Annotated in this window: 55 protein-coding genes and 1 riboswitch (2 of these 56 cut by a window edge); of the genes, 48 read left to right on the top strand and 7 right to left on the bottom strand. The window is 72.2% G+C overall.

Going from position 1 to position 57,671, the window contains the following annotated elements:
* The 8 genes from AC1DX8_RS12705 to aspS form a co-directional block, all read left to right on the top strand.
* Positions 1-746 carry the 3' portion of a hypothetical protein gene (locus AC1DX8_RS12705; RefSeq protein ID WP_477630289.1) on the top strand. The gene continues 91 nt to the left of window position 1, outside the view, so the window shows 746 of its 837 coding nt (coding positions 92-837); the start codon falls outside the window, past its left edge; its stop codon occupies positions 744-746.
* Positions 747-776: 30 nt separating this feature from the next.
* The gene (gene murJ, locus AC1DX8_RS12700; RefSeq protein WP_477630288.1) at positions 777-2,429 is read left to right on the top strand and encodes a murein biosynthesis integral membrane protein MurJ; all 1,653 of its coding nucleotides are present in this window, start codon (positions 777-779) and stop codon (positions 2,427-2,429) included.
* A complete protein-coding gene (locus AC1DX8_RS12695; protein WP_477630287.1) occupies positions 2,426-3,541 on the top strand; it encodes a glycosyltransferase family 4 protein in 1,116 nt (371 codons plus the stop codon). Before murJ ends, AC1DX8_RS12695 begins: the two co-directional genes overlap by 4 nt.
* Before the next feature lie 11 nt (positions 3,542-3,552).
* Positions 3,553-5,259, top strand: coding sequence for a CTP synthase (locus AC1DX8_RS12690; RefSeq protein ID WP_477630286.1), 1,707 nt, complete (start codon positions 3,553-3,555; stop codon positions 5,257-5,259).
* Positions 5,256-5,903, top strand: a complete 648-nt coding sequence (locus tag AC1DX8_RS12685; RefSeq protein ID WP_477630285.1) for an NUDIX domain-containing protein — start codon at positions 5,256-5,258, stop codon at positions 5,901-5,903. The genes AC1DX8_RS12690 and AC1DX8_RS12685 overlap by 4 nt, the downstream gene beginning before the upstream one ends.
* Positions 5,904-5,913: 10 nt before the next feature.
* Positions 5,914-6,633, top strand: a complete 720-nt coding sequence (locus AC1DX8_RS12680) for a VOC family protein (protein WP_477630284.1) — start codon at positions 5,914-5,916, stop codon at positions 6,631-6,633.
* On the top strand, positions 6,630-7,034 hold the full coding sequence (locus AC1DX8_RS12675; RefSeq protein WP_477630283.1) for a YchJ family protein: 405 nt from the start codon (positions 6,630-6,632) through the stop codon (positions 7,032-7,034). The genes AC1DX8_RS12680 and AC1DX8_RS12675 overlap by 4 nt, the downstream gene beginning before the upstream one ends.
* A 109-nt stretch (positions 7,035-7,143) precedes the next feature.
* Positions 7,144-8,949, top strand: a complete 1,806-nt coding sequence (gene aspS / locus AC1DX8_RS12670; protein ID WP_477630282.1) for an aspartate--tRNA ligase — start codon at positions 7,144-7,146, stop codon at positions 8,947-8,949.
* Between the two features lie 245 nt (positions 8,950-9,194).
* On the opposite strand, the gene AC1DX8_RS12665 is transcribed toward aspS, so the two are convergent.
* The 5 genes from AC1DX8_RS12665 to AC1DX8_RS12645 all read right to left on the bottom strand — a co-directional run bounded on the left by AC1DX8_RS12665 (position 9,195) and on the right by AC1DX8_RS12645 (position 16,174).
* Positions 9,195-11,174 carry a heparinase II/III domain-containing protein gene (locus AC1DX8_RS12665; protein WP_477630281.1) on the bottom strand — a complete coding sequence of 660 codons (1,980 nt, stop codon included), beginning with the start codon at positions 11,172-11,174 and terminating at the stop codon, positions 9,195-9,197.
* Positions 11,175-11,316: 142 nt separating this feature from the next.
* On the bottom strand, positions 11,317-12,141 hold the full coding sequence (locus AC1DX8_RS12660; RefSeq protein WP_477630280.1) for an alpha/beta fold hydrolase: 825 nt from the start codon (positions 12,139-12,141) through the stop codon (positions 11,317-11,319).
* A gap of 91 nt (positions 12,142-12,232) precedes the next feature.
* Complete coding sequence (locus AC1DX8_RS12655) at positions 12,233-13,051, bottom strand: DUF427 domain-containing protein (RefSeq protein ID WP_477630279.1); 819 nt, start codon at positions 13,049-13,051, stop codon at positions 12,233-12,235.
* A 76-nt stretch (positions 13,052-13,127) separates the two neighbouring features.
* Positions 13,128-13,883, bottom strand: a complete 756-nt coding sequence (locus AC1DX8_RS12650; protein WP_477630278.1) for a GNAT family N-acetyltransferase — start codon at positions 13,881-13,883, stop codon at positions 13,128-13,130.
* Positions 13,880-16,174, bottom strand: a complete 2,295-nt coding sequence (locus tag AC1DX8_RS12645; protein WP_477630277.1) for an MMPL family transporter — start codon at positions 16,172-16,174, stop codon at positions 13,880-13,882. The genes AC1DX8_RS12650 and AC1DX8_RS12645 overlap by 4 nt, the downstream gene beginning before the upstream one ends.
* Positions 16,175-16,199: 25 nt before the next feature.
* Between AC1DX8_RS12645 and AC1DX8_RS12640 the strand changes: the two genes are divergently transcribed.
* From AC1DX8_RS12640 to aroB, 11 genes are all read left to right on the top strand, one after another.
* Positions 16,200-17,591, top strand: a complete 1,392-nt coding sequence (locus tag AC1DX8_RS12640) for a replication-associated recombination protein A (RefSeq protein WP_477630300.1) — start codon at positions 16,200-16,202, stop codon at positions 17,589-17,591.
* Between the two features lie 37 nt (positions 17,592-17,628).
* Positions 17,629-18,012, top strand: coding sequence for a DUF948 domain-containing protein (locus AC1DX8_RS12635; protein WP_477630299.1), 384 nt, complete (start codon positions 17,629-17,631; stop codon positions 18,010-18,012).
* A gap of 5 nt (positions 18,013-18,017) precedes the next feature.
* Complete coding sequence (locus AC1DX8_RS12630; protein WP_477630276.1) at positions 18,018-18,335, top strand: DUF6167 family protein; 318 nt, start codon at positions 18,018-18,020, stop codon at positions 18,333-18,335.
* A gap of 111 nt (positions 18,336-18,446) precedes the next feature.
* A complete protein-coding gene (gene alaS / locus AC1DX8_RS12625) occupies positions 18,447-21,149 on the top strand; it encodes an alanine--tRNA ligase (RefSeq protein ID WP_477630275.1) in 2,703 nt (900 codons plus the stop codon).
* Between the two features lie 20 nt (positions 21,150-21,169).
* Complete coding sequence (gene ruvX / locus AC1DX8_RS12620) at positions 21,170-21,685, top strand: Holliday junction resolvase RuvX (protein WP_477630298.1); 516 nt, start codon at positions 21,170-21,172, stop codon at positions 21,683-21,685.
* Positions 21,682-22,866: an endolytic transglycosylase MltG gene (gene mltG / locus AC1DX8_RS12615; protein WP_477630274.1), complete on the top strand. Its 1,185-nt coding sequence runs from the start codon at positions 21,682-21,684 to the stop codon at positions 22,864-22,866. Before ruvX ends, mltG begins: the two co-directional genes overlap by 4 nt.
* The gene (locus AC1DX8_RS12610) at positions 22,859-23,677 is read left to right on the top strand and encodes a shikimate dehydrogenase (protein WP_477630273.1); all 819 of its coding nucleotides are present in this window, start codon (positions 22,859-22,861) and stop codon (positions 23,675-23,677) included. Before mltG ends, AC1DX8_RS12610 begins: the two co-directional genes overlap by 8 nt.
* A gap of 13 nt (positions 23,678-23,690) precedes the next feature.
* Complete coding sequence (locus tag AC1DX8_RS12605; protein WP_477630272.1) at positions 23,691-24,386, top strand: prepilin peptidase; 696 nt, start codon at positions 23,691-23,693, stop codon at positions 24,384-24,386.
* A gap of 37 nt (positions 24,387-24,423) precedes the next feature.
* Positions 24,424-25,647 carry a chorismate synthase gene (aroC, locus tag AC1DX8_RS12600; RefSeq protein ID WP_477630271.1) on the top strand — a complete coding sequence of 408 codons (1,224 nt, stop codon included), beginning with the start codon at positions 24,424-24,426 and terminating at the stop codon, positions 25,645-25,647.
* Positions 25,644-26,177: a shikimate kinase gene (locus tag AC1DX8_RS12595; protein ID WP_477630270.1), complete on the top strand. Its 534-nt coding sequence runs from the start codon at positions 25,644-25,646 to the stop codon at positions 26,175-26,177. The genes aroC and AC1DX8_RS12595 overlap by 4 nt, the downstream gene beginning before the upstream one ends.
* Positions 26,174-27,256, top strand: coding sequence for a 3-dehydroquinate synthase (aroB, locus tag AC1DX8_RS12590; protein WP_477630269.1), 1,083 nt, complete (start codon positions 26,174-26,176; stop codon positions 27,254-27,256). Before AC1DX8_RS12595 ends, aroB begins: the two co-directional genes overlap by 4 nt.
* 56 nt (positions 27,257-27,312) lie before the next feature.
* On the opposite strand, the gene AC1DX8_RS12585 is transcribed toward aroB, so the two are convergent.
* Complete coding sequence (locus AC1DX8_RS12585; protein WP_477630268.1) at positions 27,313-28,281, bottom strand: aldo/keto reductase; 969 nt, start codon at positions 28,279-28,281, stop codon at positions 27,313-27,315.
* A 191-nt stretch (positions 28,282-28,472) separates the two neighbouring features.
* Here AC1DX8_RS12585 and efp point away from each other — a divergent pair, with 191 nt between their 5' ends.
* The 21 genes from efp (at position 28,473) to AC1DX8_RS12480 (ending at position 50,888) form a co-directional block, all read left to right on the top strand.
* Positions 28,473-29,033 (top strand): elongation factor P, encoded by a 561-nt coding sequence (gene efp, locus AC1DX8_RS12580; RefSeq protein WP_477630267.1) that lies wholly within the window; start codon positions 28,473-28,475, stop codon positions 29,031-29,033.
* Positions 29,034-29,447, top strand: coding sequence for a transcription antitermination factor NusB (nusB, locus tag AC1DX8_RS12575; RefSeq protein WP_477630266.1), 414 nt, complete (start codon positions 29,034-29,036; stop codon positions 29,445-29,447).
* Between the two features lie 179 nt (positions 29,448-29,626).
* On the top strand, positions 29,627-30,241 hold the full coding sequence (gene pyrR / locus AC1DX8_RS12570) for a bifunctional pyr operon transcriptional regulator/uracil phosphoribosyltransferase PyrR (RefSeq protein ID WP_477630265.1): 615 nt from the start codon (positions 29,627-29,629) through the stop codon (positions 30,239-30,241).
* Positions 30,238-31,284, top strand: a complete 1,047-nt coding sequence (locus AC1DX8_RS12565) for an aspartate carbamoyltransferase catalytic subunit (protein ID WP_477630264.1) — start codon at positions 30,238-30,240, stop codon at positions 31,282-31,284. Before pyrR ends, AC1DX8_RS12565 begins: the two co-directional genes overlap by 4 nt.
* Entirely contained in the window at positions 31,281-32,570 is a 1,290-nt protein-coding gene (locus AC1DX8_RS12560; RefSeq protein WP_477630263.1) for a dihydroorotase, read from the top strand. Before AC1DX8_RS12565 ends, AC1DX8_RS12560 begins: the two co-directional genes overlap by 4 nt.
* Positions 32,567-33,193 (top strand): PH-like domain-containing protein, encoded by a 627-nt coding sequence (locus tag AC1DX8_RS12555; protein ID WP_477630262.1) that lies wholly within the window; start codon positions 32,567-32,569, stop codon positions 33,191-33,193. The genes AC1DX8_RS12560 and AC1DX8_RS12555 overlap by 4 nt, the downstream gene beginning before the upstream one ends.
* Positions 33,190-34,449 carry a glutamine-hydrolyzing carbamoyl-phosphate synthase small subunit gene (carA, locus tag AC1DX8_RS12550; protein WP_477630261.1) on the top strand — a complete coding sequence of 420 codons (1,260 nt, stop codon included), beginning with the start codon at positions 33,190-33,192 and terminating at the stop codon, positions 34,447-34,449. The genes AC1DX8_RS12555 and carA overlap by 4 nt, the downstream gene beginning before the upstream one ends.
* On the top strand, positions 34,449-37,778 hold the full coding sequence (gene carB / locus AC1DX8_RS12545; protein ID WP_477630260.1) for a carbamoyl-phosphate synthase large subunit: 3,330 nt from the start codon (positions 34,449-34,451) through the stop codon (positions 37,776-37,778). Before carA ends, carB begins: the two co-directional genes overlap by 1 nt.
* Positions 37,775-38,683, top strand: coding sequence for a dihydroorotate dehydrogenase electron transfer subunit (locus tag AC1DX8_RS12540; RefSeq protein ID WP_477630259.1), 909 nt, complete (start codon positions 37,775-37,777; stop codon positions 38,681-38,683). Before carB ends, AC1DX8_RS12540 begins: the two co-directional genes overlap by 4 nt.
* Positions 38,683-39,639 carry a dihydroorotate dehydrogenase gene (locus AC1DX8_RS12535; protein WP_477630258.1) on the top strand — a complete coding sequence of 319 codons (957 nt, stop codon included), beginning with the start codon at positions 38,683-38,685 and terminating at the stop codon, positions 39,637-39,639. The genes AC1DX8_RS12540 and AC1DX8_RS12535 overlap by 1 nt, the downstream gene beginning before the upstream one ends.
* Positions 39,636-40,514, top strand: a complete 879-nt coding sequence (pyrF, locus tag AC1DX8_RS12530) for an orotidine-5'-phosphate decarboxylase (protein ID WP_477630257.1) — start codon at positions 39,636-39,638, stop codon at positions 40,512-40,514. Before AC1DX8_RS12535 ends, pyrF begins: the two co-directional genes overlap by 4 nt.
* A 138-nt stretch (positions 40,515-40,652) precedes the next feature.
* A complete protein-coding gene (gene mihF / locus AC1DX8_RS12525) occupies positions 40,653-40,970 on the top strand; it encodes an integration host factor, actinobacterial type (protein WP_056923337.1) in 318 nt (105 codons plus the stop codon).
* Entirely contained in the window at positions 40,967-41,551 is a 585-nt protein-coding gene (gene gmk, locus AC1DX8_RS12520; protein ID WP_477630256.1) for a guanylate kinase, read from the top strand. The genes mihF and gmk overlap by 4 nt, the downstream gene beginning before the upstream one ends.
* Before the next feature lie 65 nt (positions 41,552-41,616).
* Positions 41,617-41,880: a DNA-directed RNA polymerase subunit omega gene (rpoZ, locus tag AC1DX8_RS12515; protein WP_056923335.1), complete on the top strand. Its 264-nt coding sequence runs from the start codon at positions 41,617-41,619 to the stop codon at positions 41,878-41,880.
* Positions 41,881-41,930: 50 nt separating this feature from the next.
* Entirely contained in the window at positions 41,931-43,223 is a 1,293-nt protein-coding gene (locus AC1DX8_RS12510; RefSeq protein WP_477630255.1) for a bifunctional phosphopantothenoylcysteine decarboxylase/phosphopantothenate synthase, read from the top strand.
* An 87-nt stretch (positions 43,224-43,310) separates the two neighbouring features.
* A complete protein-coding gene (metK, locus tag AC1DX8_RS12505) occupies positions 43,311-44,531 on the top strand; it encodes a methionine adenosyltransferase (RefSeq protein WP_477630254.1) in 1,221 nt (406 codons plus the stop codon).
* Positions 44,532-44,558: 27 nt separating this feature from the next.
* Entirely contained in the window at positions 44,559-46,640 is a 2,082-nt protein-coding gene (locus tag AC1DX8_RS12500; RefSeq protein WP_477630253.1) for a primosomal protein N' family DNA-binding protein, read from the top strand.
* A gap of 70 nt (positions 46,641-46,710) precedes the next feature.
* Complete coding sequence (def, locus tag AC1DX8_RS12495) at positions 46,711-47,256, top strand: peptide deformylase (RefSeq protein ID WP_477630252.1); 546 nt, start codon at positions 46,711-46,713, stop codon at positions 47,254-47,256.
* On the top strand, positions 47,256-48,194 hold the full coding sequence (gene fmt, locus AC1DX8_RS12490; RefSeq protein ID WP_477630251.1) for a methionyl-tRNA formyltransferase: 939 nt from the start codon (positions 47,256-47,258) through the stop codon (positions 48,192-48,194). The genes def and fmt overlap by 1 nt, the downstream gene beginning before the upstream one ends.
* Positions 48,187-49,758 (top strand): RsmB/NOP family class I SAM-dependent RNA methyltransferase, encoded by a 1,572-nt coding sequence (locus AC1DX8_RS12485; RefSeq protein ID WP_477630250.1) that lies wholly within the window; start codon positions 48,187-48,189, stop codon positions 49,756-49,758. Before fmt ends, AC1DX8_RS12485 begins: the two co-directional genes overlap by 8 nt.
* 68 nt (positions 49,759-49,826) lie before the next feature.
* The gene (locus AC1DX8_RS12480; protein WP_477630249.1) at positions 49,827-50,888 is read left to right on the top strand and encodes an LLM class flavin-dependent oxidoreductase; all 1,062 of its coding nucleotides are present in this window, start codon (positions 49,827-49,829) and stop codon (positions 50,886-50,888) included.
* A gap of 34 nt (positions 50,889-50,922) precedes the next feature.
* Here AC1DX8_RS12480 and AC1DX8_RS12475 read toward each other — a convergent pair whose 3' ends face one another.
* Positions 50,923-51,945 carry a tetratricopeptide repeat protein gene (locus AC1DX8_RS12475; RefSeq protein ID WP_477630248.1) on the bottom strand — a complete coding sequence of 341 codons (1,023 nt, stop codon included), beginning with the start codon at positions 51,943-51,945 and terminating at the stop codon, positions 50,923-50,925.
* A 106-nt stretch (positions 51,946-52,051) separates the two neighbouring features.
* On the opposite strand from AC1DX8_RS12475, the gene rpe reads away from it, so the two are divergent.
* From rpe to hisG, 8 genes are all read left to right on the top strand, one after another.
* Positions 52,052-52,708: a ribulose-phosphate 3-epimerase gene (gene rpe / locus AC1DX8_RS12470; RefSeq protein ID WP_477630247.1), complete on the top strand. Its 657-nt coding sequence runs from the start codon at positions 52,052-52,054 to the stop codon at positions 52,706-52,708.
* A 161-nt stretch (positions 52,709-52,869) separates the two neighbouring features.
* Positions 52,870-52,998, top strand: a riboswitch (FMN riboswitch).
* 121 nt (positions 52,999-53,119) lie between these two features.
* Positions 53,120-54,145, top strand: a complete 1,026-nt coding sequence (ribD, locus tag AC1DX8_RS12465) for a bifunctional diaminohydroxyphosphoribosylaminopyrimidine deaminase/5-amino-6-(5-phosphoribosylamino)uracil reductase RibD (protein WP_477630246.1) — start codon at positions 53,120-53,122, stop codon at positions 54,143-54,145.
* The gene (locus AC1DX8_RS12460; RefSeq protein ID WP_477630245.1) at positions 54,145-54,762 is read left to right on the top strand and encodes a riboflavin synthase; all 618 of its coding nucleotides are present in this window, start codon (positions 54,145-54,147) and stop codon (positions 54,760-54,762) included. The genes ribD and AC1DX8_RS12460 overlap by 1 nt, the downstream gene beginning before the upstream one ends.
* Complete coding sequence (locus tag AC1DX8_RS12455) at positions 54,759-55,478, top strand: nicotinamide mononucleotide transporter family protein (RefSeq protein ID WP_477630244.1); 720 nt, start codon at positions 54,759-54,761, stop codon at positions 55,476-55,478. Before AC1DX8_RS12460 ends, AC1DX8_RS12455 begins: the two co-directional genes overlap by 4 nt.
* Positions 55,475-56,701 carry a bifunctional 3,4-dihydroxy-2-butanone-4-phosphate synthase/GTP cyclohydrolase II gene (locus AC1DX8_RS12450; RefSeq protein WP_477630243.1) on the top strand — a complete coding sequence of 409 codons (1,227 nt, stop codon included), beginning with the start codon at positions 55,475-55,477 and terminating at the stop codon, positions 56,699-56,701. Before AC1DX8_RS12455 ends, AC1DX8_RS12450 begins: the two co-directional genes overlap by 4 nt.
* Entirely contained in the window at positions 56,698-57,183 is a 486-nt protein-coding gene (gene ribH / locus AC1DX8_RS12445; protein WP_477630242.1) for a 6,7-dimethyl-8-ribityllumazine synthase, read from the top strand. Before AC1DX8_RS12450 ends, ribH begins: the two co-directional genes overlap by 4 nt.
* On the top strand, positions 57,180-57,443 hold the full coding sequence (locus tag AC1DX8_RS12440; RefSeq protein ID WP_477630241.1) for a phosphoribosyl-ATP diphosphatase: 264 nt from the start codon (positions 57,180-57,182) through the stop codon (positions 57,441-57,443). The genes ribH and AC1DX8_RS12440 overlap by 4 nt, the downstream gene beginning before the upstream one ends.
* Before the next feature lie 26 nt (positions 57,444-57,469).
* Positions 57,470-57,671, top strand: partial view of an ATP phosphoribosyltransferase gene (gene hisG / locus AC1DX8_RS12435; protein ID WP_477630240.1) — the beginning only. The gene runs 644 nt beyond the window's last position; 202 of the gene's 846 nt are visible here — the first part of the coding sequence; the start codon lies at positions 57,470-57,472; the stop codon falls past the right edge of the window.

Here is a 57,671-nt window from a genome sequence, read left to right as displayed (position 1 = left end):
CCTGGGACCGCACCAACCACGCGGGTCGCACGGTCACCCTCCTCGAGGGACCCGCGTATGCCGTCGGGGCGGCCGGTGCGGCAGCCCTGTTGGGCGCCGGGCCCGGCCCCGCCCTCGCGGCTGGCTCGTCGGCGGCACTCGGTGCCCTGGACGACCTCAGGGGGGACTCGAGCAGCAAGGGGCTCAAGGGCCACCTCGGGGCGCTCGCGCGCGGCGAGGTCACCACGGGGGCGGTCAAGATCCTCGGCCTCGGGGTGACCGGGCTGGTCTCCGCGGCCCTCGTCGACCGCGGGGCACGCGGTCGCGAGACCCGGCCCGGCGGCATACCGGGCGCCCTGGACACGTTGGTCGGTGGTGCGGTCATCGCCGGCTCGGCCAACCTGCTCAACCTGCTCGACCTGCGCCCCGGTCGGGCGCTCAAGGCGACCATCGCGCTCGGGGTGCTGACGGCCACCACCCCACGAGCTGCGGCTGCCGCCGGCGCTGCCGCCGGTGCTGCCGCCGGTGCCGCCGCCGGGCTCCTCGGTCCCGACCTGGCGGGGGAGGCCATGCTCGGCGACACCGGTGCCAACAGCGCGGGTGCCCTGCTCGGTGCGGCGCTGGTGCAACGCACCGGTCGCCGTGGCCGGTGGGTCGCGCTCGCGGCGCTGACGGCCCTGACCCTGGCCTCGGAGAAGGTCTCGTTCACCCAGGTCATCGAGTCCACGCCCGGGCTGCGCGAGATCGACGCGCTGGGTCGTCGATGATGCAGGGTCGTCGATGATGCAGGGTCGTCGATGACGGCGAGGACGGTCGGCACCTCGGTCGCCAAGGCCGCGGCCGTCATCGCGGTCGTGACCCTCCTGGCCCGGCTGGCGGGCTTCGGACGCACCATCGTCTTCTCGCGCACCGTCGGCGCGGGCGGGGTGGGTGACACCTACCAAACCGTCAACATGCTCCCCAACGTCGTCTACGAGGTCGCCGCCGGTGGCGCCCTCGCCGCCGTGGCCGTGCCGCTGATCGCCGGCCAGCTCGGCGCCGGGCGTCGGGAGGACGCCGACCGGACCGCCTCGGCCCTCCTCACGTGGGCCGTCGCGGTGCTGGTGCCCCTCTCGGTGCTGCTGGCGCTGTCGGCGCCGTGGCTGAGTGACGCGCTGCTCGGGCACACGATGGTGCCCGGCGCCGCCGACCTCGGCACCACGATGCTGCTGGTCTTCGCACCCCAGGTGGCGCTCTACGGTGTCGGGGTCGTGCTCGCCGGCGTGCTCCAGGCGCACCGCAGGTTCCTCGCGGCAGCCCTCGCACCCCTGCTGTCCAGCCTTGTCGTCATCGGCGCCTACCTCGGCTACCGGCTCGCCGCCGACCCCCGGACCACCCCGGCCGACATCTCCGCCGGGGCGACCTGGGTGCTGGCAGGCGGCACGACCCTCGGCGTGGTCGTGCTGAGCCTGCCGCTGCTCGTGCCTGCCGTGCGGGCCGGGGTCCGGCTCAGGCCGACCTTCAGCTTCCCCGACGGGGTGGCCAGGAGGGCCGGTTCCCTCGCCGGCGCGGGGGTCATCGCCCTGGTGGCCCAGCAGGCCGCCGTGGCGGCGACCCTGTGGCTCACGCACGCACCGCGCACCGTCGACACCGGTGCCGTCAACGTCTACGCCTACGTCCAGGCCGTCTACCTGCTCCCGTATGCCGTGCTGGCCGTCCCGATCGCGACGTCCGCGTTCCCGGCGCTGGCCCACTCGACCGCGGCCGAGGAGCTCCAGCAACAGGTCGGGACGACAGCACGCGACACCCTTGCTGCCGCACTGAGGGGCATCCTGCTGCTCACCGCCGGGGCGGTCACGGTGTTGATGGCGGTCGCCAAGCCGGTGGGGGTGTTCTTCGGCTCGTTCGACAGTGGCGCAGACGCTGGTGGGGCCGCCGCCCTGGCGGCGTTGCCCGGCGCGTTGTCGGCGTACGCCCCCGGCCTGGTGGGCTTCTCGGTCTCGGCCCTGCTGACCAGGGCCTTGTACGTGCGGGGACGCCCGATCCACGCCGCCCTCGCGGTGGCGGCGGGCTGGGCCCTGGCCGCCCTGATCCCCATCGCGCTGATCCCGGAGGGCTCGCCCGCAGGGACGACCCTCGGTGTGCTCGGCATCGGCTCGACGGTGGGGATGACCGTGTCCGCGGCCGTCCTGGCCCTCCTCGTGCGCGGCGCGTGGGGACCCGAAGCCGTCCGCGGTGCGGGTCGGACCCTCGGTGCCGCCGTCGTCTCGGTCGCGGTCGGCCTGGCAGTCGGTGACACGGTCGCGCGCGGCCTGTCTCCCGACTCCCTGTGGTCGGCGCTCGGCAGTGGCGTCGTCGTCGGGCTCGTGACCCTGGTGGCCTACCTCGGCGTGATGATGGTCGCCGACCGCAGGGCCATGACGGCGCTGCGCGAACGCGGGCGAAACCGAAGGAGGGGGACGTCGGCGTGAGGGTCGTGATGCTCCTCGGCCTCAGCGCGGGTGGGATCGGGACCCACGTGGTGGAGCTCAGTGCCGGCCTGCGGGCGCTCGGCGACGAGGTCACCCTGGTGACCGACCGGTCGACGGCAGTGCGGTTCGACCTGACCGACGCGCGGCTGTGGTGGCCGGGGCGGGCGTCGGGGCTCGTCGGCGCACTGCGCACCCTCGGGCGTCTGCGTCGCCTCGTGCGTGCCGCAGACGTCCTGCACGCCCACGGCCACCAGGCGGGACTCCTTGCAGTCGTCGTGGCGACGGGCACGCGGACCCCCGTGGTCGTGAGCCAGCACAACGCCGTGCTGGTCGGGGGACGCCGACGGCGCGTCCTCGACCTCGTGCAGCGGGTGGTGGCCAGACGGGCCACCCTCGTCACCGGCGCCAGCAGCGACCTGGTGGCCGAGGCCCGGCGGCTGGGAGGTCACGACGTGCGCCTCGCAGCCGTGCCCTCCCCGCGGGTGCCCGCGCTCCTCGCCGAGGAACCACTCGACGAGGATGCACGACGTGCGCTGGCCGCAGAGCTGTTGCGGGAGAACGGGATCGAGCCCCTGACCACCCACGCGCCCCTCGTGCTGTCGATTGCGAGGGTGGCGCCGCAGAAGGACCTGGCCACCTTCATCGACACGATCGCCGGCCTCACGGTGCCCGCGACAGCGGTGGTCGTCGGTGGTGGTGACGAGGACCTGCGAGAGGCGCTGGCACGGCGGATCCGCGACGACGGGGTCCCCGTGCACCTCGTGGGTCCGCAGCCCGACCCGGCGCGGTGGCTGCGCGCCGCCGACGTGTTCGTCCTGACCTCGACCTGGGAGGCCCGGGCCCTGGTCGTCCAGGAGGCGATGGCCGCGGGGCTGCCGGTGGTCGCGACCGACAGCGGGGGACTGCCCGACCTGGTCGAGGGCATCGGCACGCTCGTGCCGGTCGGTCACGCGGGTCAGGCCGCGGGTGCGGTCGAGCGCTACCTCACCGACCCGGCCGCGCGGCATACCGCCTCCGTGAAGGGACGAGAACGGGCCGCATCGTGGGACGACGGGGCGGCGACGGCGCGCCGCTGGCACGAGTGGTACTCAGGCATGCTCGGAATGACGTAGGCTTGAATCCCGTGGTGGAGCAGACGAAACACATCTTCGTAACCGGGGGCGTTGCCTCCTCACTCGGCAAGGGGCTGACGGCCTCAAGCCTCGGACATCTGCTCCGGGCCCGCGGTCTGCGGGTCACCATGCAGAAGCTCGATCCCTATCTGAACGTGGATCCGGGCACGATGAACCCCTTCCAGCACGGCGAGGTCTTCGTGACCGACGACGGCGCGGAGACCGACCTCGACATCGGTCACTACGAGCGGTTCCTCGACAGCAACCTCGTGGGCAAGGCGAACGTCACGACCGGGCAGATCTACAACCAGGTCATCGCCAAGGAGCGCCGGGGGGAGTACCTCGGCGACACCGTCCAGGTCATCCCGCACATCACCAACGAGATCAAGGAACGGATGCGGGCGCAGGCCGCCGGCAGCCCCGGGGTGAAGCCCAGCGAGGCGCCGGACATCATCATCACCGAGATCGGCGGCACCGTCGGCGACATCGAGTCGCTGCCGTTCCTCGAGGCCGCCCGCCAGGTGCGCCACGACGTCGGCCGCGACAACGTCTTCTTCCTGCACGTGTCGCTCGTGCCCTACCTCGCCCCGAGCGGCGAGCTGAAGACCAAGCCCACCCAGCACTCGGTGGCCGCGCTGCGCCAGGTCGGCATCCAGCCTGACGGCCTCGTGCTGCGGGCCGACCGGGAGATCCCCGACAGCATCAAGCGCAAGATCTCGCTGATGTGTGACGTCGACACCGAGGCCTGCGCCGCGGCCGTCGACGCCCCGAGCATCTACGACATCCCGAAGGTCCTGCACAAGGAGGGCCTCGACGCCTACGTCATCCGGCGGCTGGGCCTCAACTTCCGCGACGTCGACTGGCACGACTGGGACGAGCTCCTGCGTCGCGTGCACAGCCCCGAGCACACCGTCGAGATCGCGCTGGTCGGCAAGTACATCGACCTGCCCGACGCCTACCTCTCCGTCACCGAGGCGATGCGCGCCGGCGGGTTCCACCACGACGCCAAGGTGTCCATCCGCTGGGTCGCCAGCGACGAGTGCCAGACCGAGGCCGGCGCCCAGAAGGCGTTGGGCGGGGTCGACGCGGTCCTCGTGCCCGGCGGTTTCGGCGTGCGGGGCATCGAGGGCAAGCTCGGCGCCCTGAAGTGGGCCCGGGAGCGCCAGGTGCCGACGCTCGGCATCTGCCTGGGCCTGCAGTGCATGGTGATCGAGTACGCCCGTAACGTGGCGGGCATCGAGGGCGCGAGCTCGACCGAGTTCGACCCGAACACGCCTGCACCGGTCATCGCGACCATGGAGGAGCAGAAGGCGTTCGTCGAGGGCGCGGGTGACCTCGGTGGCACGATGCGGCTCGGGTCCTACCCCGCCAAGCTGACCGAGGGCTCGGTCGTCGCCGAGGCCTATGGCGCGGTCGCCGTCGACGAGCGCCACCGGCACCGCTACGAGGTCAACAACGCCTACCGCGAGGAGCTCGAGGCCGCCGGCCTGGTCTTCTCCGGCCTGTCCCCGGACAAGAACCTCGTCGAGTTCGTCGAGCTGCCCCGCGAGGTGCACCCCTACTACGTCTCGACCCAGGCCCACCCGGAGTTCAAGTCGCGCCCGCACCGCGCCCACCCGTTGTTCGCCGGGCTCGTCGAGGCCGCGATCAACGCCCAGCGGGCCGCCCGCCTCGTGGAGGTCGAGCGTCCGCGCAGCACGGCGGACGCCACGGCGTGACGCAGGGGTCCGAGGGCTTCGGCGAGGAGCTGGCCGACCGCTACGCCGATCTGCCCGTCCTGCACTCCGAGGTGGCCCTGCACGGCCTGGTCTGGGACGTCGTCCGCGACCGGGTCGACCTGGGTGAGGCCGGCGAGGTCACTCGCGAGTACGTGCGGCACCCGGGTGCGGTCGCCGTGGCGGCGCTCGACGAGCAGGGCCGCATCTGCCTGATCCAGCAGTACCGCCACCCCGTCCGGGCGTACGAGTGGGAGGTCCCGGCGGGGCTGCTCGACGTCGACGGTGAGCCGGCGCACGTGGGGGCCGCGCGCGAGCTGCACGAGGAGGCTGACCTCGTGGCCGGGACGTGGCACGTCCTCGCCGACTACGTGAGCTCGCCCGGCGGCCTCGACGAGGCGTTGCGCATCTACCTGGCCCGGGACCTCGCGGGGGTCCCGGACGGGGAGCAGCACGAACGCGAGAGCGAGGAGCTGGGTATGCCGGTGCGCTGGGTCGCGCTGGAGGAGGCCCGCGACGCGTTCCTCGCCGGGCGGTTGCACAACTCCACCCTCGGCATCGCCGTGCTGGCGACGCTCGCCGCGCGGGAGCAGGCCTGGGCCACCCTCCGGCCGGTGGACGCGCCGTGGCCCGCCCGCCGCGCGTAGGGTCGGTCGCATGTACCTGGAGAACCTCGTCCTCGACGCTGCCCAGCCCCAGGTGCGCGGACGCTTCTGGGAGCAGGCGCTGGGCACCCAGACCCTGACCGACGAGCCCGACATCGTCGAGACCCGGCTGTCGCTGGAGGGCGGCCCGACCCTCGACCTCTGCTTCCAGCAGGTCTCCGACCCGCTGCTGTCCTCACCGCGGCTCCACCTCGACCTGCACGGCGGGGACGACCAGGCCGCCACGGTGCAGCGCCTCCTCGGCCTCGGTGCCACCCACCTCGACCTCGGCCAGGGCGACGTGCCGTGGGTGGTGCTGGCCGACCCGGAGGGCCACCCCTTCTGTGTCATGGAGGAACGCGAGTCCTACCGCGACACCGGCCCGATCGCGGCGGTCCCGATCCTGGGCGACGACCCCGACCGCGACGCGGCGTTCTGGGCCGAGCTGACCGGGTGGCTGGCATCCGCCGGCACGGCCCCGCAGTCGCTGCGGGACCCGTCCGGCCGTGGGCTGGTGCTGGAGTTCTTCGCGACCCGGGAGCCCAAGGCGGGCAAGAACCAGCTGCACCTCGACCTGCGACTCGAGGCCGGGGACGACCTGGCCGCGCTGGTCGACCACGTGGAGAGGCTCGGTGCCGTGCGCCTGGACCACGACTGGGGCGACCTGCCGTGGACTTCCCTGCAGGACCCCTCCGGCAACGAGTTCTGCTTCCTCCCGGCGAGGGCCGCGTGAGCGCTTTCGGAGCCGTGGCACCGGGCGCGGCCGTGGCGGATGCCTGCCCGTGTGGCACCGGGCTGGCCTACGCGCAGTGCTGCCGACCACTGCACGAGGGGGTGGCGCACGCCGAGTCCGCGGTCCGGCTGATGCGCAGCCGGTACACCGCCTACGTCGTCCACGACACGGCATACCTGCTGCGCACGTGGCACCCGCGCACCCGGCCGCGCGACCTCGATGCCTCCGGCGGTCCGGTGTGGCAGGGCCTGACTGTCATCGCCGTCGACGACGGCCGCGACACCGACTCGGTGGGTGAGGTGGAGTTCGAGGCGGCCCACTCCGAGGGCGTGGTCCACGAGCGGAGCCGGTTCGTGAAGCGAGCCGGTCGCTGGGTCTACGTCGACGGAGACGTCGACTGAGCGCGGCTGCCCCACGGCGCGGCGCCTCCGACAGAACTGATTCGTATGCCGCGTGGGCCGGTCCGTAGGATGGCCGGGTTCACCACCCGACTGAATCGAAGGATCTCTCGTGCTCCGCACCCATGAGGCCGGCACCCTGCGCGCCGACCACGCTGGTCAGACCGTCACGCTCACGGGCTGGGTCGCTCGTCGGCGCGATCACGGCGGCGTGGCCTTCCTCGACGTGCGCGATGCCAGCGGGATCGTCCAGGTCGTGGCTCGTGACGAGGTCCTCACCGGTGCCGCCCACGACCTGCGCAACGAGTACTGCATCCGCGCGACCGGCGAGGTCGTCACCCGCAGCGAGCACAACGTCAACCCCGACCTGCCGACGGGCGAGGTGGAGGTCGTCGCGAGCTCGATCGAGGTGCTCAACGCGTCGGCGCCGCTGCCGTTCCAGATCGACGAGCGCGTGACGGTGGGTGAGGAGGCGCGGCTCAAGCACCGCTACCTCGACCTGCGCCGCCCCGGTGCCTCGTCCGCCGGAGCGGCGATCCGGCTGCGCTCGCGGGTCAACGCCGCAGCCCGGTCGGTGCTGGGCGCACGCGACTTCGTCGAGATCGAGACGCCGACGCTCACCCGGTCGACCCCCGAGGGCGCCCGCGACTTCCTCGTGCCCGCGCGCCTGGCGCCCGGCTCCTGGTACGCCCTCCCGCAGAGTCCCCAGCTGTTCAAGCAGCTGCTCATGGTCGCCGGGATGGAGCGCTACTACCAGATCGCCCGCTGCTACCGCGACGAGGACTTCCGCGCCGACCGCCAGCCCGAGTTCACCCAGCTCGACATCGAGATGTCGTTCGTCGAGCAGGCCGACGTGCTCGAGCTCGGCGAGGAGATCGTCCGCGAGGTCTGGAAGCTCATCGGGGTGGAGCTGCAGACGCCGTTCCTCCAGATGACCTACGCCGACGCGATGCGCCGGTTCGGCACGGACAAGCCCGACCTGCGGTTCGGCAACGAGCTCGTCGAGTGCACCGACTACTTCAAGGACACCCCGTTCCGCGTCTTCCAGGCGGAGTACGTCGGCGCGGTCGTCATGCCCGGCGGTGCCGCGCAGCCGCGCAAGCAGCTCGACGCGTGGCAGGACTGGGCCAAGAGCCGCGGCGCCAAGGGCCTGGCCTACGTGCTCGTGCAGGAGGACGGCACCCTCGGTGGGCCGGTCGCCAAGAACCTCACCGACGCCGAGCGGGACGGCCTGGCCGCCCACGTCGGCGCCCAGCCCGGCGACTGCGTGTTCTTCGGGGCCGGCGCCACCAAGTCCTCCCGGGCCCTGCTCGGGGCGGCCCGCCTCGAGATCGGCCGTCGCTGTGGCCTCATCGACGAGGACGCCTGGTCGTTCCTGTGGGTGCTCGACGCCCCGCTCTTCGAGCCGTCGTCAGAGGCGGTTGCCGCGGGTGACGTCGCCGTGGGCGCCGGGGCCTGGACCGCGGTGCACCACGCGTTCACCTCGCCCAAGACCGAGTTCCTCGACACCTTCGACACCGACCCCGGTCCGGCGCTCGCCTACGCCTACGACATGGTCTGCAACGGGAACGAGATCGGTGGCGGGTCGATCCGTATCCACCGCCGTGACGTGCAGGAGCGGGTGTTCAAGGTCATGGGCCTGTCGGAGGAGGAGGCGCAGGAGAAGTTCGGGTTCCTCCTCGACGCGTTCGCCTTCGGCGCCCCGCCGCACGGTGGCATCGCGTTCGGGTGGGACCGGATCGTCTCGCTGCTCGCCGGCACCGAGTCGATCCGCGACGTCATCGCCTTCCCCAAGTCCGGCGGGGGCTACGACCCGCTGACCGCGGCTCCCGCGCCGATCACCGCGGAGCAGCGCAAGGAGGCCGGTGTCGACGCCGAGCCCGAGCCTGCCGAGGCCAAGGCCGGCACCGAGGGCTGAGGCCGCACCACGCACGCCCGGTAGGCCGCCCGCTCGCCCACGCGACTGTGGGACCCGCCGAGCGGGCGGCATACCCGTGCCGGGAACTCGGCCCATCGCCCGACTTCCCGGGCGCTCGGCGAGGTGACCCGCCACGAAGTCGGCCCATGGCCCGCAACCTGAGGGCCGATGGGCAGCATGGCGGACGTGCCGCCGAGTGACGGCTACGCCGCCGGCGACCTCTCCTGACCCTGCGCGGCACCGCCTCACATGCGGACGAGGCCACCACCGTTGGAGATCAGCACGGTCACCGGCTTGCCGGCCACGACGAGGTCGATGAGTGTCGAGGTGCCCACCTGGCGGACCTTGTAGAGGACCCCGCCAGCCGCGCGGACCGGGGCCACGATGCTCAGGATCGACGCGGACGTCCCCGACCTCGAGAGCTGCAGCGTCGGCGCTGCGTTCCGGGTCCAGATGTCGGGGTACTGCCACCCCTGGATCGGGGAGGTCTGGCCCCGCTTGAGCAGGATGGCGCCCGGCGGCAGGGCCTGGCGATACGGGATCTGGAAGAGGATGGTGCGGGTGTTCGACCCCGGCGTCTGGGAGATGGCCGTCGTCCGCGAGTACACGGACGCGGTCTGGTCACTCGGCAGGTGCCACAGGGTCTGGAACTGCTGGGCGCGGGTCGCTCCCGCGCGGTCCAGGGTGACGAGGATGTCGGGGTCCTTGAGGAAGAGGACTCCTCGCGTCCGGGTGACTCCGCTCGCCGGCACGTCGCGGAACTCGTAGAACTCGGAGGTGGTGCCGATGAGCTTGCGGGTCAGAGTGGTCGCGGGGAACAGCTCGGTGCTCATGGGCGTGGTCAGCGCGCTGTGCCCGTACTCGCTGCGCACCCAGGCGCGCCACTGGTCGGGCTGGTAGCCCGCGTGACCGGCGTCGACCAGGATGGGCCGACCCCTGGAGGTGTAGGTGATCCCCATGTGGTCGTTGTGGCCGTGCACGGCCCGTCGAGGGCCGAACCTGATGCTGTAGGTGGACTCCTGCGCGTACGTACGGTCACCGGTGCCCCAGCCCGTGCGACCGAACACGTAGCCCTGGTCATAGACGGCGACGCGGTTCGTCGGCGGGGTGCCCTGGGTGCCCCCGCTCGCCACGTACTCGGTCGGCGTGCCGGGGAAGGACTGCGTGCTGAACAGCTCGGAGTCACCGATCTGGTGCAGCCGGCCGGTGGAGTCAGTGGCTTGGGCCAGCCAGATGGCCAGGAGCCGACGCCGCTCCTCGATCGTCGCCCCGGGATCGGTGTTGCAGGCACGCAGGACAGCGACCGCGCGCCCCCACTGCGTGTAGTTGTAGTGGCCGTAGCCCGTGGACTGCTCGTTGGTCGCGCCCTGGGCGTCGATGTTGGTCGTGATCCCCTCACCCATGCGCTTCACGGCCAGTGCGCGGTAGTCGGCGTCGTCCAGGAGGCAGCCGACCCCGAAGAGCGCGATGCTCTCGTCGGTCCCGTGGTTCCACGCCCCGCTCCAGTGCGCGATCAGGAACGACGCGTGGTCCCGCAGTGAGGCATCGATCCAGGCGTCGGCGGCGGGGAGCTGGCCGTCGGGAGTGTTGGCGATGATGGCCTGCCTCAGGCAGATCAGGACGTTCGCGCGGTTCTGGGTCGACTCGTAGGCCCCGATGTCGGACTGCCACGAGAAAGGGTTGTCCTTGACCCAGTCGCGGGCGATGGCCTTCACGTGCTCGAGCGCGACGAGGTCCCCGCCCTCGCCGGCACTGATGCCCTGGCCCATCCAGCGCAGGGAGTGCAGCCACATGTACCAGGACGGGTTCTTGTAGGGGTTGAGCCGCCAGTTGATGTTGCCCGTGCCGTCCCCGATCTGGGTCGTGGGGAAGGTCGCCCAGGTGTACTGGTCGCGGAGGACCTGCGACACGGGCGTGTTGTCGTCCACCGGGCCGTACCCGGTGCAGGCGTAGGTGCCCGCGGTCAGCGCTCGGGCGCGCGAGGCGCCGATGTCGGTGGCCGGCGCCTCCGTCGGAGCCACGTAGGGCACCCCGTGGGTGAACTGGGCCACCGTCGGCTCCTCGGGCGCAGGCGGCCTCGATGACGTGGCGGACAGCCCGTGCAGCGCCGCTGCCCGTGTCGTGCCGGTCGTGGTGCTCGCGGCGGCGGTCGATGAGCCCACGGCGACGACACACAGCCCCACCAGCACCACGGCTGCTGTCCCTGCGAAGCGACGCCCGGGCATGGTGTTGCGCGTGACGGTTGACAAGTCCTCCGGTCACCACGACAGACGGTGACCCCTCCCTACGGAGCAGGCTACGTGACGATGCGCCATCTGTCCGGAATTGCGAAAATCCCGACGTTTCGCACCGATACCTCGGGCGTGCTCAGCGGGCCAGGAACCCCACCACGGCGCGGTTGAACTCCTCGGCGTGGCTGGTGTTGATGCCGTGCGGACCGTCCTTGATCACGACGAGCTCGCTGCCGGGCACGGCCTCGTGGGTGCGCCGGCCGGAGACCTCGATCGGCACGATCGCGTCGCTGTCGCCGTGCACGACGAGCGTCGGGACGGTGACCTTGGCCAGGTCGCCGGAGAAGTCGGTGACCCACGAGCGGATGCACTCCGCCGCAGCGTGGACGTCGGCCTCGGCCGCCAGGGCCAACGCGTCCTGACGTTGTTCCTCGGTCACCTTGAGCTCGCCGTTGGCGCTGAAGAAGTTGGTGGTGAACGCGTCGAAGAAGGCGGGCGGGTCGGCGCGGAGCTGTTCCTGCATCCCGGCCACGGTGTCGAGGTCGAGGGCTCCGTCGGGGTGGTCGTCGTCCTTGAGGAGGCACGGGGGGATGGCACCCGCGAGGACGACGCTGCGCAGTCGGTCCTCGCCGTACGTCCCCACGTAGCGTGCGACCTCGCCGCCCCCCATCGAGAACCCGACCAGGCTGGCGTCCTGCAGGTCGAGCTCGGTGACCAGGGCCTCGAGGTCGCTGGTGAGGGTGTCGTAGTCGTAGGACGAGGCGGCACCGGGCTTGCCGGACTGCCCGAAGCCACGCCGGTCGTAGGTGATCACCCGGTAGCCCTCGTTCGCCAACACAGGGGTCAGGTCGGACCATGACGGGCCGCTGAGCGGCCAGCCGTGGATGAGGACGACAGGACGGCCCGAGCCACCGCTGTCCTCGTAGTGGATCTCGACGTCGCCGTTGGACACGGTGGGCATGTCAGTCCTCTCGTCCGAAGGGGGGTGCAGGTCGAATGTAGGCACATCCGGGCCCTGCGCGCAGGTCAGGACGTGGTGGCCGTGCGGCCGGTCAGAGCGAGCGCGCGGCGGGACGCTCGGCGTCCGGCATCCCGCCGGTCACCCGCTGGCCGTCCACGGTCACGACGGCCCGCTCGGACCAGAACGCCACGCGGTCTCGCACCCGGACCGCGTCGTCCAGCGGATCGGGGTAGAACCAGGCGATGTCGGCGCCGTCCTCGAGGTCGCAGCTGAGGTAGCTCGCCCGGCCCTTGTACGCGCAGACGGTGTGGGTGTCCGACGCAGTGAGGAGATCCATCCGCACGTCCTCCGGGGGCAGGTACCACCGCGGGGGGAGTGCGGTCTCGAAGAGCGCCAGGGGTCGCCGCGAGTCGGCCAGGACCGTGCCGTCGAGCTCGACGACGACGTGGCGGTCACTGGCCAACACGTCGATCCGCTTGTACGGGTCGTGGGCGTGACCCATCACGGGCTGGTCCTCCTCGACCCAGCTGAACCGCGAGAAGTCGAGCACCACCCGGCCCCCCAAGTCGGGGTCGTCGGGCCGGAAGCCCACCTCGACCAGCTCACCGTCGGCCCCGCGCAGGGCGACCGGTGTCCCCGGGCAGGTGTGCAGCTCGAAGTGCCTCGGACCCAGCACGGGCGGCAGGCCGGCCGGCTCCTCGCGTCGCGGGAGGTCGACGAGATCGGCGGTCAGCGCAGCGGTGGGCACGGCATACTCCGGCACCACCCGCCTGGGCTCCCAGACGAGGAGGGCGTCGGTCGTGTCGACGACCACCCGTCCGTCCCTGGAGGCGCGGAGCCGCTTGGGTGTGGCGCTGCAGCGCAGCTGGCCCACCCCCCGGAACCACTGCTGGTGGAGGTCGAGTGCCATGGTCCAACCATGCGCCGCCAGGACGCATCGCGGCAACGCCCGACCCAGCCGAACGGGGTGACCGCCCGATCGGGCGTCAGTCCACGAACCGACGGCTCGACCACTCGTGCACGTCGCCGTAGCCGAGCCCGAGGTAGAGCCGGCGAGCCACGGCGTTGTGCGAGTACATGCCGAGCGTGCAGACGCCGGACTCCTCGACCGCTCGACGGGTGAGGTATGCCGTGACGGCCAGCCCCAGCCCCCGGCCGCGGTGCGCCGGGTCGACGGTGATCCCCGACAGGATCGGGTGTCCGGCGAGGCTGCGTTCGCGGACGCCGCAGGCCACCAGCCGGCCGTCGTCGTCACGGACGCCGACCCAGTGCTGCTCCGGGTGCTCGAACGGCCGGGCGTCGGTGCCCGGGTTGGCCGCGGCGAGCAGGGCCGTGATCTCCGGCTGGTGCCCGCGGGTGAGGCGCACCAGCCGCGACTCGGCCGCGACCTCCGGAGGGGGTGCGATGGTGCACAGCCACTCCCAGTCGTTCCCCTCCTGCAGACGCACGTGCCGGGCGACCGCCTCCAGCGACCCGCGTTGCACGGTCACTGACCGCACCTCAGGGGAGAGCAGCTCTCCTGCGACGAGGGCCTCGACCAGGGGGTCCACGTCCTCCGGTGGTCCGAGGACCAGCAGCCCGAGGCGTCGGGTGTGCGTGCGCCGGGGGAGGGCCAACGCGTGCCCCAGGGCGAAGCCGTCACCGTGCAGCGGCGACGGCACGTCGTAGCGGACGAACGTGCTGTCACCGCTTGCCCGGAGCGCCTCCGCATGGGTCCGGACGACCCGCAGCGCCTCCGTCACTCCGTGATCCCGAACCGCGCGTGCCACCCGCGCAGTCGCTTCGGGGCCCACCAGTTCCAGTCACCGAGGAGGGTCATGGTGGCGGGCACGAGGAGCATGCGGACGAGGGTGGCGTCGAGGGCGACGGCGGTGGCCAGGCCGACGCCCGTCTCCTTGATGATGAGGAGCCGACCGGCGACGAAGCCCGAGAACACGATGACGACCAGCAGCGCGGCGGAGGTGATGATGCGACCCGAGCGCTGCAGCCCCACGACGACGGCGTCGTCGTTGGAGTAGCCGCGCTCGTGCAGCTCCACGATGCGCGAGAGCAGGAACACCTCGTAGTCCATCGACAGCCCGAACCCGAACGCGAGCACCAGCAGCGGGATCGTGGACTCCACGGCTCCCACCGAGTCGAAGCCCAACAGGCCCTCGAGGTGGCCCTTCTGGAACACCAGCACGACGATGCCGAGCGACGCCCCGAGGGAGACCACGTTGAGCAGCAAGGCCTTCACCGGGATCACGACCGACCCGGTCATGAGGAACAGCAGCACCAGGGTGGCGAGGGCGACGAGGGCGAAGGCGTAGGGCGCCCGCTCCCACATCGAGTCGGTGAAGTCCTTGAGCCCGGAGGCCTGCCCGACGACGTAGGTGGCGAAGTCGGGTCGGTGGCTGCGCAGCTGCTCGACGAGGTCGCGGGCAGGCTGGTCGAGGGGACCTCCCGGCACGTCGATCCGCACGAGGCTCTCGCTGCCGCGCAACGTCGTGACGTCGAGGACCCGGCCGCCCCGGGGGAGGCGCAGGTCCGCGGCATACTGCTGCGCGCGGTCGAGCGGCGCCTTGGCGACGACGGACACGTCTGCGCCGCCGAGCACGGGGTAGTCCCCGGCCAGCCGGTCGAAGAAGACCCGCTCGGGGGCGGACACGGGCAGGAGCTGGGCCCCGGAGGAGGTGAGCCGCAGGTCGAGCGCGGGAACAGCCAGCGCCAGCAGGGCCGTCGCCACGACGACGATGATCGGGACCGGGAACCGGTGGACCCACTGCGCGAGTCGCGAGAACACCCCGTGCTCCGGGGCCTGCTCGGTGCCGCGGCGCAGCAGCCGGCGCGCCCCGAGCACGCACAGCGCAGGCACCAGGGTGAGGGCGACCAGGACGGCGATGACGACGACCGAGACCCCGGCGGCGCCGATGCCCTTCATCAGCGGTGACTGGAAGACGAGGAGCCCGCCCAGCGAGAGGGCCACGGTCAGGCCGGAGAAGACCACGGTGCGGCCGGCCGAGTCCACCGTCCGTGCCACGGCGTCCACCACCATCGAGCGCGGGATCTGCGCGACGGGCAGCCCCGCGGCTCTGGCCCGCAGTTCCTCCCTGAAGCGGCTCACGACGAGCAGCCCGTAGTCGATGCACAGCCCGAGACCGAGGACCGTCACGACGTTGACGGCGGTGGTGTCGAGGTCGATGAGGTAGGAGAACCCGAGCAGGGACACGAGGGCGCCGGCGATCGACGCGATGGCTCCGGCGATCGGCATGCCGGCGGCCACGAACCCACCGAACACGACGATCATCACCAGGAAGCTGATGGGCAGCGCGATGCCCTCGCCGGTGCGCAGGTCCACCTCCAGCTGCCCCGTGATCGCGTCGACGAGGCCGCGCAGGCCCCCGGACGTGACCGTGGCGCCAGAGCCGGCCGTCGCCGTGCGGACCGTGGCGGTGACCTGGTCGGCGAGCCGGTGGTAGGCGGCGTCGTCCGACCGGTCATCCACCGTCACGACGGTGACGTAGCCGTCGGAGGTGGGGGAGCCGCCCTTGAGCATCGTCGCGGCGGCAGGGGAGGTGAGCCCGCCGGGCACGAGGTAGGGGGAGGCCACCCGGCTCACCCCGGGGAGCTCGCCGACCTGCTGGGCGGCACGCTGCGCCGCTCGGCCGACCGCCGGGCTGGTGACGTCCACTCCGTCGACGCGCACGGTGATCGTGCCGAACCCCGAGCTGCCGGAGTCGACGATGAGGTCGCGCCCGGTCTCGTTCTCGCCGGGCACGGTCGGCTCGCCGGTGGTGAGCCGGTCGAACAGCCGCTCGTTGCCGAAGGCGCCGCCGGCCGCGGCGAACCCGAGCAGCACCAGGAGCACCCAGGTGAGCACGACGACCTTCGGGTGACGCCCCAGCCCGGCTCCCAGGTGGCTGAGGGCGGACCGTGAGCGGTCGGGGTGCGAGCGGGCGGGAGGCGCGGCGTCGGGGTCGGCCTCGTCGGGCTGGGAGGAGTCGTGCCGGTGGGCGTCCTGCTGCTGGACGGCGTGGTCATGGGCGTCGGGCACGGGGGATAGCCTGCCACCCGTGGGAATGGATGCCGGAGGAGACCTGTTCGGCGCTGCGACGGCCGCCCGGGACGGCGACGGCCTCCCCTCGGGCGCTTCGCTCCCCCCGCTGGCCGTGCGGATGCGGCCGCGCTCGCTCGACGAGGTGCGCGGCCAGTCCGACGTCCTGCGGCCGGGGAGCCCCCTGCGTCGGCTGATCGAGGGCTCGGGCGGCGCGGCCGGGGCCCTCAGCGCGATCATCTGGGGGCCGCCCGGCACCGGCAAGACGACGCTGGCCCACCTCGTCGCGACGGCGGCCGACCGCCGGTTCGTCGAGCTGTCGGCGGTCACCGCGGGCGTCAAGGACGTCCGCACGGTCATGGACCAGGCGGCGCGCGAGCGCGACATGTACGACCGGCAGACCGTGCTGTTCCTCGACGAGATCCACCGCTTCACCAAGGCCCAGCAGGACGCGCTGCTGCCCGGGGTGGAGACACGGCAGGTGATCCTCGTGGCGGCGACCACCGAGAACCCGTCGTTCTCGATCATCGCCCCCCTGCTCTCGCGCTCGATGCTCATCACCCTCGGCCCCCTGTCCGACGACGAGGTCCGCGAGGTGCTGGCCTCCGCGGTGACCGACGAACGCGGGCTGGCCGGGGAGTACACCCTCGCCGGCGACGCCACCGACCACCTGGTGCGGATCGCCGGCGGCGACGCCCGCCGCGCGCTGACCTCGCTGGAGGCGGCGGCGGGGGTGGCCCAGGACGGCATACCGGCTGGGTCCTCCCACGACGGTCCGGTCGAGATCACGCTGGCGCACACCGAGCAGGCCGTCGCCTTCGCGAGCGTTCGCTACGACAAGACCGGCGACCAGCACTACGACGTGGCCTCGGCGCTGATCAAGTCGATGCGCGGCTCCGACGTCGACGCCGCGCTGCACTACCTCGCGCGCATGCTCGAGGCCGGCGAGGACCCGCGGTTCATCGCCCGCCGCATCGTCATCTCCGCCTCCGAGGACGTCGGCATGGGCGACCCCACGGCGTTGCAGACCGCCGTGGCCGCCATGCACGCCGTCGCCCAGATCGGCATGCCCGAGGCGCGGATCATCCTGGCCCAGGCCGTCGTGCACAACGCGCTCGCGCCCAAGAGCAACGCCGCCTACACCGGCATCAACGAGGCGATCGCCGACGTGCGCGCCGGCAAGGGCGGCCTGGTGCCCCCGCACCTGCGCGGCAGCGGGTATGCCGGGGCGACCCGGCTCGGGCACGGCGACGGCTACGTCTACGCCCACGACCAGGCCGACGGGGTGGCCCAGCAGGACTACCTGCCGGACGACCTGCAGGGGAAGACCGACTACTACCGGCCCACTGACCGCGGGTTCGAGGAGCGGCTCGGACCGCGCTGGGAGTGGCTCAAGGCGCGCATCCGCCGCTCCTGACCTGCGACGCAACGGGTAGGGTGCCCGCATGGATTCAGTGAGTTTGGGCGACATCGCGGGCATGATCGCGGCGCTGGCCTTCGCGTTCCTGGTCTTCCGACTGGGCAGCGTCATCGGCAAGGCCGGCAAGATCCTCGACGAGACGAGGGTCAGCCTGCGCAGCACCACGGAGAACGTGCAGCCGACCCTGCTCAAGCTCACCGACACCGTCAGCCTCACCAACGAGCAGCTCGCGCGGGTCGACGGCATCACCACGAACGTGTCGGCGATGACGACCAACGCCAGCGCGCTGACCTCGCTGTTCGCGGCCACCCTCGGCTCACCCGTCGTGAAGGTCGCGGCGTTCACCTACGGTGTCCGCTCGGCCCTGAGCGCGAGCGGCACCCGCAACGCAGGCGGCCGTCGCCGCCGCAGGGGCTGATCACCGTGGCACGTCTGTTCTGGGTGGCGCTGGGCGCCGCAGCCGGTGTGTATGCCGTGCGCAAGGTCAGCAAGGCCGCGGAGGCCTACACGCCGGCCGGGGTCGCGCACGGCCTGTCCGACTTCGGCGAGGGCCTGCGTGAGCTCGCGGCTGCGGTGCGCGAGGGCATGGCCGAGCGCGAGGGTGAGCTGCGCCTGGCGCTGGGCATCGACGCCGGCACCGCCGACGACCCCGAGGCGAGTGCGGCCCGGCTCGACGCCGCGTCGGCGCGCGCCCTCCTCGACGACCCCACGGGCCCGCGAGCCTTCCCCCGAGCTCGGTAGGGGCGCTGGCGCACCCGCGTCGTCGCCCCGGCACACCCCCGTTGTTTGCCCGTACGATTCGTCATGCCGGCCCGTCGGTGGCCCCGCATGCGCCTAAGGACTGAGTACTTCATGGAAACCGCCGAGATCAGGCGCCGCTTCCTCTCGTTCTACGAGAGCAAGGGCCACACGATCGTCCCGTCCTCACCACTGGTCTACGACGACCCCAACCTGCTCTTCGTCAACGCCGGCATGGTGCCGTTCAAGCCCTACTTCCTCGGGCAGCAGGCCCCCCAGTGGGACCGCGCCACCTCGGTGCAGAAGTGCGTGCGCACCGGCGACATCGAGGAGGTCGGCAAGACCTCGCGGCACGGCACGTTCTTCCAGATGAACGGCAACTTCTCGTTCGGCGACTACTTCAAGGAAGGTGCCATCCGGTTCGCGTGGGAGCTCATCACCACGCCGCAGGGCCAGGGCGGCTACGGCCTCGACCCCGACAAGATCTGGCCCACCGTCTACGAGGACGACGACGAGGCCTACGACCTGTGGCACAAGACCATCGGTGTGCCCGCGGAGCGGATCACCCGCCGCGGCAAGCTCGACAACTACTGGCACATGGGGGTGCCGGGTCCCGGCGGCCCCTGCAGCGAGATCTACCTCGACCGCGGCCCCGAGTACGGCCGTGAGGGTGGCCCGGCCGTCGACGAGGACCGTTACCTCGAGTTCTGGAACCTCGTGTTCATGCAGTACGAGCTGTCGGCCGTGCGCGCCAAGGACGACTTCGACATCGCCGGCGAGCTGCCCAAGAAGAACATCGACACGGGGATGGGTCTCGAGCGGATGGCGACGCTGCTGCAGGGCGTCGACAACCTCTACGAGATCGACGAGGTCTACCCCGTCCTCGACCGCGCGGCCGAGCTGACCGGCAAGAAGTACGGCGCGCACTCCGGGCACGCGGCCAGCGAGTCCCACCCCGACGACGTGCGGTTGCGGGTCGTGGCCGACCACGTGCGGTCGAGCCTCATGCTCATCGGTGACGGCGTCACGCCCGGCAACGAGGGTCGCGGCTACGTGCTGCGTCGGATGCTGCGTCGCGCGGTCCGGTCGATGCGCCTGCTCGGGTTCGACGAGCCCAGCCTGCCGCTGCTGCTGCCGGTCTCGGTGGAGCGGATGAAGAACTCCTACCCCGAGCTCGAGGCCGGCTTCGACCGCATCTCTCAGATCGCGTATGCCGAGGAGGAGGCGTTCCGTCGCACCCTCGCCTCGGGCACGACCATCCTCGACACCGCCGTCGCGCGGACGAAGGCGTCGGGCGGCCGCACCCTTGCGGGTGACGAGGCGTTCGCGCTGCACGACACCTACGGTTTCCCGATCGACCTCACCCTCGAGATGGCGTCGGAGCAGGGTCTCGAGGTCGACCGAGAGGGCTTCACCCGGCTCATGCAGGAACAGCGTGACCGCGCGAAGGCGGATGCGAAGGCCAAGAAGGGTGGGCACGCGAACACCGAGGTCTGGAAGGACCTGCGCGCCATCGGCGCCACCGACTGGCGGGCGTACCAGGAGCTGCGCTCCGACGCGAAGGTGCTCGGTCTCGTCGTCGACGGGGTCCAGGTGCAGGAGCTGGAGCCCGGTCAGCGGGGGCAGGTCGTCCTCGACCGGACGCCTTTCTACGCCGAGTCCGGTGGCCAGATCGCCGACGAGGGTGTGATCACCGCCGACGGTGCGCACCTCAAGGTGATCGACGTCCAGCGCCCGGTCAAGGGCCTGGTCGCCCACACCGTCGAGGTGCTCACCGGCCCGCTGCGGATCGGGCAGGACGTGTCGGCCGAGGTCGACGCCGACTGGCGCATCTCCGCCTGCCAGGCCCACTCCGGCACCCACGTCGTCCACGCCGCCCTGCGCCAGGTGCTCGGCCCGACGGCCCTGCAGTCGGGCTCCTACAACAAGCCCGGCTACCTCCGGCTCGACTTCGCCTGGGGCCAGGGGCTGTCTCCGGAGACCCGCAGCGAGATCGAGGAGGTCGCCAACCTCGCGGTGCGCCAGGACCTCCCGGTCTCGGCGCAGTACATGACTCTCCCGGAGGCCCGCGCATTCGGGGCGCTGGCGCTGTTCGGCGAGACCTACGACGAGCAGGTCCGCGTCATCGAGATCGGCGGACCCTGGTCGCGCGAGCTCTGCGGTGGCACGCACGTGGGGCACTCCAGCCAGATCGGCGCGCTCACCGTCACGGGGGAGTCCTCGGTCGGGTCGGGCGTGCGTCGCCTCGAGGCCTTCGTCGGCATGGAGGCGCTGCACTACCTGGCCAAGGAGCGCGCGCTCGTCGCGGAGCTGACCGAGATCGTCAAGGTCCAGCCCGGCGAGCTCAAGGAGCGCGTGGCCGCCCTGGTGACCCGCGTCCGTGACGCCGAGCGCGAGCTCGAGAAGCTGCGCCGCGAGCAGGTCCAGGCCTCGACCGGCAAGCTCGTCGAGTACGCCCACGACGTCCATGGCGTGCGGGTCCTCACGCACGACGCGGGCGACGGGACCACCGCCGACGACCTCCGCACGATGGTGCTCGACCTGCGCAACCGGCTCGGCGAGGCGGCACCGTCCGTCGTGGCGCTGACCGGCATCTCGGGCGGCCGTCCGGCGATCGTCGTGGCGACCAACTCCGGCGCCCGCGACCGCGGGATCAAGGCGGGTGCCCTGGTCCGCGTGGCGGCGCAGACGCTCGGTGGTGGTGGCGGCGGCAAGGACGACCTCGCCCAGGGTGGCGGCACCGACGCCACCCGCACCGGTGAGGCCCTCGGCCAGGTCGACCGGGCCGTGCAGGCCGCCAGCCAGGGCGCTGGGTGAACCAGCCCACCCCCACCTCGATGCCCACCCGCCCCGGACGGCGGGTGGGCATCGACGTCGGCAGCGTGCGCGTCGGAGTCGCTGCGAGCGACCCGTCGGGCCTGCTGGCCACCCCCGTCCGCACCGTGGCGAGGGACCCTGACCCCGAGGCCGCCCACCCCGCCGACCTCGAGGAGGTGGCGACGGTCGTGGCGGAGCTGGAGGCGGTGGAGGTCGTCGTCGGGCTCCCTCGCACCCTGGCCGGTGCCGAAGGTGCCGCCGCCGAGGCCGCGCGCACGTATGCTGGGCGGCTGTCGGAGCGCATCGCCCCCGTGCCCGTCCGTCTGGTCGACGAGCGGCTCACGACGGTCGATGCCCACCGCAACCTCCGTGAGAGCGGTGTGGACGGCCGCCGGCAACGTTCGGTGGTCGACCAGGCGGCTGCAGTCCTCATCCTGCAGACCGCACTCGACACGGAGCGCAGTTCCGGGCGGCCGCCCGGCGAGCTGGTCAGGACAGGTGGGCGCAAGCCCCGGACGAAGGACAGGCGGCGATGACCGAGCCCCATCTGGAGCACTCGATCTTCGGGGGGCACGAGGACGCGCACGCGGCCGAGCAGCCGCAGGTCCGCAGCCGTGCAGACCGCCACCGGGCGGCGCGCCCGAAGCGGCGCACCGGGCGTCGCTCGGGGTGCCTGTTCGTGGCCCTGGCGATCGTCGCGGTCGCGGCGTTCGCGGCATACACGGTGCTGCGGCCCGTCGTCGACAACTTCCTCGAGAGCAACGACTACCCCGGACCGGGTACCGGTGAGGTGCAGATCGTCGTCAACGAAGGCGACACCGGCAGCACCATCGGCAAGACCCTGGAGAAGGCCGACGTGGTCAAGAGCGCCGCCGCCTACCTCGACGCCGCCGCCGCCGACTCGCGCGCTGCCGCCATCCAGCCGGGTAGCTACACGATGAAGAAGCAGATGTCCGCGGCCGGCGCGYTCGCCATCCTGCTCGACCCGAAGAACCGCAGCGTGCCGCGCGTCACCGTGCGGGAGGGACTGTGGAAGAGCGAGGTGTTCGCGGCGCTGTCCAAGGGCACCGGGGTGCCCCTCGCCGAGTACACCGCGGCAGCCAAGGACGTGGCCGCGATCGGGCTCCCGGCCGTCGCGAAGGGCAACGTCGAGGGCTACCTCTACCCGGCGACCTACGAGTTCCCCGTCAAGGCGACCGCGACCCAGCAGCTCAAGATCATGGTCGCCAAGGCGGTCGAGGAGCTGCAGAAGGCCGGCGTCGACGAGGCCGACTACCAGAAGACGCTGATCGTGGCGTCGATCGTCGAGGGTGAGGCCGGGGTCGCCGACCGCGGCAAGGTCGCCCGGGTCATCGAGAACCGCCTGGAGAACCCCACGGGTCCGACCGTCGGGCTCCTCCAGATGGACTCCACCGTCAACTACGCGCTCCAGAAGCGCGGCAACCTGACCAAGACCCAGTACGACTCGGCGAAGTCGAACCCGTACGACACGTACGCCCACAAGGGCCTGCCGCCGGGACCCATCAGCAGCCCGGGTGCTGCGGCGATCGAGGCTGCGGCCAACCCGACCGAGGGCCCGTGGTTCTACTTCGTCACGGTGAACTACGACACGGGTGAGACGCTGTTCGCGACCACCCAGGCCGAGCACGACCGCAACAACGCCCAGCGCCAGAAGTGGTGCGACGAGAACAAGCCGAAGTGCGAGGGCGGTGGCTGAGCCGCGCCGGGCGGCGGTCCTCGGATCCCCGGTTGCGCACTCCCTGTCCCCGGTCCTGCACCGTGCTGGGTACCGCACGCTGGGCCTGACCGACTGGTCGTACGTCGCGCACGAGCTGCATGAGGGCGAGCTGGCCCCCTGGGTGTCGTCGCTGGACGCGTCGTGGCGAGGGCTGAGCCTGACCATGCCGCTCAAGGAGGCGGCCTTCTCGGTGGCCACCACCGTCACCGAGACCGCCCGGGTCACCGGGTCGGTCAACACCCTCGTGCGCCGCCGCGATGGGGGCTGGGACGCGCACAACACCGACGTCCGTGGGCTGGAGGCAGCACTGGCGGACCTCGAGCACGACGGCAGCGCCACGCTGCTCGGCGGCGGCGCCACCGCCCGGTCGGCCCTGCTCGCGCTCGGGTCGATCGGGGTGCGACGGGTCCGGCTCGTCCTGCGTGGCGACGCCCGCCCCGAGACCCTGCGCCTCGCGGTGCACGCGGGCATCGCCGTCGAGGTGGTGCCTCTGGCGTCGTGGGGGTCAGCGCACCAGGGCGGGCTCGTGGTCAGCACCCTCCCGCCGCAGGCGGGTGAGGTCGCAGCCCGCGCCCTGGGCACACGGCGCCGCCGCGGCACGCTGATGGACGTGGTCTACGCCGACTGGCCGACGCCGCTGGCGACGGCAGCGGCGTCGGCAGGGATGGACGTGGTCTCGGGCCTCGACATGCTCGTCTACCAGGCGGCTGAGCAGTTCCGCCTCTTCACGGGTCAGCAGCCACCCGTCCAGGCGATGTATGCCGCCGGGAGACAGGCGCTGGGCCGATGAAGGGGCAGCGCCGGTGATCGAGCTCGCCGACGGCGCCGGGACCTCCGCCTGGGCGCTGGTGCTGCTCGCGCTCGCGGGAGCGCTGGTGGGTGGGCTCACGGGGCGGGCGCTCGCCACGGGTGGCTACCGGATCGAGTCGGACGGGGCCGGCGACCTGCCCCGCCACTGGTGGTGGCCGGCCGTCCTGCTCGCCGCGCTCTGGTCGGTGCTCGGCTGGCGGATCGGTGACCAGGCCGGGTGGGCCGCGCTCCCCGCCTTCCTGTACTTCGGCTGGTTGACGGTGTCGCTGGTGTGGATCGACGCCGACGTCCACCGGCTGCCCGACGGGCTCGTGCTGCCCTCCTATCCCGTGCTGCTGCTGCTGGTCACCGCGGCGACGGCCGGGCTGGGGGACTGGGGAGTGCTGCTGCGGGCGCTGGCCTGCATGGCCGCGATGTACGCCCTCTACTTCGTGATGGCGTTCCTGTCGCCGAGGTCGCTCGGCTTCGGCGACGTCAAGCTCTCGGGACTCATCGGGCTGCTGCTCGGGTGGCTCGGGGTGGGGGAGGCCGTCGTGGCGCTGATGGCGGGCTTCCTCGTGGGTGGCCTGATCGCGCTCGTCATGCTCGTCGGTCGCAGGGCGGGGCTGCGCTCGCACATCGCCTTCGGCCCGTCCATGCTGGCGGGGGCGTTGCTCGGCGTGCTGGTGCAGTACCACGTGGTGGCCTAGCGGAACCGGTCCATGACCTGCATGGGAGGATCGGCACATGCTCCGCTGGTTGACCGCAGGTGAGTCCCACGGCCCGGCCCTCCTCGCGACGATCGAGGGTCTGCCGGCCGGGGTCGAGGTGACGACCAAGGACGTCGCTGCTGCCCTGGCCCGACGTCGGCTCGGTTTCGGCCGGGGTGCGCGGATGAAGTTCGAGCAGGACGAGGTCGAGTTCCTGGGTGGCGTGCGCCACGGCGTGACGATGGGTTCGCCGGTGGCGATCCGGATCGGCAACACCGAGTGGCCCAAGTGGGAGACCGTGATGTCTCCCGACCCCGTCTCTGACGAGGCGTATGCCGCGTCGGACGACGTGAACGCCGAGAAGGAGGTCGCCCGCAACCGGCCGCTGACCCGCCCGCGCCCCGGGCACGCCGACCTCGTGGGCATGCAGAAGTACGGCTTCGACGACGCCCGGCCGGTGCTCGAGCGCGCCTCCGCCCGCGAGACCGCCGCCCGGGTCGCCCTCGGCGAGGTCGCCGCCCGGTTCCTCGAGCAGGCCTACGGCATCCGCCTCGTCTCCCACACCGTCGCGATCGGTGCGGCGGCCGTCGCCGAGGACGCGCCCCTGCCCACCCCCGACCAGGTCGAACAGATCGACGCCGACCCGGTCCGCACCCTCGACGCCGCCGGCTCGGCCGCGATGGTCGCCGAGGTCGAGGCGGCCAAGAAGGACGGCGACACCCTCGGCGGCGTGGTCGAGGTGGTGGCCTACGGGCTGCCTCCGGGCCTGGGCTCGCACGTGCACTGGGACCGTCGCCTCGACGCCCAGCTCGCGGCTGCCCTCATGGGCATCCAGGCCATCAAGGGTGTCGAGGTCGGTGACGGCTTCCGCACCGCCGCGCGCCGGGGCTCGGCCGCCCACGACGAGATGGAGCGCGACGCCGCCGGCGTCATCCACCGCCGCACGGGTCGCGCGGGTGGCACCGAGGGCGGCATGTCCACCGGTGATGTGCTGCGGGTCCGGGCTGCGATGAAGCCCATCTCGACGGTGCCCCGTGCCCTCGACACCGTCGACACGACCGGGGCCGAAGCAGCCAAGGCGATCCACCAGCGCTCCGACGTGTGTGCGGTGCCCGCCGCCGGCGTGGTCGCCGAGGCGATGGTCGCGCTCGTGCTGGCCCAGGCCTGCGTCGAGAAGTTCGGCGGCGACTCGGTCGCCGAGACCTCGCGCAACCACGCGGCATACCTCGCGGCGATCCCGGAGGCGATGCGCACGTGGTGAGCGGCACGACCCGCCCACGGCTGGTCCTCATCGGACCGCCCGGGGTCGGCAAGAGCACCATCGGACGCCGGCTCGGCAGGGCGCTCGACCTGCCCTTCCACGACACCGACCAGGCCATCGAGGTGGCCGCGGGCCAGAACATCCCCGACCTCTTCGTCGACCACGGCGAGGCCCACTTCCGCGACCTCGAACGCGCCGAGGTCGTGCGGTCGCTGGCCGAGGAGGCCGGGGTGGTCTCGCTGGGTGGAGGGGCCCCGATGGACCCCGAGGTGCAGGCCGCCCTGGCCGGGCACACCGTCGTCTTCCTCGACGTGGGCATCGCCGATGCAGCCCGCCGCATCGGCTTCGACGCCAGCCGCCCGTTGCTCATGGTCAACCCGCGCGCCAGCTGGACCAAGATGATGAACGAGCGACGCCCCACCTACGAACGACTCGCCACCGTGCGCGTCGACACCGCCGGCCGCAAGCCGGCCGCCGTGGTCGACGAGATCCTGGCGTTCCTCGGCGTCCCGACCGGAGGGCAGACATGAGCACCACCAGCACCACCCGCATCAGCGTCGGCGGCGACTACGACGTGGTCGTGGGCGCCGGCCTGCTGGGCGAGCTGCCGGGGCTGCTCGGCGCGGGCACCCAACGGGTCCTCGTCGTCCACCCCCGGGCCCTCGCCGCCACCGGTGAAGGCGTGCGAGAAGCGTTGGTGGCCAAGGGGTTCGAGGCGTATGCCGCGGAGGTGCCCGATGCGGAGGAGGCCAAGACCGCGCAGGTCGCCGCCTTCCTGTGGGGAGTCCTCGGCCAGGCGGGGTTCACCCGCACCGATGCGATCGTCAGCGTCGGGGGAGGAGCCACGACCGACCTCGCGGGGTTCGTGGCGGCGACCTGGCTGCGCGGCATCCGGGTCGTGCACGTGCCGACGACCCTGCTGGGCATGGTCGACGCCGCGGTCGGGGGCAAGACCGGCATCAACACGGCGGAGGGCAAGAACCTCGTCGGCTCGTTCCACCCGCCGGCCGGGGTGCTCTGCGACCTCGCGACGCTGGAGACGCTGCCGAAGCACGACTTCGTGGCCGGGCTGGCCGAGGTGGTGAAGTGCGGGTTCATCGCCGACCCCGTGATCCTCGACCTCGTCGAGTCCGACCCCGAAGGAGCCACCCGCGCCGACGGCCCCCCGGTGCGCGAGCTCATCGAGCGAGCCATCCGCGTGAAGGCCGAGGTGGTCTCGCAGGACCTCAAGGAGGCCGACCTGCGCGAGATCCTCAACTACGGCCACACCTTCGGCCACGCCGTCGAGCAGGTCGAGCGTTACGCCTTCCGCCACGGGGCGGCCGTGTCGATCGGCATGGTCTACGTCGCCGAGCTCGCCCGTCTCGCCGGGAAGCTGGACGACGCGCTGGTCGACCGGCACCGGTCGATCCTCACCTCGCTGGGGCTGCCGGTGTCCTACCGGGGCGACCGGTGGCCGCAGCTGCTCGACGCGATGAAGCGCGACAAGAAGTCGCGCGGCTCCCTGCTGCGGTTCGTCGTGCTCTCGGAGGTGGGGCGGCCCGTTCGGCTGGAGGGGCCCGACCCGGCCCTGCTCCAGGCGGCCTACGCCGAGGTGTCCCGCGACTGACCCGCGGCCGCCTCGATCGCGCCCCCAGCGTCTGAGGGGGGCGCCGGACGGCGCACCTAGAGCTGGTCCAGTGCCGCGAGGTCTGCGGCGTCGGGCTCCCACAGCGCCGCCCGCGCGTTGCGGGTCACCTGTTCCGCCGAGGTCGCTCCGCTGATGACCGAGGCCACCGCCGGCTGTGCCGCCAGCCCACCGATCGCCACGTCGAGCAGCTCGAGCCCGCGCTCGTCGGCGAAACCCCGCAGGGCCTCGAGCCGGTCCCAGTCGGCGTCGGCCAGCCAGCCCGCGCGGTCCGCCTCCAGGGCGGCCCGCGAGCCCGCCGGCGCTGCCGCGCCACGCTGGTACTTCCCGGTGAGCAGCCCCCGGGCGAGGGGGAAGAACGGGAGGATGCCGAGCCCGAACCGCTCGCACGCCGGCGCCACCTCGTCCTCCACGGTGCGGTCGAGCAGGGAGTACTCGTTCTGCACCGACACGAAGGACGCCAAGCCAGCCGTCGAGGAGGTCCACGAGGCGTCGGCAACCTGCCAGCCGTCGAAGTTCGAGCACCCGAGGTAGAGGACCTTGCCTTCCCGCACCAGGTCGGTGAGCGCCTCGAGCGTCTCCTCGAGCGGCGTCAGCGGGTCGGGGCGGTGCAGCTGGTAGAGGTCGATGTGGTCGGTCCGCAACCGGCGCAGGCTGGCCTCGACCGCGCGGCGGATGTAGCGGCGCGACCCCAGTGCGCCGAAGTCCTGGCCATTCGCCCCCTGCATGTCCATCCCGAACTTGGTGGCGACCACGAACTCGTCACGGTGCCCCCGGAGCGCCTCGCCGAGCATCGACTCGCTCTGGCCGGGCTCGCCGCCGTAGATGTCCGCGGTGTCGAGCAGGGTGACGCCGCTGTCGCGGGCGGCGGCCAGGATCGAGCCGACGCCGTCCTGGTCCACCCGTCGGCCGAACGCGTTGCAGCCGATCCCGACCACGCTGACCATCAGGCCGCTCGAACCCAGGGGGCGGTAGGTCATGGTCGCTGAGGAGGGCGTGACGGTCATGACCCCCACCCTAGGCAGGGCGGCGCTGCAAGGCTCGAGCCGCTGGCAGCGATTCGGGGGAGCGTGGGGCCGACGGCTAGACTGTCCGCCGACTCCCACCCCGCACCTTTCCGGGACTGCCGCGCGCTCGCACGCCCGCGGCATACCGGCGGCCTTGACCGGCCTGCGCACCTGAAGAGAGAGACACACACGTGGCATCGACCAACGACCTCAAGAACGGCCTGGTCCTCAACCTCGAAGGCCAGCTCTGGTCCGTCGTGGAGTTCCAGCACGTCAAGCCCGGCAAGGGCCCGGCCTTCGTGCGGACCAAGCTCAAGAACGTCCTGTCGGGCAAGGTCGTCGACAAGACCTTCAACGCGGGCGTCAAGGTCGAGACCGCGAACGTCGACCGTCGCGACATGCAGTACCTCTACAAGGACGGGTCCGACTACGTCTTCATGGACGGCTCGACCTACGACCAGATCCACATCCCCGAGGGCACCGTCGGCGACGCCGCCAACTACCTCCTCGAGAACCAGATGGCCCAGGTCGCCACCCACGACGGCACCGTGCTCTACGTCGAGCTGCCCACCTCGGTCGTCCTCGAGATCACCTACACCGAGCCCGGCCTGCAGGGTGACCGCTCCACCGGTGGCACCAAGCCGGCCACCCTCGAGACCGGCGCGACGATCAACGTGCCGCTGTTCCTCGAGCAGGGCACCAAGGTCAAGGTCGACACCCGCGACGGCTCCTACCTCGGCCGAGTGAACTGAGTGGGCGCACGCACCAAGTCCCGCAAACGGGCCATCGACCTCCTGTTCGAGGCCGAGAACCGTGGCATGAACGCGCGTGACCTGCTCGCCGAGCGGCTGGCCAAGCCGGTCACCGAAGTGCCCCTGAACCAGTACACCTCCGACCTGGTCGAGGGGGTCGTCGCGCACTGGAACGACATCAACGAGCTGCTCTCGACCTACTCGCAGGGCTGGACGCTCGAGCGGATGCCCAGCGTCGACCGCGCCATCCTGCGGCTCGGGGCGTTCGAGGTGCTCTACGCCACCGAGGTCCCGGAGAGCGTCGCGATCGCCGAAGCGGTCGAGCTGGCCAGGAGCCTGTCCACCGACGACTCGCCGAAGTTCGTCAACGGCCTGCTCGCGCGGCTGGCCGAGGTCAAGCCCACCCTCGCCTGAGGCTCGCTCCGAGATCCCACCTCTCGGCGTTCCGCAGCCCCGGTGGGGCCGAGAGGTGGGATCTCGGTCCCCACTGCGGGACCCGGTATGCCGCGGGCCCACCACACCGGGTAGAGTCGCCCGCGAACGACATCCTTTAACGACCTGTCCTGTGAGGCAGGGAAGGAGGTCCTGACGCGATGCGTCCTGACTTTGCAGCACCCTCGGCGGTCGAGCCCACGGCTCCCGCCCCCGACGCCGTCTCTGCTGACGACTCCCGCACGGTGATGACCGAGTCCGACATCGCCCGCGTCCTGCGGCGGATCGCCCACGAGATCCTCGAGCACAACAAGGGTGCAGCCGACCTGGTCGTGCTCGGCATCCCGACGCGGGGGGTGGCCCTGGCGCGACGGCTCGCGGCGCTGATCGAGGAGGTCGAGGGCGCCCCGGTCGCGGTCGGGGCGCTCGACGTGACCATGCACCGCGACGACCTGCGTCGCCAGCCCACCCGCAGCCCGATGCACACCGACATCCCGCCCACCGGGATCGACGACAAGGTCGTGGTGCTGGTCGACGACGTCCTCTACTCCGGCCGCACCGTCCGCGCCGCGCTCGACGCGCTGTCCGACCTCGGCCGGCCCCGGATCGTGCGGCTCGCCGTGCTGGTCGACCGCGGGCACCGCGAGCTGCCGATCCGCGCCGACCACGTGGGCAAGAACCTCCCGACGTCGAGCAGCGAGAAGGTCCGCGTGCGGCTGAGCGAGCCCGACCACGTCGAGGACCAGGTCACCATCGCCGGAGGGGAGACCCGATGACCACCACGTCCACCAGCACGGCCACCGCCGCGCCCACGACGCAGCCGAGCGGGCCGACCCCCACGGCGGCCCCGCTCGCCGCGACCGAGGGACCGCGCGGCCGACGCCACCTGCTCTCGTCCGCCGACCTCTCGCTCGACCAGGTGCGCGCGATCCTCGACACCGCCGCCGAGATGCACGGGGTGCAGCAGCGCGAGGTCAAGAAGCTGCCGACCCTGCGCGGACGCACCGTCGTGAACCTCTTCTTCGAGGACTCCACCCGCACCCGCAGCTCGTTCGAGATCGCCGGCAAGTGGCTGTCGGCCGACGTCATCAACATCAGCGGCAAGGGCTCTTCCACCTCCAAGGGTGAGTCCCTCCGCGACACGGTCCTCACCGTCGCAGCGATGGGGGTCGACGCGCTGGTGATCCGGCACCACGCGAGCGGCGCCGCCCACCAGGTCAGCCAGTGGGTCGACGCCCACGTCATCAACGCCGGTGACGGCACGCACGAGCACCCGACGCAGGCCCTGCTCGACGCGTACACGATGGAGCGCCGCCTCGGCAGCCTCGAGGGCCGCCACGTCGTCATCGTCGGTGACCTCACCCACTCCCGCGTCGTGCGCTCCAACCTGATCACCCTCAAGACGCTGGGCGCCCGGGTCACGCTGGTCGCGCCACCGACGCTGATGCCCAGCGGCATCACGGCCTGGGCTGCGGCCGAGGGCTTCGCCCTGACCAACGACTTCGACGCCGTCCTGCCCACCGCCGACGCGGTGATGATGCTGCGGGTCCAGCGCGAGCGGATGAGCGGCGGGTTCTTCCCGACAGCCCGCGAGTACACCGTCGGCTACGGCCTCACCCGCCCCCGGCTCGACACCCTGGTCGCCGCGAACCCCGACGTCGTCATCTGCCACCCGGGCCCGATGAACCGCGGACTCGAGATCGGCGCCGATGCGGCCGACGCCGCCCAGTCGCTGGTCCTCGACCAGGTCAGCGCCGGGGTCGCAGTGCGGATGAGCGTCCTCTACCACCTGCTCGCCGGAGAGGAAGGCACCGCATGAGCACGTTGCTGGTCACCGGGGCGGACCTCGCGGGGGCGGGACCGCAGGACCTGCTGGTCGAGGACGGCCGGATCGTCGAGGTCGGCTCGATCCGCTCGGCCAAGGGCGCCGACGTGCTCGACGCCGATGGTCTCGTGGCCCTGCCCGGGCTGGTCGACCTGCACACCCACCTGCGCGAGCCCGGCCGGGAGGATGCCGAGACGATCGCCTCGGGGTCAGCCGCGGCCGCCGTGGGCGGGTTCACGGCGATCCTCGCCATGGCCAACACCACACCGGTCACCGACACCGCCGAGGCGGCCGAGCGCATCCTCGACCTCGGCCGGGCCGCTGGGCTGGTCGACGTGGTGCCGGTCGGCGCGGTGACCAAGGGCCTCGCGGGCGAGGAGCTCGCCGAGCTGGGCCTGATGCACCGGTCCCGGGCGAAGGTCAGCGTGTTCTCCGACGACGGCCACTGCGTCCACGACTCCCGGGTGATGCGCCGGGCGCTGGAGTACGTGCGCGCCTTCGGCGGGGTGGTGTCGCAGCACGCGCAGGACCCCCACCTCGCGGGTCCGCACGCGTGCGCCCACGAAGGAGAGCTCTCCGGGCGCCTCGGCCTGCCCGGTTGGCCGGGCATCGCGGAGGAGTCGATCGTGGCCCGCGACGTCATGCTCGCCCGGCACACCGGTTCGCGGGTGCACGTCGCCCACGTCTCCACCGCAGGCACCGTCGAGGTGATCCGCTGGGCCAAGGCCCAGGGGATCGCGGTCACGGCGGAGGTCACGCCCCACCACCTGGTCCTCACCACCGACCTGCTCACGGGCTACGACCCCACCTTCAAGGTGAACCCACCCCTGCGCCCGCAGGAGGATGTCGACGCCCTGCGCGCCGCCCTCGCCGACGGCACCATCGACGCGGTCGCCACCGACCACGCCCCCCACGCCCGGCACGACAAGGAGCACGCCTTCGTCGACGCGGCCTTCGGCATGCTCGGCCTGGAGACGGCACTGTCGGTCGTGAGCGACGTCATGGTCACGGGGGGCCTGCTCGACTGGGCGGGGGTAGCCAGGGTGATGTCGCAGGCCCCGGCCCGCATCGCCGGTCTGACGGGCCACGGCCAGGCCCTGACCGAAGGGGCGCCGGCCCACCTGACGCTGGTCGACCCGAGCGCCACGGTCACGATCGACCGCAGCGCCTCCCTCTCGCTGTCCCGCAACAACCCGTGGCACGGCCGCACCCTGCAGGGCGCGGTCCACGCCACGGTCTTCGGCGGCCGCGTGACCGCCCAGAAGGGAGCCATCGCGTGACCCGTCTGCAAGCCGTGGGTGTGATGCTCGTGGCCCTCGGGCTGATCTACGCCCTCCTGTATGCCGCGTGGGTGCGCAAGCGCCACCAGCACGAGTCCGCGGCCATTGCCGCGGAACGCAGCCGGACGACCCGCGACCACTCCGTCGAGGCGCCCGCCCTGAAGGAGAAGCCGGCCCAGGTCATCGTCGAGGGGACGTACGTCAGCACCACCACGGCCGAGAACCGGTTGGAACGGGTCACGGTGGAGGGCCTGGGCAACCGTGCCAGGGCGACCCTGATCGTGAGCCGGGGCGATGCCGACGAGCTGGTGCGGATCGACCGCCAGGGGGAGGCGACGGTGGTCATCCCCGCAGCCCGTCTGCGCTCGGCCCGGCGCGAGCGCGGCATGGTCGGCAAGTTCGTCGGCGCCAACCGTCTGGTCGTGCTGCAGTGGCGGGCCGAGAACGGCGACGTCTACGAAACGGGCTTCCTGCCCCGCTACAAGGCCGACGTCGAGCGGGTCGAGTCAGCCCTGTGGTGGCACCAGGGGGAGACCGACGACGCCTCCACCGAGCCCACCACCGAAACGCCTGGACAGCAGTCCGACCAGGACACCGACACCACCGGAAAGACCACATCATGAGCTCCCTTGCCGCTGGCTCCCACCTCGACCTCGACCGGTCGCCTGCCGTGCTCGTCCTCGAGGACGGCCGCACCTTCCGTGGCGATGCCTACGGAGCCACCGGGCAGACCGTCGGCGAGGCGGTGTTCTCCACCGGGATGACCGGCTACCAGGAGACCCTGACCGACCCGAGCTACCACCGCCAGGTGGTCGTGATGACCTCGCCGCACGTCGGCAACACCGGGGTCAACGACGAGGACGACGAGTCGAGCCGGTTCTGGGTCGCCGGGTACGTCGTCCGCGACCCCGCGTTGCGCCCGTCGAGCTGGCGGTCGCGGCGCTCGCTCGAGGACGCCCTGGTCGCGCAGGGCGTGGTGGGCATCAGCGRGATCGACACCCGCGCGCTGACCCGCCACCTGCGCGAGCGCGGTGCGATGCGGGTGGGGATCTTCTCGGGCGAGCAGTCCGAGCGGTCGGTCGCCGAGCTGGTCACCGCGGTGCAGCAGGCGCCGCTGATGAAGGGCGCGGCGCTGGCCGCCGAGGTGAGCACCGACGAGGCGTATGTCGTGCCGGCAGTGGGGGAGCGGCGGTTCACCGTCGCCGCCCTCGACCTGGGCATCAAGGCGATGACGCCAACGCTGATGGCGCAGCAGGGCATCGAGGTGCACGTCCTGCCGGCCGCCTCCACCATCGACGACATCAGGGCGGTGGGGGAGGACGGCCCGGACGGCGTCTTCTTCTCCAACGGTCCGGGTGACCCCGCCACCGCCGACGCCGAGGTCGCGGTGCTGCGCCAGGTGCTCGACGCGCGGATCCCGTTCTTCGGCATCTGCTTCGGCAACCAGCTCCTCGGCCGCGCGCTGGGCTTCGGCACCTACAAGCTGAAGTACGGCCACCGCGGCATCAACCAGCCGGTGATGGACCGCACCACCGGCAAGGTCGAGGTGACCGCGCACAACCACGGCTTCGCCGTCGACGCCCCCACCGACCGGGAGGTGACGGCACCCGCCGATGCCGAGGGCACGGCATACGGGCGGGTGAGGGTGTCGCACGTGTGCCTCAACGACGGTGTGGTCGAGGGCCTGGAGTGCCTCGACCTGCCCGCCTACTCGGTCCAGTACCACCCGGAGGCGGCCGCCGGTCCGCACGACGCCGGCTACCTGTTCGACCGGTTCGTGAAACTCATGGAAAGCAGGAATATGAGCTCCTCAGACATTCGGGGTCCCCGCGAAGTATCGGAGCGAGGCACGAGCGCAGAACTTCGTGGGGTGAATTGATGCCGAAGAGGGATGACATCAAGAGCGTGCTCGTCATCGGGTCGGGGCCGATCGTCATCGGCCAGGCCTGCGAGTTCGACTACTCCGGCACCCAGGCCTGCCGGGTGCTTCGCGAGGAGGGCATCCGGGTCATCCTCGTGAACTCCAACCCGGCCACGATCATGACCGACCCCGAGTTCGCCGACGCCACCTACGTCGAGCCCATCACCCCGGAGATCGTCGAGGCGATCATCGCGCGGGAGCGGCCCGACGCGGTGCTGGCGACCCTCGGCGGGCAGACCGCCCTCAACTGCGCCATCTCGCTGCACGAATCGGGCGTCCTGGAGAAGTACGACTGCCCGCTGATCGGCGCCAACGTCGAGGCGATCCAGCTGGGCGAGGACCGCGAGAAGTTCAAGGGGGTCGTCGAGCGGTGTGGCGCCGAGTCGGCGAAGTCCGTGATCTGTCACTCGATGGACGAATGTCTCAGTGCCGCAACGGAACTGGGCTACCCGGTGGTCGTGCGCCCGTCCTTCACGATGGGTGGCCTGGGCTCAGGCTTCGCCTACGACGAGACCGACCTGCGACGGATCGCCGGGGCCGGCCTGCAGTACTCACCCGTGACCGAGGTGCTCCTGGAGGAGTCGATCACCGGCTGGAAGGAGTACGAGCTCGAGGTGATGCGCGACCACGCCGACAACGTCGTGGTGGTCTGCTCGATCGAGAACCTCGACCCGATGGGCGTCCACACCGGTGACTCGATCACGGTCGCCCCGGCCCTGACCCTGACTGACCGCGAGTACCAGCGGCTGCGTGACATCGGGATCGCCGTCATCCGCGAGGTCGGCGTCGACACCGGTGGCTGCAACATCCAGTTCGCGGTCAACCCGGTCGACGGTCGCATCATCGTCATCGAGATGAACCCGCGGGTCTCGCGCAGCTCGGCCCTCGCCTCCAAGGCGACCGGCTTCCCGATCGCGAAGATCGCCGCGAAGATGGCCATCGGCTACACCCTCGACGAGGTGCCCAACGACATCACCCGCGAGACCCCGGCGTCCTTCGAGCCGAGTCTCGACTACGTCGTGGTGAAGGTGCCGCGCTTCGCCTTCGAGAAGTTCCCCGCCGCCGACCCGACCCTCACGACGACCATGAAGTCCGTCGGCGAGGCGATGGCGATCGGCCGCAACTTCACCGAGGCCCTCCAGAAGGCGCTGCGCTCGATGGAGCGCTCGGGCAGCAGCTTCCACTGGGACGGGCCGACTCCCAGCGAGGAGCAGGCCCGCACGTTCCTGCACGCCGCGAAGACGCCGACCGACGGCCGGATCGTCACGGTGCAGCAGGCCATGCGTGGCGGTCTCTCGGTGGAGGAGGTGCACGAGGCCACCGGCATCGACCCGTGGTTCCTCGACCAGATGGCGTTGGTCAACGCCATCGCCGACCGGGTCGCGGCCGCGCCGGAGCTCACGCCGACCTTGCTGCGGCTGGCCAAGCGCCACGGCTTCAGCGACGCCCAGCTCGCCTCCCTCCGGGGTATGCCGGAGGCGGTCGTCCGCGGCGTGCGGCACGCCCTCGGGGTCCGCCCGGTCTACAAGACGGTCGACACGTGCGCGGCGGAGTTCGCCGCCACGACGCCGTACCACTACAGCTCCTACGACGAGGAGACCGAGGTCGCCCCGCGCGAGAAGCCGGCGGTCCTCATCCTCGGCAGCGGGCCCAACCGGATCGGCCAGGGCGTCGAGTTCGACTACTCCTGCGTCCACGCCAGCTTCGCCCTGCGCGACGCCGGCTACGACACGGTGATGGTGAACTGCAACCCCGAGACCGTCTCCACCGACTACGACACGAGCAGCCGGCTCTACTTCGAGCCGCTGACCCTCGAGGACGTGCTCGAGGTGTTCCACGCCGAGGAGCAGGCCGGCCCGGTCGCGGGAGTCATCGTGCAGCTCGGCGGGCAGACCCCGCTCGGGCTCGCCAAGGCGCTGAAGGAGGCAGGGGTGCCGATCGTGGGCACCAGCCCCGAGGCCATCGACCTCGCCGAGGACCGCGGTGCCTTCGGGCGGGTCCTCGCCGAGGCCCAGCTCCCGGCACCCAAGCACGGCACGGCCTACAGCGCGGCGGAGGCGGTCGAGGTGGCGCGGGAGATCGGCTACCCCGTCCTCGTGCGGCCCTCGTACGTGCTCGGCGGGCGTGGCATGGAGATCGTCTACGACGACGAGACCCTCTCGACGTACGTCACCCGGGCGACCGTGGCGAGCCCGGAGCACCCCGTGCTCGTGGACCGCTTCCTCGACGACGCGATCGAGATCGACGTGGACGCCCTCTACGACGGCACCGAGATGTACCTCGGCGGGATCATGGAGCACATCGAGGAGGCCGGCATCCACTCCGGCGACTCGGCGTGCACCCTGCCTCCGGTGACCCTGGGGGTCGCCGAGCTCGAGCGAGTGCGCGAGGCCACCCTCAAGCTGGCCGAGGGGATCGGGGTGCGCGGGCTGATGAACGTCCAGTTCGCCCTCGCGCAGGACATCCTCTACGTGCTCGAGGCCAACCCCCGGGCGTCGCGGACCGTCCCGTTCGTGGCCAAGGCCACGGGGGTGCCGGTCTCCAAGGCCGCCGCCCGCGTGATGCTGGGCGCGACGATCAAGGAGCTGCGCGAGGAAGGACTGCTTCCTCCGCACGGCGACGGCGGCTCCATGCCGAGCCACGCCCCGGTCGCGGTCAAGGAGGCGGTGCTGCCGTTCAAGCGGTTCCGCACCAGGGACGGCCAGGTCGTCGACAGCCTGCTGGGGCCGGAGATGCGATCCACGGGTGAGGTCATGGGCATCGACCAGGACTTCGGCACGGCCTTCGCCAAGGGCATGCTCGCGGCCGGGTCGGGTCTGCCCCGCGAGGGCAAGATCTTCGTGTCCGTCGCCAACCGCGACAAGCGGGCGATGATCTTCCCGGTCAAGCGGCTGGCCGACCTTGGCTTCACCATCGTCGCGACCACCGGTACCGCGGACGTGTTGCGGCGCAACGGGATCCCGTCCGAGGTCGTGCACAAGCACAGCGAGCGCGAAGCGGGCGACTCGAGCATCGTCGACCTCATCCTCGACGGGCAGATCGCCATGGTCGTCAACACCCCGAGTGGTCCCAACGCGCGCGCCGACGGCTATGCCATCCGCGCGGCCACCACGTCCATGGACAAGCCGATCGTCACCACGGTGCAGGAGCTGGCGGCCGCTGTGCAGGGGATCGAGGCGCAGATGCAGGGAGAGTTCACCGTCAAGCCCCTGCAGGAGCACGCCCGCGACCTCGACCTTTACGGCGTGGGTACTGGAGTCGGCACGACCTCGGGCGGTGCCGCGTGAGCGAGGCGAGCACGCGGCATACCGAGGTGAAGGGGTCCGGGGTCGTCCAGGTGACCGGTGAGCTGATCGCCACCCGTCGGGCCGGCGCCTACCACCACCTCACGTTCGTGGCCCCCGGCCTGGCCGAGCTGGCGCGTCCGGGCCAGTTCGTCGCCCTCGCCGTCGGCGGTGCGACCAGTGCGAACCTCCTGCGCCGCTGCTTCTCGATCCACAAGGTCAGTCCGTCGGGCACGTACGGCGGCACGGTCGACATCGTGATCTCCGCGGTGGGGCCTGGCACCGAGTGGCTCAGCACGCTGAGCGCCCACGACGAGGTCGACATCGTCGGGCCCCTGGGGCGCCCGTTCCCGCTGCCCAAGGAGCCGGTGGCCTGCGTCCTGGTCGGTGGCGGCTACGGCAGCGCGCCGCTGTTCTGGCTGGCAGCGTTGCTTCGCGACCGGGGCTGCCACGTCGAGATGGTGCTGGGCGCCGCCACCGAGTCGAAGCTCTTCGGGGTCGTCGAGGCCCGGCGCTTCGCCAACGGCGTGACCATCACGACCGACGACGGCTCGGCGGGCAACCCGGGCTGGGTGTCCGACGTCCTGCCCTCGGTCATCCGACGCTCCAGCGCGGCCGTGGTCTACGGCTGCGGCCCGATGGGCATGCTCAAGTCGGTCACCGACATCGCGACCGCCGAGGGAGCAGTGGCCCAGGTCGCCGTCGAGGAGTCGATGGCCTGCGGCGTCGGGGTCTGCATGACCTGCGTGATGCCGGTGACCGGGGCGGACGGAGCCACCCGCATGGTGCGCTCGTGCGTCGAGGGCCCGGTGTTCCGCGGCGACCGCGTGCGCTGGGACGCGTTCTCCGACGGGTTCTGCCGCGTACCGGACGACGCGGTCGGCGCCCCCCGGGTGGGTGGCCACTGATGCCGGTGGACATGTCGGTGCGCCTCGGCACCGCGACCCTGCCGAGCCCGATGATGACGGCGTCCGGCTGCGCGGCCAACGGTCGCGAGCTCGCCCGGTTCTTCGACATCCGTGAGCTCGGCGCGTTCGTGACCAAGTCGGTGATGGCCGACCCGCGATCCGGGCGCGGCACGCCGCGCATGGCCGAGACCCCGTCGGGGATGCTCAACTCGATCGGCCTGCAGGGGCCCGGCATCTCGGCCTTCGTCGACCACGACCTCGCGTGGCTGAAGGAGGCCGGGGCCCGCACGCTCGTCTCGATCGCGGGCAACACGAGCGGTGAGTTCGCCGACGTGGCCGCGACCCTGCGGGCGAGTGACTCCTTCGACGCGGTGGTCGGGGTCGAGGTCAACATCTCCTGCCCCAACGTCGCGAACCGCGGCCTGGTCTTCGCCTGCGACCCGATGGCCAGCGCCAAGGTGGTCGCGCTCGTCCGCGAGCAGCTGCCCCGCGACGTGCCGATTTTCGCCAAGCTCACGCCCGACGTGACCGACATCGTCAGCGTCGCGCAGGCCTGCGTGAAGGCCGGTGCCGACGGGCTGACGATGATCAACACCCTGCTCGGCATGGTGATCGACACCGACCGGCTGCGGCCGCAGGTGGCCGGCGTGACCGGTGGCCTCTCCGGCCCGGCGGTGCGGCCGGTCGCGGTGCGGGCGATCTGGCAGACGCGGGCGGCGATGCTGGAGGGGCGCTTGCCCACGGTGCCGATCATCGGCGTCGGGGGAGTGCGCACCGGGCGGGACGCCCTCGAGCTGGTCGCAGCCGGGGCGAGCGCGGTCCAGGTGGGGACGGCGACGTTCAACGACCCGAGCGCCCCGGTGCGCGTGGGCCGGGAGCTGGCTGGCCTCCTGGAGGACAAGGGATTCGAGCGCTTCGCCGACGTCGTCGGCGTGGCCCACGGGAGGACGGCATGACGACCACCACGACCACGAGCATGACCGGCCTGACCTTCGGGCAGCGGCTGCGCGCCGCCACCGACCTGCACGGCCCGCTGTGCGCGGGCATCGACCCGCACCGTGCCCTGGTCGAGTCGTGGGGACTCGGCTACGACCTCGACGGCCTCAGGCGCTTCACCGATGCCTGCGTCGAGGCCTTCGCGGGCCACGTCGGGGTCGTGAAGCCCCAGTCGGCGTTCTTCGAGGTCTTCGGCTCCCGGGGCGTGGCCGTCCTCGAGGGCGCCATCACCGCCCTCCGCGAGGCGGGCACGCTGGTCATCCTCGATGCCAAGCGCGGTGACATCGGCTCCACCATGGCGGCCTACGCGGAGGCCTACCTCGGCAAGGACGCCGTCGCCCCTGGCGACGCGCTCACGGTCAGCCCCTACCTCGGCTTCGAGTCACTGCGCCCGGCGCTCGACCTCGCGGCGCAGGCTCAACGGGGGCTCTTCGTGCTCGCGCTCACCTCGAACCCCGAGGGCCGGACCGTGCAACACGCCCGGCTGCGCGAGACGAGCGTCGCCGAGAGCATGGTCACCTCGGCAGCGGTCGAGAACTCCGCGGCGGCAGGCCGGGGAGAGCTGGGCAGCGTCGGGCTGGTCGTCGGGGCCACCGTCGGGACAGCCGTCCAAGAGCTCGAGCTCGACCTCGCGGCGGTCAACGGACCCCTCCTGTCACCGGGGATCGGCGCCCAGGGCGGCACCAGCGACGACCTGCGCAGGGTCTTCGGTGACGCGCTCCCGAACGTGCTCCCGGCCAGCAGCCGTGAGGTGCTCAACGCCGGCCCGCAGGTCTCGGCCCTGCGTGATCGAGCGGTCCAGACCAGCGCGTCGCTGGCCGCGCTCCTGCGCTGAGGACCCGTCGAAGGGCGCCCCGCGGCCCACCTCGGCGCGAAACCCGGCGGCGCGGTTGCTATTGTCGGGAGCACACCACCTGACACCACTCACCTGGCACGGAGTCCGTGCCGAACAGCGTGCGCAAGGAGTACCACCGTGGCCCTACCCCCGTTGACCCCGGAGCAGCGTGCCGCGGCCCTCGAGAAGGCCGCCGTAGCCCGCCGTGAGCGTGCCGCCGTCAAGAACCGGCTGAAGTACGCGCAGGGCTCCCTCAAGGAGGTCATCACCGACGGCAAGGCCAACGAGGTCGTCGGCAAGATGAAGGTCTCCGCCCTGCTGGAGTCGATGCCCGGTGTCGGGCGGGTCCGCGCCCGCCAGATCATGGAGGAGGTCGGCATCTCCGAGAGCCGTCGCGTCCGTGGGCTCGGTGCCAACCAGATCTCCGCTCTGCTCACGCGCTTCGACGAGGCGTGAGCCAGCCCGCTCCCACAGGCGAGGACCGGCCCAGCCGGCTCGTCGTCCTCGCCGGTCCCACCGCGGTCGGCAAGGGCACGCTGTCCGCCTACGTGCGCGACCACTTTCCCGAGGTCTGGCTGTCGGTCAGCGCGACGACTCGCAAGCCCCGGCCCGGCGAGGTGGAGGGCACCCACTACCACTTCGTCGACACCGACGAGTTCGCCCGCATGGAGCGCGACGGCGAGCTGCTCGAGTCGGCGGTCGTGCACGGGTCCAACCACTACGGCACCCCACGCGGTCCGGTGGAGCAGGCATTGCGCGACCACAAGATGGCGCTGTTGGAGATCGACCTGCAGGGCGCGCGTCAGGTGCGGGCCACCATGCCGGAGGCGCTCTTCGTCTTCCTCGCCCCACCGAGCTGGGACGAGCTGGTCCGGCGCCTGGTGGGTCGCGGCACCGAGGACGAGGCCGAACGYACCCGTCGGCTGGAGACCGCCAAGGTGGAAATGGCCGCCGAGGACGAGTTCGACGTCACCATCGTCAACGACGACGTTCGTCGTGCGGCCGAAGAACTCGTATCATTGATGCGATCGCACTGACGACACCGTCACCACGAGACCGTCAGCAAGACCTACAGCAGTCACCTACAGAAGTGAGTACCCCCGTGTCTGGAACCGTCGCCAACCCGATCGGCATCACCAACCCGCCGATCGACGACCTGCTCACCAAGGCCGACTCCAAGTACGCCCTGGTCATCTACTCGGCCAAGCGCGCCCGCCAGATCAACGCGTACTACTCGCAGCTGCAGGAGGGCCTGCTCGAGCACGTCGGCCCGCTGGTCGACAGCCAGGTCCACGAGAAGCCGATGTCCATCGCGCTGCGCGAGATCAACGAGGGCCTCGTCACCTCCGAGCCGATCGAGGGCTGAGCCGGACCCAGGACCGGCCCGGACCCGGCGAGAGCACGGACAGGAGCGCGATGGCGCGCATCGTCCTCGGTGTCAGCGGTGGCATCGCGGCCTACAAGGCCTGCTCGCTGTTGCGCCTGTTCACCGAGGCGGGGCACGACGTGACGGTCGTGCCCACCGCCTCCGCCCTGCAGTTCGTCGGCGCCCCCACCTGGGAGGCGCTGTCGGGCAAGCCGGTGCACACCGGGGTCTGGGACTCCGTGCACGAGGTGCCCCACGTGCGGCTCGGCCAGGGCGCCGACCTCGTGGTCGTGGCGCCCGCCACCGCCGACCTGCTCGCGAAGGCCGCCCACGGGCTGGCCGGCGACCTCCTGACGAACGTCCTGCTGACGGCCCGCTGCCCGGTGGTGATGGCCCCGGCCATGCACACCGAGATGTGGGACCACGCCGCCACCCAGGCGAACGTGTCCACGCTGGCCGAGCGCGGCATACACATCATCCCGCCGGCCTCCGGGCGCCTCACCGGCGCCGACTCCGGTCCCGGCCGCCTCCCCGAGCCCGAGGCCCTGTATGCCGTGTGCGAGCGGATCCTCGCCCACCCGGCACCGCACACCGCGCCACGGACCGCGGCCCATACCCACGCCACGACCCCGACCCACGCCACGACCCCGGCCGCGACGTCGGAGCTGTCGGGGCGACGCGTCGTCGTGTCGGCCGGGGGCACCCGCGAACCGCTCGACCCGGTGCGCTACCTCGGCAACCGGAGCTCCGGCAAGCAGGGCTACGCGCTGGCCGCCGTGGCCGCGCGTCGCGGGGCATCGGTGACGCTCGTGGCGGCCAACACCTCGCTCGTCGCGCCGTCGGGCGTGACGGTCGTGCCGGTCTCCACGGCGCTCGAGCTCCAGGCCGCCGTCGAGCGTGCCGCCAAGGACGCCGACGTCGTCGTGATGGCCGCTGCCGTCGCCGACTTCCGGCCCGCGCACTACACCGACGCGAAGATCAAGAAGTCGCACGACCCCGCCCACCCCGACGACGCCCCCACGATCCAGCTCGTCCGCAACCCCGACATCCTCGCGGGGCTCGTCGAGGCGCGCGGTGAGGAGCCCAACCCCGTCATCGTCGGCTTCGCGGCCGAGACCGGTGACGAGGACGGCGGGGTGCTCGAGCACGGCCGCGACAAGCTGGCCCGGAAGGGCTGTGACCTGCTGGTGGTCAACGAAGTGGGCGTCGACAAGACCTTCGGCCGCGACGACAACACCGTGCACATCCTGCGCCAGGGCTCCAGCCACGTCGTCGACGCCGGTCCCGCCTCCAAGGAGGCCGTCGCCGCCATTGTGTGGGATGCCATCCAGGACATTCTCTGACCTAGGTACACTCGCGGAGTTGCGCGGCCGTGCCGCCGACGCAGCCCGTCAGCACCGACAGCATTCGCTGCTCCGAAGGAGATTTGAGTGTCCGCACGCCTGTTCACGTCCGAGTCCGTCACCGAGGGACACCCGGACAAGATCTGCGACCAGATCTCCGACTCGATCCTCGACGCCATGCTCGACCAGGACCCGGGCAGCCGGGTCGCGGTCGAGACCATGGTGACGACCGGTCTGGTGCACGTGGCCGGTGAGGTGACCACCGAGGCCTACGTCGAGATCCCGAAGATCGTGCGTGACACCGTGCTGGGCATCGGCTACGACTCCTCCACGAAGGGCTTCGACGGGGCCTCGTGCGGCGTCGAGGTGTCGATCGGGCAGCAGAGCCCCGACATCGCGCAGGGCGTCGACACCGCCTACGAGAACCGCACCGGTGGCGTCGACCCGCTCGACAAGCAGGGTGCGGGCGACCAGGGGCTGATGTTCGGCTACGCGTGCGAGGACACCGCAGAGCTCATGCCGCTGCCGATCTACCTCGCGCACCGGCTGGCCGAGCGCCTCACCGCCGTGCGCAAGAGCGGTGACGTCGCGTACCTGCGTCCCGACGGCAAGACCCAGGTCACCATCGGCTACGACGGCGACAAGGCGGTGCGGCTCGACACCGTCGTCCTGTCCACGCAGCACGCCGAGGACATCTCGCTGGAGGGCCTGCTCGCCCCCGACATCATCGACCACGTGATCAAGCCCGTGCTCGCCGAGCTCGAGGACGAGGGCACCACGCTCGACGTCTCCGACTACCGCACGCTGATCAACCCCACCGGCAACTTCGTCATCGGTGGCCCGATGGGTGACGCCGGCCTGACCGGCCGCAAGATCATCGTCGACACCTACGGCGGCATGTCCCGCCACGGTGGCGGCGCGTTCTCCGGCAAGGACCCGTCGAAGGTCGACCGCTCCGCTGCCTACGCCATGCGCTGGGTCGCCAAGAACGTCGTGGCCGCGGGGCTGGCCCGTCGGTGCGAGGTGCAGGTCGCCTACGCGATCGGCAAGGCCCAGCCGGTCGGCCTCTACGTCGAGACCTTCGGCACCGAGAGCGTGCCCGTCGACAAGATCCAGGCCGCCATCTCGTCGGTCTTCGACCTGCGTCCCGGCGCGATCGTGCACGACCTCGACCTGCTGCGGCCGATCTACAAGACGACCGCTGCCTACGGCCACTTCGGCCGCACCGAGGCCGTCGGCGTCGACAACCCGTTCACCTGGGAGCGCACCGACCGCATCGACGCGCTGCAGAAGGCCGTCAAGGGCTGAGTCGGACCCGTTCGCTAGGTTCGCTCCGTGAGCGGACAGGGCGACCATGGCGGCCAGGGCGGTGAGCAGGCGGGCGAGCAGCTCGCGCTGATCCGCGCCGCCCTGCCCAAGGCCGCCCGCCCCGCACGCACCACCGACCAGGCCACCGCGTCCACCGACCCGGTGGCCTCGGTCGTGGTCGACACCGGGCTGGCCCACCTGGCCCGCCCGTTCGAGTACCTCGTGCCCGAGACGATGGCCACGACGGCCGTGCCGGGCGCCCGCGTCAAGGTGCGCTTCGCCGGGCAGGACCTCGACGGCTTCGTGGTCGACCGCCGCCCGGAGGCCGAGCACGTGGGACGGCTGGCGCCGATCCGACGGGTCGTCTCGGCCGAGCCCGTGCTCACGCCGACCCAGCTGCAGGTGGCCACCGAGGTCGCGGCCTCCTGCGCCGGCACCCTCGGCGACGTGCTCCGGCTGGCGGTCCCACCCCGTCACGCCGCAGCCGAGAAGGCCCTCGCCCTCGAGGCGCCTACTCCCGACCCCCTCCCGGCGCCTCCGGGCCCGGGCCCCGCCTGGGCCCGGTATGCCGCCGGGCCGGCCTACCTGGCGCGGCTCGCCGCGGGCGACTCGCCCGCCGCCTCGTGGCTGGCGTTGCCGACGGCGTCGCCCGAGCAGGACTGGCCAGCGGCGCTGGCCACCGCAGCGGCCGCCACCTTGGCCGGCGGCCGGGGCAGCGTCCTCGTGGTGCCCGACCACCGCGACGTCGCCCGGGTCGACGCGGCGCTCACTGCGGCGCTGGGGCCGGGTCGCCACGTGCGACTCACCGCCGACCAGGGCCCGCAGGCCCGCTACACCGCCTGGCTCAAGGTGTTGCGGGGCCACGTGTCGGTGGTGGTCGGCACCCGCGCGGCAGCGTTCGCGCCAGTGCGCGACCTCGGTCTCGTGACGTGGTGGGACGACGGCGACGACCTGCTGGACGAGCCCCGGGCCCCCTATCCGCACGTCCGCGACGTGCTGCTGACGCGGGCCCGGGTGGAGGGTGCTGCCGTCCTGTCGGGGGGATTCACCCGCACCGCGGCGGTGCAGCAGCTGGTCGAGTCCGGCGCCCTGCGCACCATCGCCGGTGCCACCGCGCGTGGCGTCGTGCCGCGGGTCCAGGTCGCGGGGGAGGGCGTGGAGGTCGAGCGCGATGCGGCGGCCGCCTCGGCCCACCTGCCGTCGATCGCGTGGCGCACCGCCAAGGCCGCCCTCGAGACCGGACCGGTCCTGGTCCAGGTGCCTCGACGCGGCTACGTGCCCTCCCTCTCCTGCCAGACCTGCCGCACGGCGGTCCGGTGCGGGCACTGTGGTGGTCCGGTGGCGCTGGGCTCGCGTCGGGCCGAACCGGCCTGCCGCTGGTGCGGTCGCGGCGTGGGTCGCTTCGAGTGCCGCCACTGTGGCGGTCGCGAGCTGCGCTCGTCGGTCGTGGGTGCCCGGCGCACCGCCGAGGAGCTCGGGCGCGCGTTCCCCGGCGTCCCGGTGCACACCTCGGGTGCCGGTGCCGTCCTCGAGAGGGTGGCGGCCACGCCCGCGCTCGTCATCGCCACGCCGGGTGCCGAACCCGTGGCCGAGGGTGGGTATGCCGCGTGCCTGCTCCTCGATGCCTGGGCCAGCCTCGACCGGCCGACCCTCGACGCGGGGGAGGAGGCCCTGCGGCGCTGGACCGCTGCCGCAGCCCTGACCCGTGCTGCCACGTCGGGCGGACAGGTGGTCCTGTGCGGCGCTCCGACGCACACGACGCTGCCGGTCGTCGAGGCCTTGGTGCGGTGGGACCCGCAGTGGTTCGCGGGGCGGGAGCTCGCTGACCGGCGAGAGCTCTCGCTGCCCCCGACGGTCGCCCTCGCGGCCGTGACGGGGGAGCGGCGCGCCGTCGAGGCGGCCCTGCGCCTGGCCCAGCTGCCCGACGACGCGGAGCAGATCGGGCCGCTCCAGGTGGCCGACGACGCGGTCCGCGTGTTGGTGAGGTGTCCCCTCGACGAGCGCCCGTCGCTCGCCGAGGCGCTGGCGGCGATGAAGGCGGTCCGCAGCGCCCGGAAGGAGAAGGTGTCCATCCAGGTGCGGATGGACCCGCGCGACCCCGCCGGCTGACCACGTCGACCGCTGCGGTGCTCCGTTGCCCGGCATCGGGCGCTGCGGCAGCCCGCCTAGACTGGCGCGCGTGTCGATCCAGAACATCCGCCTCTTCGGTGACCCCGTCCTCCGCACGCCCGCGGAGCCCGTCGTCGACTTCGACCGCGAGCTGCGCCAGCTCGTGAAGGACCTCACCGAGACGATGATGGACGCGCCCGGCGCAGGGCTGGCGGCTCCACAGATCGGGGTGGGCCTGCGGGTCTTCACCTACTGGGTCGACGGTGAGCTGGGACACCTGGTCAACCCCGACCTCGACCTGTCCACCGAGCTCCAGGACGGCGAGGAGGGCTGCCTGTCCTTCCCGGGGCTGCGCTTCGAGACGCCCCGGGCCCTGCGCACGGTGGCCAAGGGCTTCAACCAGTTCGGCGAGCCGGTGGTGGTCGAGGGGTCCGAGCTGCTCGCCCGCTGCCTCCAGCACGAGACCGACCACCTCGACGGGATCCTCTTCATCGACCGGATGGACCGCGAGCAGCGCAAGGCCGCCATGCGGGCCATCCGGGAGGCCGACTGGGGCGGTGGGACGAGCCCCGTCGTCAAGGTCAGCCCGCACGCCACCTTCGGCCGGGGGATGTGATGCGGCTGGTCTTCGCGGGCACCCCAGCGCCGGCGGTGCCGTCGCTTGACGCCCTGGTCGCGTCACCGCACGAGGTGGTGGCCGTCGTCACCCGCCCCGACGCGCGGGCCGGCCGGGGACGCGGGGTCGTGACCTCGCCGGTGCGCCAGCGGGCCGAGCAGCTCGGCATCGAGGTGCTGACCCCAGACCGCCCGAGGGACCCCGCCTTCCTCGACCGGCTGCGCGAGCTGGCCCCCGATGCGTGCCCGGTCGTCGCCTACGGCGCGCTGATCCCGCAGGCCGCGCTCGACATCCCGCGGCACGGTTGGGTCAACCTGCACTTCTCCCTGCTTCCTGCCTGGCGCGGCGCCGCGCCCGTGCAGCACGCCGTGATGGCGGGCGACGAGGTGACCGGGGCCTCGACCTTCCTCATCGAGGCCGGACTCGACACCGGTCCGGTGTTCGGGGTGATGACCGAGCGCATCCGACCGCGCGACACCGCCGGGGATGTCCTCGACCGTCTCGCCGAGGGTGGCGCCGGACTGCTGCTCGCCACCATGGACGGGCTCGAGAGCGGCACGCTGACGCCGGTGCCGCAGGCGCCTGACGGGGTGTCGCTGGCGCCCAAGCTAGAGGTCGCCGACGCGCAGGTGCGCTGGGACCGGCCCGCCGTGGCAGTGGACCGCCAGGTGCGGGGGTGCACCCCCGCCCCGGGCGCGTGGTCGACCTTCCGTGGCAGCCGCGTGAAGCTCGCGCCGGTGCTCCTCGAGCCCGCGTATGCCGGGCCGGCGCTCGCGCCGGGCGAGGTCGCCGCCGGGAGGCGTGACGTGCACGTGGGCACCGCGAGTGGCGTGGTGCGGCTCTCGGCCGTGCAGCCGCACGGCAAGAAGGAGATGGCCGCGGCCGACTGGGTCCGTGGCCTGCGCCTCGACGCGGGAGAGCGGTTCAGCCATGAGTGAGCAGGGACCACACGGACCCCGCAGGGGCGACGAGGGCGGGCGGCGCGACGAGGGCGGCGGACGACGCAATGCCAAGGGTCGCCAGCGCCCGGAGCGAGCCCACGGTGGGCGGGAGCGCTCGGCCCAGCGACCCAGCGAGCGCAACCGGGGTGGCGACCCCCAGCGGCTCGCGGCCTACACCGTCCTGCGGGCCGTCGCCGACGGCGCCTACGCCAACCTCGAGCTCCCGAAGGTGCTGCGCGACCGCGGCATCCACGGGCGCGACGCCGCCTTCACGACCGAGCTCGTCTACGGGGCGGTCCGGATGCGCGGACTCTACGACCCGATCATCGCGGTGGCCGCCGGTCGTGCTCTCGACAAGATCGACCCGAACGTCCTCGACACCTTGCGGCTCGGGGCCCATCAGCTGCTCGGCATGCGCGTGCCCACCCACGCCGCGGTCGACGAGACGGTCGGCTTGGCCCGCAAGGTCAATGGCGCCGGGGCCGCGGGGTTCGTCAACGCGGTCATGCGACGGGTCAGCGAGCGCGACCTCGACGCCTGGCTCAGCGAGGTCGTCCCCTCGGGCGACCTCACCGCCCAGCTGGCGGTCGAGCAGTCCCACCCGGAGTGGATCGTCAAGGCACTGCGGGCCGCCCTGCTCGGTCACGGGGCCGCCACCGGGGAAACCGTCGATGCCGAGCTGACCGCGCTGGTGACCTCTGACAACGCACCGGCCAAGGTGTCCCTGGTGGCCCGACCCGGCCTGGCGACCGTGGCCGAGCTCGTCGACGCGGGTGCTTCCGCGTCGCCCCTCTCGCCGGTTGGTGCGGTGCTCGACGGGGGTGACCCCGGCGGCATACCTGCGGTCCGTGAGGGACGCGCGGCGGTGCAGGACGAAGGCTCGCAGCTGGTCGCCCTCGCACTCGCGGCGGTGCCGGTCGACCACGGTGCGGGATTCGACGGCGCCGAGCAGTGGCTCGACCTCTGCGCAGGACCGGGTGGCAAGGCGGGGCTGCTCGCCGGTCTGGCGATCGAGGCCGGCGCCGATCTCACCGCCAACGAGGTGAGCGAGCACCGAGCCGACCTGGTGCGACAGACCCTGCGTCCCGCCACCGCCAGGGCGCGCGCCGTCGGGCGCTCCGTCGCCGTCCGTACGGGTGACGGCCGGCAGGTGGGGGAGGACGAGCCGGGGCGGTACGACCGCGTGCTCGTGGACGCGCCGTGCACCGGGCTGGGTGCCCTTCGGCGACGTCCAGAGGCCCGCTGGCGGCGCACGCCCGCAGACCTCGCCGACCTGGGCAGGCTCCAGCGCGAGCTGCTGGCCTCCGCGATCGATGCCACCGCGCCCGGTGGGGTGATCGCCTACGCCACCTGCAGCCCGCACCTGGCCGAGACCACCTTCGTCGTGGGTGACGTGACCAAGAAGCGCACCGACGTCGAGCTGGTCGACGCCCGCGACTACGTGCGGGGGGCCGACGGCCAGCCCGTCGACGTGCCCGGAGCCGGCCCGACCGTCCAGCTCTGGCCGCACCTGCACGGCACCGACGGGATGTTCCTGGCCCTGCTGCGCAAGAAGGCCTGAGTCCTCCGTCCTCGGACGCGCCCGGCGCAGATCGGAATAGCCACCGCCAACGGCAGGTTGGCCCACAGGTGACCACCCCCGCGCTGTCCGTCCTCGACCTCGTCCCCGTCCGCCAGGACCAGAGCACCGGCAACGCGTTGGCCGCGACCCGGTCGCTGGCGAAGGTCGCCGATGGGCACGGCTACCGCCGCTACTGGTTGGCAGAGCACCACAACATGCCCGCGGTCGCCGCGACCAACCCGCCCGTGCTCATTGCCATGGTCGCCGCGGCCACCGAGCGGATCCGGGTGGGTTCCGGAGGGGTGATGCTCCCCAACCACGCCCCGCTGGTCGTGGCGGAACAGTTCGCGCTGCTGGAGGCGGCGCACCCCGGACGGATCGACCTCGGCATCGGCCGAGCGCCCGGCACCGACCCCGTCACCAGCTATGCGCTGCGCCACGGGGCTGGGGGAGTCGAGGCGGACGCGGTGGCGCGGTTCCCCCAGTACGTCGACGACGTCATCGCACTGATGTCCACCGAGGGAGTGGGCATCAGGGTGGGTGGCGACGTCCACCCGCTCAACGCCACCCCGAGGGCCGAGTCGGTCCCCGAGGTCTGGCTGCTCGGCTCGTCGGACTACTCGGCCCGGCTCGCCGCCGAGCGCGGGCTGCCCTACGTCTTCGCCCACCACTTCTCCGGGCGCGGCACCGCTGCGGCGCTGGAGCTCTACCGCTCGGGTTACCGGCCCACGGAGTCGCACCCGGCGCCGCGGACGTTCCTCACCCTCAACGTCGTGGTCGCCCCCACCCAGGCGGAGGCCGACCGACTGGTCCTGCCCAACCTCGCCTCGATGGTCGCGCTCCGGACCGGCGGACCGCTGGCGCCCCAGCTGCTCGTCGAGCAGGCCGAGGAGGCCGGGATCGCCGAGGCGCACCACTCGCTCGCCGACGAGATGCGGAGCCGCTGGGTGGTCGGCACGCCCGACTCGGTGGCCGAGCAGGTGTCCGCGCTGGCCGCCGAGCACGGCGTCGACGAGGTCATGGTGCACCCCGTGGCCGGGGCCCTCGCGGGCACGCCGGCCGACCGGGCCCCTGCTCGCGAGGCAACCCTGGCCCTGCTCGCCGAGGCGATGGGGCAGCGGGCCGCCTGACCTTCGCCCCGCGTGTGCGGACGGTGCCGACGCGTCAGTCGGTGGGGTCGTCGGTGGCCTCGAGCGCTGCCACGAGCCGGCCGACCCATTCGGCGGCGGGCAGCTCGCCCAGGGCGAGGTGGCTGTCGCGGGCCTCGGTGAGGAGACGCCGAGCGTCGTCTGCACGGCCCAGGTGCAGGGCGACCAGTCCCTCGCTCCGTCCGACCATCGTCGACAGGCTGGGCGAGCCCACGAGGTCGCTGCGCGTCAGCGCCTCCTCCAGGTGCTCGCGCGCGGGACCGGCCTCCCCGGACAGGGCGTGCGCCTCGGCGAGCCGGGCATGCACGGCCGCCAGGCCGGGAGCGTTGTCGGGACGGACGGACAGCAGGGCCAGGGCAGTCGTGAGCTGGGCCCTGGCGCCCGCGGCGTCGCCGCGCGCGAGGGCAGCCTCGCCGAGGTGGTGGTGGCAGTAGCCCGTGTCGACCTCGCGGGCGACCAGGGAGGACGCGAGGTAGGTCGCGCGGGCCTGCCGCACCAGCTCCTCACCCTCCGACAGACGACCCCGGCGGAGGTGCAGGTCGCCCAGGATCCGCAGCCGACCAGCCTCCTCCACGGGCTCCTCATGGGGCTGCTCGAGCATGCGCAGGGCAGTCGCGTCGTCGCCGGTCTCGATGGCAGCCTGCGCGCGTTGGTGACGCAGGAGGGCGCCCTGCGGGTCGTCGCCGAGGAGCGCGACAGCCTCCGCGTAGCGGCCCATCGAGAGCAGCGCGCCCGCGCGCAGGTGCAGGTCGAGGTCGCCGACGCGGTCCTTCACCGCGGCCGGCAGCCGACTGGTGTCCAGGAGTCGCAGGGCGAGCTCGTTGCGACCGGTCAACAGCGCGCTCGTGGCCCGGAGCCGGTCGGCCAGTGGACGGTAGGCCCTGGGCGGGGCGCGGTGGGCCAGCACCTGGTCGTGCGCGCCACCCTCCAACAGCGTGGACATCGACGTGATGGTGCGTCGGGCGCGCCAGTGCAGGGCAGCGAAGACGAGCATGGCCACCAGGGCCACACCGAGCGCAGCGGTGATCAGCGGGGTCACGGGTGCGAGTCTGGCGGGTGGGGAGGTCGGCTCGTGCGGGTCTGGCCGGAGGCCGTCCGTTGGGACTAGGACGGGCTTCCTCCGTGCCGCCCACTACTGTGTCCGCGTGCAGATCTCGCCCAGCATCCTGTCCGCGGACTTCGCCAACCTCGAGGCGGAGCTGCGCCGCATCGCCAACGCCGACTGGGCCCACGTGGACGTCATGGACGGGCACTTCGTGCCGAACCTCACCCTCGGGCTCCCGGTGGTCGAGGCGCTGGCGAAGGTCAGCCCGATCCCGCTCGACTGCCACCTGATGATCGAGGACCCCGACCGCTGGGCGCCGATGTATGCCGAGGCCGGGGGCTCGTCGGTGACGTTCCACATCGAGGCGGCCCTGGACCCCCGCGCCCTCGCCCGCACCCTGCGTGGGCTGGGCGCTCGCGCCGGGATGGCCATCAAGCCGGGCACCTCGTTCGGCCCGTACGAAGAGCTCCTGCCCGACCTCGACATGGTCCTCGTGATGACGGTCGAGCCGGGTTTCGGTGGGCAGTCGTTCATGGCCGACCAGATGCCCAAGGTCGCCCAGGTCCGCGAGGCGGTCCGCAGGCACGGAGGCGAGATCTGGGTCCAGGTCGACGGGGGAGTGTCGGCCACGACCATCGAGCAGTGCGCCGAGGCGGGGGCGGACGTGTTCGTGGCCGGTTCCGCGGTCTACGGCGCCGAGGACGCCGCGGCCGCGGTGGACGAGCTGCGCACCTTGGCGAGCGCGCACGCCCACTGAACCCAGTGCGCCCGGCGCTTGCCGTCGGCTCGCGGTGGAGGCCTGGAGTCTGCTCATGGCGGAGGCGGGCGGTCGCAGCCGGCTGGCCACGCCGCGGTCGTGAGGACCATCACGCGGACCGGGCGGCGCGCACTCCCCGGTGCTGCGGCATACTGGGAGCTGACGTGCTCCGGGGTCGGTGCAATTCCGAACCGGCGGTGACAGTCCGCGACCCGACCGCAGCCAGCGGCCGGTTGACTGGGTGGAACTCCCAGACCGACGGTTAAAGTCCGGATGGTAGGCAGCACGCGACAGCGGGACCAGTGGGTCCGCGGTGTGGCACCAGCCTCCCGCGGCACTGATCTCGTCCAGCAGGCCCGCCCTGCACGACCCCCCGGAGCTCGACCATCGGTCTCGAGCGAGGGCAGGACAGTGGCAGAGCAGCTCAGCGGCGACGCGGCGATGATGAGCCGCGCCCTGGCCCTCGCTGCCCACGGTCCGGAAGCCGACCCCAACCCCCGCGTGGGGTGCGTGCTGGTCGATGCCGCGGGTGAGGTCGTCGCCGCTGGTTGGCACCACGGTGCCGGCACCGCACACGCTGAGGCTGACGCGCTCGAGGCGGCGGGCGAGCGCGCGTCGGGCACCACGGCATACGTGACCCTCGAACCGTGCAACCACGTCGGGCGCACCCCCTCCTGCGCCAAGGCGCTGTATGCCGCGGGCGTGAGCCGCGTGGTCTACGGCCAGGCCGATCCCAACCCGGTCGCGGCGGGCGGGGCCGCGTGGTTGCGCCGCAAGGGTGTCGTGGTGGAGGGCGGGGTGCTCGCCGAGGAAGCGCTGGCGCTCAACCCGACCTGGACCCACCTGGTGACCACCGGCCGCCCGTGGGTGACCTGGAAGCTGGCCACGACTCTCGACGGCCGCAGTGCTGCCGCCGACGGCACCAGCCAGTGGATCACCGGCGAGGCTGCCCGAGCCGACGTCCACGAGCAGCGGTCGCGCTGCGGTGCCATCCTCGTCGGGACGGGCACGGCCCTGCTCGACGACCCGCAGCTGACCGCCCGCAAGCCGGATGGTTCGCTCTACCCGCACCAGCCGATCCGCGTGGTGATGGGTGAGCGCGACCTGCCCGCCACGGCACGGGTGCTCGACGACGCGTCGCCGACCTGGCACCTGAAGACCCGTGACCCCAAGGCCGTGCTCTCGGCCCTGGCTGACGCCGGCGTCCACCACGTCTGGCTCGAGGGCGGGCCCACCGTGGCCGCGGCACTGATGGCCGCCGGGCTCGTCGACGAGCTCATCGCGTACGTCGCACCGGTCCTCCTGGGCCGCGGGCGCCCCTCGGTGAGCGACCTCGGCATCACCACCATCGACCACGCCCTGCGGCTGCGGCCCACCGACATCACCCTGATCGGCCACGACGTGCGGATCACGGCAGCACTGAAGGAGACCACCTGATGTTCACCGGGATCGTCGAGGAGCTCGGCCACGTGGTCGCGCTCGAACGCGGTGCGACCTCCGCCCGTCTCACCGTCGCCGGGCCCCTCGTCACGTCGGACGCCGTCCACGGGGCGTCCATCGCCGTCAACGGCGTCTGCCTGACGGTCGTGGAGCACGGCGAGGGGGAGTTCACGGTCGACGTCATGGCCGAGACCCTCGACCGGAGCAGCCTCGGCAGCCTGGCGGAGGGGGACCGCGTCAACCTGGAGCGCGCGATGTCGGCCTCGAGCCGGTTCGGCGGCCACATCGTGCAGGGACACGTCGACGGGACCGCCGAGATCGTCAGCCGAACGCCCGGTGACCGGTGGGAGGTCGTGCAGCTCAGCCTCCCTCCGTCGCTGTCCCGCTACGTCGTGGAGAAGGGGTCGATCACGGTGGACGGCGTCAGCCTCACCGTGGCGGCCCTGGCGGAGTCACCCGATGGCGCGACGACCTTCAGCGTCTCGCTCATCCCCACCACGCTTGCCCTCACCACGTTGGGACACAAGGGGGTTGGCGACCGCGTCAACCTCGAAGTCGATGTCCTGGCCAAGTACGTCGAACGCCTGATCACCTCCAAGGAGACCATCGCATGAACCTCTTCACCCGGCTCTACGAGGCACACCTGACCATCGCCGGCCACCCCATCACGTGGCGCGAGATCGTCGGCAACGCCTTCGGCTTCGCCTCCGCCATCGGTGGGCTGCGGCGCCGCGTCTGGGCCTGGCCGATCGGCATCGTCGGCAACGTGCTGCTCTTCACGGTCTTCATCGGAGCCACCTTCGACGCACAGGCGCAGCAGCCGTTGTTCGGGCAGGCCGGCCGCCAGGTCTTCTTCATCCTCACGAGCGTCTACGGCTGGTGGCGGTGGAACGCGGTCCGCAAGGCGCGGGAGCTCGCGAGCGGCGGCGGCGCAGGTGCGCCCGCCATCACGCCCCGCTGGGCGTCGGCCAGCGAGCGAGTGGCCTACCTCGTGGCCTCCGCCGCGGGGGTGCTCGTCTTCCAGTGGGTGTTCTCGGTGATCGGCGCGGGCTGGCCGGCGCCCCGGTGGTACTTCTGGTGCGACGCCTGGATCTTCGTCGGCTCGATGGTCGCGACCTATGCGATGGCTCGCGGCTGGAACGACTTCTGGCTGGCGTGGATCGCGGTCGACCTCGTGGGCGTGCCGCTGCTGTGGCACTCCCAGTACTACCCGACCGCCATCCTCTTCGTGGTCTACGGCGCCCTGGTCGTCTACGGCTTCTTCGTCTGGCTCAAGGCCTCCCGTGAGGAGCGCGACCCCGTCCGCGAGCTGAGTGAGGTCTCGGCATGATCGGGCTGGCCACCGTCGAGGACGCCCTCGCCGCCCTGCGCGACGGTCGCCCCGTGCTGGTCACCGACAACGAGGACCGCGAGAACGAGGGCGACGTGATCCTCGCGGCCCAGACCCTCACCACAGAGTGGCTGGCCTGGACCATCCGGCACACCAGCGGCTACCTCTGCGCGCCCGTCACGGACGTGACCGCCGACCGCCTCGGCCTCCCGCTGATGGTGGCCGAGAACCGTGACCCGTTGCGCACCGCGTACACGGTCACCGTCGACGCCGCGGAGGGTGTCACCACCGGCATCAGTGCAGCCGACCGTGCCCAGACCATCCGACTCCTGGCCGACCCGCTCTCGACGCCTGAGTCGTTCGTGCGACCAGGACACGTGATCCCGTTGCGGGCCAAGGCCGGTGGTGTCCTGGAGCGTCCCGGTCACACCGAGGCGGCAGTCGACCTGTGCCGGCTTGCCGGGCTGGCTCCGGCCGGCGCGATCGGTGAGCTGGTCAACGACGACGGTTCCATGATGCGCCTGCCCGAGGTGCTGGCGACCGGGGCCGTGCACGACGTGCCGGTGATCACCATCGAGCAGCTCGTCGCCTGGCGCCAGCTCCACGACCGGGTGGAGACGCTCGCCGAGACGACCCTGCCCACGAGGCACGGGGAGTTCAAGACCATCGGCTTCCGTGACCGCCTGACCGGCGCCGAGCACGTCGCCCTGGTCAGCCCCAAGGGCGCCGAGGGCCAGAACCCGTTGGTGCGGCTGCACTCCGAGTGCCTGACCGGTGACGCGTTCGGCTCGCTGCGCTGCGACTGCGGGCCGCAGCTCGAGCGGTCGATGGAGCGGATCGCTGCCGAGGGCGGCGTGCTCGTCTACCTGCGCGGCCACGAGGGACGGGGAGTTGGCCTCGTGTCGAAGCTGCAGGCCTACGCCCTCCAGGACGCGGGGCTCGACACGGTCGACGCCCAGCTCGAGCTCGACCTGCCCGTCGACGCGAGGGAGTATGCCGCCGGCGCAGCGATCCTCGCCGCGCTGGGCTTGTCGTCGGTGCGGCTGCTCACGAACAACCCGGCGAAGGTCGAGGCGCTGTCGCGCTACGGCATCGTCGTCGCGGTCGTGGAGCGGCTCTCGATCGCGCCGAACTCCACCAACCGCGCCTACCTGCGCACCAAGCGCGACCGGATGGGCCACGACCTCGTCATCGACGCGACGGACCAGGGAGCCAGCGCGTGAGCGGGCACGGCGCTCCTGCGGTCACTGCCGACGGGAGTGGCCTGCGCGTCGCGATCGTCGCGGCGTCGTGGCACACGGAGGTGATGGACGGCCTCGTGGCCGGCGCGGAGCGAGCGCTGGCCGAAGCGGGAGTGGTCGACGTGCCCCTCGTGCGGGTGCCGGGCACGGTCGAGCTCACCGTTGCGTGCGCGCGTCTCGCCACGGCATACGACGCGCTCGTCGCGCTGGGGGTCGTGATCCGCGGTGGCACACCGCACTTCGACTACGTCTGCTCAGGCGTCACCCACGGGCTGGCGCAGGTCAGCGTGCGCACCGGGATCCCGATCGGGTTCGGGGTGCTCACGTGCGACGACGACGCCCAGGCGCTCGACCGCGCGGGGCTGCCCGGCTCGAGCGAGGACAAGGGGCACGAGGCGGCGATGGCCGCTGTGGCGACCGCGGTCACCCTCGGCGCACTCGCTCCCCGTACCCTTGGCGCGTGAAGACTTTCGACGACCTGTACGCCGAGCTGGCCGAGAAGGCGGTGAGCCGACCCGAGGGGTCCGGCACCGTCGCCGCGCTGGACGCCGGCGTACATGCCATCGGCAAGAAGATCGTGGAGGAGGCGGCCGAGGTCTGGATGGCCGCCGAGCACGAGGGCAAGGACCGCACGGCCGAGGAGATCAGCCAGCTGCTCTACCACCTGCAGGTGCTGATGGTCGCGTCCGACATCTCCCTCGACGACGTCTACTCCCACCTCTAGCCCACCCTCTTCAGAAGGTCACGCACATGCTGCGAATCGCCGTCCCCAACAAGGGGTCCCTCTCCGAGCCAGCGATCGAGATGCTGCGCGAGGCGGGCTACCGCACGCGCCGCGACACCAAGGAGCTGGTGCTCACCGACACTGACAACGAGGTGGAGTTCTTCTACCTGCGACCGCGTGACATCGCCGTCTACGTCGGTTCGGGCACCGTCGACTGTGGCGTCACCG

The sequence above is a fragment of the Pedococcus sp. P2_A3 genome (assembly GCF_056405035.1).
The sequence above is the reverse complement of the archived record's forward strand: the minus strand, read 5'-3'. Positions and strand labels throughout refer to the sequence as shown.

What these genes read in the sequence shown, in the direction of transcription:
- AC1DX8_RS12585 (WP_477630268.1), bottom strand. Translation starts at nt 28,281, where the DNA reads ATGACCGTCACGCCCTCCTCAGCGACCATGACCTACCGCCCCCTGGGT.
- fmt (WP_477630251.1), top strand. Translation starts at nt 47,256, where the DNA reads ATGCGGCTGGTCTTCGCGGGCACCCCAGCGCCGGCGGTGCCGTCGCTT.
- AC1DX8_RS12460 (WP_477630245.1), top strand. Translation starts at nt 54,145, where the DNA reads ATGTTCACCGGGATCGTCGAGGAGCTCGGCCACGTGGTCGCGCTCGAA.
- AC1DX8_RS12455 (WP_477630244.1), top strand. Translation starts at nt 54,759, where the DNA reads ATGAACCTCTTCACCCGGCTCTACGAGGCACACCTGACCATCGCCGGC.
- AC1DX8_RS12665 (WP_477630281.1), bottom strand. Translation starts at nt 11,174, where the DNA reads ATGCCCGGGCGTCGCTTCGCAGGGACAGCAGCCGTGGTGCTGGTGGGG.
- AC1DX8_RS12680 (WP_477630284.1), top strand. Translation starts at nt 5,914, where the DNA reads ATGTACCTGGAGAACCTCGTCCTCGACGCTGCCCAGCCCCAGGTGCGC.
- AC1DX8_RS12565 (WP_477630264.1), top strand. Translation starts at nt 30,238, where the DNA reads ATGACCACCACGTCCACCAGCACGGCCACCGCCGCGCCCACGACGCAG.
- aroB (WP_477630269.1), top strand. Translation starts at nt 26,174, where the DNA reads ATGAGCACCACCAGCACCACCCGCATCAGCGTCGGCGGCGACTACGAC.
- AC1DX8_RS12450 (WP_477630243.1), top strand. Translation starts at nt 55,475, where the DNA reads ATGATCGGGCTGGCCACCGTCGAGGACGCCCTCGCCGCCCTGCGCGAC.
- murJ (WP_477630288.1), top strand. Translation starts at nt 777, where the DNA reads ATGACGGCGAGGACGGTCGGCACCTCGGTCGCCAAGGCCGCGGCCGTC.
- aroC (WP_477630271.1), top strand. Translation starts at nt 24,424, where the DNA reads ATGCTCCGCTGGTTGACCGCAGGTGAGTCCCACGGCCCGGCCCTCCTC.
- AC1DX8_RS12655 (WP_477630279.1), bottom strand. Translation starts at nt 13,051, where the DNA reads ATGGCACTCGACCTCCACCAGCAGTGGTTCCGGGGGGTGGGCCAGCTG.
- pyrR (WP_477630265.1), top strand. Translation starts at nt 29,627, where the DNA reads ATGCGTCCTGACTTTGCAGCACCCTCGGCGGTCGAGCCCACGGCTCCC.
- alaS (WP_477630275.1), top strand. Translation starts at nt 18,447, where the DNA reads ATGGAAACCGCCGAGATCAGGCGCCGCTTCCTCTCGTTCTACGAGAGC.
- AC1DX8_RS12510 (WP_477630255.1), top strand. Translation starts at nt 41,931, where the DNA reads ATGGCGCGCATCGTCCTCGGTGTCAGCGGTGGCATCGCGGCCTACAAG.
- ruvX (WP_477630298.1), top strand. Translation starts at nt 21,170, where the DNA reads ATGCCCACCCGCCCCGGACGGCGGGTGGGCATCGACGTCGGCAGCGTG.
- AC1DX8_RS12640 (WP_477630300.1), top strand. Translation starts at nt 16,200, where the DNA reads ATGGATGCCGGAGGAGACCTGTTCGGCGCTGCGACGGCCGCCCGGGAC.
- AC1DX8_RS12660 (WP_477630280.1), bottom strand. Translation starts at nt 12,141, where the DNA reads ATGCCCACCGTGTCCAACGGCGACGTCGAGATCCACTACGAGGACAGC.
- AC1DX8_RS12485 (WP_477630250.1), top strand. Translation starts at nt 48,187, where the DNA reads ATGAGTGAGCAGGGACCACACGGACCCCGCAGGGGCGACGAGGGCGGG.
- AC1DX8_RS12560 (WP_477630263.1), top strand. Translation starts at nt 31,281, where the DNA reads ATGAGCACGTTGCTGGTCACCGGGGCGGACCTCGCGGGGGCGGGACCG.
- AC1DX8_RS12535 (WP_477630258.1), top strand. Translation starts at nt 38,683, where the DNA reads ATGCCGGTGGACATGTCGGTGCGCCTCGGCACCGCGACCCTGCCGAGC.
- pyrF (WP_477630257.1), top strand. Translation starts at nt 39,636, where the DNA reads ATGACGACCACCACGACCACGAGCATGACCGGCCTGACCTTCGGGCAG.
- carB (WP_477630260.1), top strand. Translation starts at nt 34,449, where the DNA reads ATGCCGAAGAGGGATGACATCAAGAGCGTGCTCGTCATCGGGTCGGGG.